General features: G+C 74.9%; 49 protein-coding genes (1 of these 49 running past the window's edge). 23 read left to right on the top strand and 26 right to left on the bottom strand.

The features are described 5' to 3' along the window. Positions 1 to 809, top strand: the 3' portion of a protein-coding gene (locus tag ABD254_RS08955) for a sensor histidine kinase (RefSeq protein ID WP_344247706.1). Its footprint begins 634 nt before the window's first position; the window shows 809 of its 1443 coding nt (coding positions 635-1443); the start codon falls outside the window, past its left edge; it ends in the stop codon at positions 807 to 809. Between the two features lie 13 nt (positions 810 to 822). On the opposite strand, the gene ABD254_RS08950 is transcribed toward ABD254_RS08955, so the two are convergent. After that, positions 823 to 2136, bottom strand: coding sequence for an MFS transporter (locus tag ABD254_RS08950; RefSeq protein WP_344247704.1), 1314 nt, complete (start codon positions 2134 to 2136; stop codon positions 823 to 825). Then, positions 2133 to 2723, bottom strand: coding sequence for an ArsR/SmtB family transcription factor (locus ABD254_RS08945; RefSeq protein ID WP_344247702.1), 591 nt, complete (start codon positions 2721 to 2723; stop codon positions 2133 to 2135). Before ABD254_RS08945 ends, ABD254_RS08950 begins: the two co-directional genes overlap by 4 nt. A 116-nt stretch (positions 2724 to 2839) precedes the next feature. Here ABD254_RS08945 and ABD254_RS08940 point away from each other — a divergent pair, with 116 nt between their 5' ends. Further along, complete coding sequence (locus ABD254_RS08940) at positions 2840 to 3529, top strand: response regulator (protein WP_344247700.1); 690 nt, start codon at positions 2840 to 2842, stop codon at positions 3527 to 3529. Here the strand turns inward: ABD254_RS08940 and ABD254_RS08935 are convergent. From ABD254_RS08935 to ABD254_RS08920, 4 genes are all read right to left on the bottom strand, one after another. Next, entirely contained in the window at positions 3499 to 4059 is a 561-nt protein-coding gene (locus ABD254_RS08935) for a class I SAM-dependent methyltransferase (RefSeq protein ID WP_344247698.1), read from the bottom strand. The two genes, ABD254_RS08940 and ABD254_RS08935, sit on opposite strands and share 31 nt — an antisense overlap. Before the next feature lie 10 nt (positions 4060 to 4069). Next, positions 4070 to 4732, bottom strand: a complete 663-nt coding sequence (locus ABD254_RS08930; RefSeq protein ID WP_344247696.1) for a DUF4287 domain-containing protein — start codon at positions 4730 to 4732, stop codon at positions 4070 to 4072. Between the two features lie 21 nt (positions 4733 to 4753). Continuing rightward, positions 4754 to 5833, bottom strand: a complete 1080-nt coding sequence (locus ABD254_RS08925; protein ID WP_344247694.1) for an App1 family protein phosphatidate phosphatase — start codon at positions 5831 to 5833, stop codon at positions 4754 to 4756. Between the two features lie 72 nt (positions 5834 to 5905). Next, the gene (locus ABD254_RS08920) at positions 5906 to 6631 is read right to left on the bottom strand and encodes a ZIP family metal transporter (protein ID WP_344247692.1); all 726 of its coding nucleotides are present in this window, start codon (positions 6629 to 6631) and stop codon (positions 5906 to 5908) included. 103 nt (positions 6632 to 6734) lie between these two features. Between ABD254_RS08920 and ABD254_RS08915 the strand changes: the two genes are divergently transcribed. Continuing rightward, on the top strand, positions 6735 to 7052 hold the full coding sequence (locus tag ABD254_RS08915) for a DUF4235 domain-containing protein (protein WP_344247690.1): 318 nt from the start codon (positions 6735 to 6737) through the stop codon (positions 7050 to 7052). Positions 7053 to 7082: 30 nt separating this feature from the next. Here the strand turns inward: ABD254_RS08915 and ABD254_RS08910 are convergent, their stop codons facing one another. Continuing rightward, positions 7083 to 7718 (bottom strand): DNA-3-methyladenine glycosylase I, encoded by a 636-nt coding sequence (locus ABD254_RS08910; protein WP_344247688.1) that lies wholly within the window; start codon positions 7716 to 7718, stop codon positions 7083 to 7085. Positions 7719 to 7928: 210 nt separating this feature from the next. On the opposite strand from ABD254_RS08910, the gene ABD254_RS08905 reads away from it, so the two are divergent. The 4 genes from ABD254_RS08905 (at position 7929) to ABD254_RS08890 (ending at position 15774) form a co-directional block, all read left to right on the top strand. Continuing rightward, positions 7929 to 9023 (top strand): LacI family DNA-binding transcriptional regulator, encoded by a 1095-nt coding sequence (locus tag ABD254_RS08905; RefSeq protein ID WP_344247686.1) that lies wholly within the window; start codon positions 7929 to 7931, stop codon positions 9021 to 9023. A gap of 127 nt (positions 9024 to 9150) precedes the next feature. Next, positions 9151 to 12459: a GH92 family glycosyl hydrolase gene (locus ABD254_RS08900; RefSeq protein WP_344247684.1), complete on the top strand. Its 3309-nt coding sequence runs from the start codon at positions 9151 to 9153 to the stop codon at positions 12457 to 12459. Positions 12460 to 12538: 79 nt separating this feature from the next. Beyond that, positions 12539 to 15097: a GH92 family glycosyl hydrolase gene (locus ABD254_RS08895; protein ID WP_344247682.1), complete on the top strand. Its 2559-nt coding sequence runs from the start codon at positions 12539 to 12541 to the stop codon at positions 15095 to 15097. Positions 15098 to 15177: 80 nt separating this feature from the next. Next, complete coding sequence (locus tag ABD254_RS08890) at positions 15178 to 15774, top strand: ASCH domain-containing protein (RefSeq protein ID WP_344247680.1); 597 nt, start codon at positions 15178 to 15180, stop codon at positions 15772 to 15774. 68 nt (positions 15775 to 15842) lie between these two features. On the opposite strand, the gene ABD254_RS08885 is transcribed toward ABD254_RS08890, so the two are convergent. Continuing rightward, a complete protein-coding gene (locus ABD254_RS08885) occupies positions 15843 to 16868 on the bottom strand; it encodes a hypothetical protein (RefSeq protein WP_344247678.1) in 1026 nt (341 codons plus the stop codon). A gap of 138 nt (positions 16869 to 17006) precedes the next feature. On the opposite strand from ABD254_RS08885, the gene ABD254_RS08880 reads away from it, so the two are divergent. Further along, positions 17007 to 20714 (top strand): S8 family serine peptidase, encoded by a 3708-nt coding sequence (locus ABD254_RS08880; protein WP_344247676.1) that lies wholly within the window; start codon positions 17007 to 17009, stop codon positions 20712 to 20714. Positions 20715 to 20812: 98 nt separating this feature from the next. On the opposite strand, the gene ABD254_RS08875 is transcribed toward ABD254_RS08880, so the two are convergent. Further along, a complete protein-coding gene (locus ABD254_RS08875; protein WP_344247674.1) occupies positions 20813 to 22018 on the bottom strand; it encodes a beta-ketoacyl-[acyl-carrier-protein] synthase family protein in 1206 nt (401 codons plus the stop codon). Between the two features lie 196 nt (positions 22019 to 22214). Here ABD254_RS08875 and ABD254_RS08870 point away from each other — a divergent pair, with 196 nt between their 5' ends. Further along, complete coding sequence (locus ABD254_RS08870) at positions 22215 to 23696, top strand: APC family permease (RefSeq protein WP_344247672.1); 1482 nt, start codon at positions 22215 to 22217, stop codon at positions 23694 to 23696. A gap of 80 nt (positions 23697 to 23776) precedes the next feature. Here ABD254_RS08870 and ABD254_RS08865 read toward each other — a convergent pair whose 3' ends face one another. From ABD254_RS08865 to ABD254_RS08850, 4 genes are all read right to left on the bottom strand, one after another. Further along, positions 23777 to 25675, bottom strand: a complete 1899-nt coding sequence (locus ABD254_RS08865; protein WP_344247670.1) for an HNH endonuclease signature motif containing protein — start codon at positions 25673 to 25675, stop codon at positions 23777 to 23779. Positions 25676 to 25738: 63 nt separating this feature from the next. Next, on the bottom strand, positions 25739 to 26263 hold the full coding sequence (locus tag ABD254_RS08860; RefSeq protein ID WP_344247668.1) for an O-acetyl-ADP-ribose deacetylase: 525 nt from the start codon (positions 26261 to 26263) through the stop codon (positions 25739 to 25741). Between the two features lie 44 nt (positions 26264 to 26307). Next, positions 26308 to 26577, bottom strand: a complete 270-nt coding sequence (locus ABD254_RS08855; protein ID WP_344247666.1) for a PspC domain-containing protein — start codon at positions 26575 to 26577, stop codon at positions 26308 to 26310. Positions 26578 to 26665: 88 nt separating this feature from the next. Further along, complete coding sequence (locus ABD254_RS08850; RefSeq protein ID WP_344247664.1) at positions 26666 to 27589, bottom strand: aminoglycoside phosphotransferase family protein; 924 nt, start codon at positions 27587 to 27589, stop codon at positions 26666 to 26668. A 118-nt stretch (positions 27590 to 27707) separates the two neighbouring features. Between ABD254_RS08850 and ABD254_RS08845 the strand changes: the two genes are divergently transcribed. Next, positions 27708 to 28574 (top strand): endo alpha-1,4 polygalactosaminidase, encoded by an 867-nt coding sequence (locus ABD254_RS08845; protein ID WP_344247662.1) that lies wholly within the window; start codon positions 27708 to 27710, stop codon positions 28572 to 28574. Between the two features lie 12 nt (positions 28575 to 28586). On the opposite strand, the gene hrpA is transcribed toward ABD254_RS08845, so the two are convergent. Together hrpA and ABD254_RS08835 are read right to left on the bottom strand one after the other, a co-directional pair. Next, positions 28587 to 33059 carry an ATP-dependent RNA helicase HrpA gene (gene hrpA / locus ABD254_RS08840; protein WP_425553691.1) on the bottom strand — a complete coding sequence of 1491 codons (4473 nt, stop codon included), beginning with the start codon at positions 33057 to 33059 and terminating at the stop codon, positions 28587 to 28589. A gap of 158 nt (positions 33060 to 33217) precedes the next feature. After that, complete coding sequence (locus ABD254_RS08835; RefSeq protein ID WP_344247658.1) at positions 33218 to 33868, bottom strand: TetR/AcrR family transcriptional regulator; 651 nt, start codon at positions 33866 to 33868, stop codon at positions 33218 to 33220. Positions 33869 to 33969: 101 nt separating this feature from the next. Between ABD254_RS08835 and ABD254_RS08830 the strand changes: the two genes are divergently transcribed. Beyond that, positions 33970 to 34512: a dihydrofolate reductase family protein gene (locus ABD254_RS08830; RefSeq protein WP_344247656.1), complete on the top strand. Its 543-nt coding sequence runs from the start codon at positions 33970 to 33972 to the stop codon at positions 34510 to 34512. Between the two features lie 98 nt (positions 34513 to 34610). Then, positions 34611 to 34829: a hypothetical protein gene (locus ABD254_RS08825; RefSeq protein ID WP_344247654.1), complete on the top strand. Its 219-nt coding sequence runs from the start codon at positions 34611 to 34613 to the stop codon at positions 34827 to 34829. Here the strand turns inward: ABD254_RS08825 and ABD254_RS08820 are convergent. Next, entirely contained in the window at positions 34802 to 35323 is a 522-nt protein-coding gene (locus ABD254_RS08820; protein WP_344247653.1) for a DUF4190 domain-containing protein, read from the bottom strand. The genes ABD254_RS08825 and ABD254_RS08820 overlap by 28 nt on opposite strands. Positions 35324 to 35366: 43 nt before the next feature. Next, positions 35367 to 36377, bottom strand: coding sequence for a helix-turn-helix transcriptional regulator (locus tag ABD254_RS08815; RefSeq protein ID WP_344247652.1), 1011 nt, complete (start codon positions 36375 to 36377; stop codon positions 35367 to 35369). 121 nt (positions 36378 to 36498) lie between these two features. On the opposite strand from ABD254_RS08815, the gene ABD254_RS08810 reads away from it, so the two are divergent. Then, a complete protein-coding gene (locus tag ABD254_RS08810) occupies positions 36499 to 37638 on the top strand; it encodes an epoxide hydrolase family protein (RefSeq protein ID WP_344247651.1) in 1140 nt (379 codons plus the stop codon). 93 nt (positions 37639 to 37731) lie between these two features. Here the strand turns inward: ABD254_RS08810 and ABD254_RS08805 are convergent, their stop codons facing one another. Next, positions 37732 to 38220 carry a pyridoxamine 5'-phosphate oxidase family protein gene (locus ABD254_RS08805; protein WP_344247649.1) on the bottom strand — a complete coding sequence of 163 codons (489 nt, stop codon included), beginning with the start codon at positions 38218 to 38220 and terminating at the stop codon, positions 37732 to 37734. A gap of 107 nt (positions 38221 to 38327) precedes the next feature. Beyond that, complete coding sequence (locus tag ABD254_RS08800; protein WP_344247647.1) at positions 38328 to 38759, bottom strand: hypothetical protein; 432 nt, start codon at positions 38757 to 38759, stop codon at positions 38328 to 38330. 78 nt (positions 38760 to 38837) lie between these two features. Here ABD254_RS08800 and ABD254_RS08795 point away from each other — a divergent pair, with 78 nt between their 5' ends. The 4 genes from ABD254_RS08795 (at position 38838) to ABD254_RS08780 (ending at position 42926) form a co-directional block, all read left to right on the top strand. After that, positions 38838 to 39686: a siderophore-interacting protein gene (locus ABD254_RS08795; RefSeq protein ID WP_344247645.1), complete on the top strand. Its 849-nt coding sequence runs from the start codon at positions 38838 to 38840 to the stop codon at positions 39684 to 39686. Between the two features lie 78 nt (positions 39687 to 39764). After that, the gene (locus ABD254_RS08790; protein ID WP_344247643.1) at positions 39765 to 41129 is read left to right on the top strand and encodes a hypothetical protein; all 1365 of its coding nucleotides are present in this window, start codon (positions 39765 to 39767) and stop codon (positions 41127 to 41129) included. 79 nt (positions 41130 to 41208) lie between these two features. Next, positions 41209 to 42429: a molybdopterin-dependent oxidoreductase gene (locus tag ABD254_RS08785; RefSeq protein WP_344247641.1), complete on the top strand. Its 1221-nt coding sequence runs from the start codon at positions 41209 to 41211 to the stop codon at positions 42427 to 42429. Continuing rightward, the gene (locus ABD254_RS08780; RefSeq protein WP_344247639.1) at positions 42426 to 42926 is read left to right on the top strand and encodes a hypothetical protein; all 501 of its coding nucleotides are present in this window, start codon (positions 42426 to 42428) and stop codon (positions 42924 to 42926) included. Before ABD254_RS08785 ends, ABD254_RS08780 begins: the two co-directional genes overlap by 4 nt. Here ABD254_RS08780 and ABD254_RS08775 read toward each other — a convergent pair. The 4 genes from ABD254_RS08775 to ABD254_RS08760 form a co-directional block, all read right to left on the bottom strand. After that, positions 42853 to 43512 (bottom strand): class I SAM-dependent methyltransferase, encoded by a 660-nt coding sequence (locus ABD254_RS08775; protein WP_344247637.1) that lies wholly within the window; start codon positions 43510 to 43512, stop codon positions 42853 to 42855. The two genes, ABD254_RS08780 and ABD254_RS08775, sit on opposite strands and share 74 nt — an antisense overlap. Further along, complete coding sequence (locus tag ABD254_RS08770) at positions 43509 to 44189, bottom strand: TIGR04282 family arsenosugar biosynthesis glycosyltransferase (protein ID WP_344247635.1); 681 nt, start codon at positions 44187 to 44189, stop codon at positions 43509 to 43511. The genes ABD254_RS08775 and ABD254_RS08770 overlap by 4 nt, the downstream gene beginning before the upstream one ends. Next, positions 44186 to 44890, bottom strand: coding sequence for a glycosyltransferase family 2 protein (locus tag ABD254_RS08765; protein WP_344247633.1), 705 nt, complete (start codon positions 44888 to 44890; stop codon positions 44186 to 44188). Before ABD254_RS08765 ends, ABD254_RS08770 begins: the two co-directional genes overlap by 4 nt. A 92-nt stretch (positions 44891 to 44982) precedes the next feature. Then, positions 44983 to 46035: an NAD-dependent epimerase/dehydratase family protein gene (locus ABD254_RS08760; RefSeq protein ID WP_344247631.1), complete on the bottom strand. Its 1053-nt coding sequence runs from the start codon at positions 46033 to 46035 to the stop codon at positions 44983 to 44985. 134 nt (positions 46036 to 46169) lie between these two features. Here ABD254_RS08760 and ABD254_RS08755 point away from each other — a divergent pair, with 134 nt between their 5' ends. Continuing rightward, entirely contained in the window at positions 46170 to 46985 is an 816-nt protein-coding gene (locus ABD254_RS08755) for an S-methyl-5'-thioadenosine phosphorylase (RefSeq protein ID WP_344247629.1), read from the top strand. 64 nt (positions 46986 to 47049) lie between these two features. Here the strand turns inward: ABD254_RS08755 and ABD254_RS08750 are convergent, their stop codons facing one another. After that, the gene (locus ABD254_RS08750) at positions 47050 to 47523 is read right to left on the bottom strand and encodes a hypothetical protein (RefSeq protein WP_344247627.1); all 474 of its coding nucleotides are present in this window, start codon (positions 47521 to 47523) and stop codon (positions 47050 to 47052) included. Positions 47524 to 47650: 127 nt separating this feature from the next. On the opposite strand from ABD254_RS08750, the gene ABD254_RS08745 reads away from it, so the two are divergent. Next, positions 47651 to 48934, top strand: a complete 1284-nt coding sequence (locus ABD254_RS08745; RefSeq protein ID WP_344247625.1) for an amidohydrolase — start codon at positions 47651 to 47653, stop codon at positions 48932 to 48934. Positions 48935 to 49015: 81 nt separating this feature from the next. Here the strand turns inward: ABD254_RS08745 and ABD254_RS08740 are convergent, their stop codons facing one another. After that, positions 49016 to 49906, bottom strand: coding sequence for a helix-turn-helix transcriptional regulator (locus ABD254_RS08740; protein ID WP_344247622.1), 891 nt, complete (start codon positions 49904 to 49906; stop codon positions 49016 to 49018). Between the two features lie 157 nt (positions 49907 to 50063). On the opposite strand from ABD254_RS08740, the gene ABD254_RS08735 reads away from it, so the two are divergent. Then, positions 50064 to 50831 (top strand): SDR family oxidoreductase, encoded by a 768-nt coding sequence (locus ABD254_RS08735; protein WP_344247620.1) that lies wholly within the window; start codon positions 50064 to 50066, stop codon positions 50829 to 50831. A gap of 84 nt (positions 50832 to 50915) precedes the next feature. Here ABD254_RS08735 and ABD254_RS08730 read toward each other — a convergent pair whose 3' ends face one another. Further along, a complete protein-coding gene (locus tag ABD254_RS08730; protein ID WP_344247618.1) occupies positions 50916 to 51674 on the bottom strand; it encodes an IclR family transcriptional regulator in 759 nt (252 codons plus the stop codon). Between the two features lie 121 nt (positions 51675 to 51795). On the opposite strand from ABD254_RS08730, the gene hutH reads away from it, so the two are divergent. The 3 genes from hutH to hutI are packed head-to-tail and all read left to right on the top strand — an operon-like array spanning position 51796 to position 56507. Further along, complete coding sequence (hutH, locus tag ABD254_RS08725) at positions 51796 to 53451, top strand: histidine ammonia-lyase (protein ID WP_344247616.1); 1656 nt, start codon at positions 51796 to 51798, stop codon at positions 53449 to 53451. Between the two features lie 31 nt (positions 53452 to 53482). After that, positions 53483 to 55195 carry a urocanate hydratase gene (hutU, locus tag ABD254_RS08720; RefSeq protein WP_344247614.1) on the top strand — a complete coding sequence of 571 codons (1713 nt, stop codon included), beginning with the start codon at positions 53483 to 53485 and terminating at the stop codon, positions 55193 to 55195. A gap of 10 nt (positions 55196 to 55205) precedes the next feature. Continuing rightward, positions 55206 to 56507: an imidazolonepropionase gene (gene hutI / locus ABD254_RS08715; protein ID WP_425553733.1), complete on the top strand. Its 1302-nt coding sequence runs from the start codon at positions 55206 to 55208 to the stop codon at positions 56505 to 56507. Positions 56508 to 56544: the final 37 nt, after the last annotated feature.

Genomic DNA, 56544 nt, shown 5'->3' with positions numbered 1-56544 from the left:
CCGAGCTCGAGGCCCAGGCCCGACGCGCGGACGAGCGGGGGCGGCTCGCGCGCGAGCTGCACGACTCCGTGGGGCACGCGCTGACCATCACGACGCTGCAGGCGGCGGCCGCGGCGCGCCTGCTCGACGCCGACCCGTCCGCCGCGCGGCGGTCGCTCGCCGCGATCGAGGAGACCGGTCGGGGGGCGATGGCGGACCTCGACCACGTGCTCGGGGCGCTGCGCGGCGCCGACACGCAGGGCTCGGAGGAGCGTGGCCGGGAGGCGCGAGGCCCGGAGGTGCGAGGCCCGGAGGCGCAGCGGGCTCCGGCGCGCACGCTGGCCGATCTGCCTGCCCTCGCCGACGATGCCCGCCGTGCGGGCGCCGACGTGCGGCTCGCGGTGGACGGTCCGGCCGGCACGGACGACGTGCCGCGCGCCGTGGCGCACGAGGCGTACCGCGTGGTGCAGGAGGCGGTGACGAACGCGGTCCGGCACGCGCCGGGCCGGCCGGTGAGCGTGCGGGTCGCGCTCGACCCTTCGACCCTTCGACCCTTCGACCCTTCGACCCTTCGACAGGCTCAGGACGGCGCAGGCTCAGGACGGCGCAGGCCCAGGACGGCGCAGGCTCAGGACGGCGCAGGCTCGGGACGACCCGGGCGCGTGCTGCAGGTCGAGGTGCGGAACCCGCTCGCGCCGGACGTCGCCCGGCGCGACGGCGGTGGACGCGGCCTGCCGGGCATGGCCGAGCGCGTACGCCTCCTGGGCGGCGAGCTCAGCGCGGGGCCCGGCGACGGAACATGGGTGGTGCGGGCACGGTTCCCGGCGTGACGGTCCCTCGTGGTCAGGCGGCGCGGGGGCCGGGCAGGTCCCGCAGCCCGCGCAGCGGGCTGCGGAGGACGCTGAGGCAGGCGACGCAGTGCACGGCGGCCATGATCAGGACGGTCTCGCGCACCCCGAGGTTGCCGCCCAGCACACCCGCCACCAGGCCGGCCAGCGGCATGGCGCCGAAGTTGACGAACTGTCCGGTCGTCGTGACCCGCCCCATGAGCGGCTGCGGGACGTAGCGCTGCTTCCAGGCCGCGCGGAGCACGTTCCCCGCCACGACGGCGAGACCGACGAGGAACTGGCCGGCGACCGTCCACGCGACCCCCGGGCCCGCGGAACCCAGGCCGACCAGGAGGGCCGGCGGCCCGCCGGCGACCATGAGGACGACCGTCGCCCGGGCGCTGCCGAGGCGTCTGCCGAGGCGGACCGCCACGGTGGCCCCGAGCAGCCCGCCGCAGCTGCCGATCATCGCGACCGCGCCGAGGGCGGACGGGCTGAGCCCGACGTCGCGGACGAGGAAGACGACGACCAGGGCGCCGTACCCCGTGAGACCGAAGTTGGAGATCCCGCCCACGACGACGAACCACCGCAGGTAGCGGTCGGAGGCCACGAAGGTCACGCCCTCGCGGATCTGGACCCTCAGCGGGCTGGTCGTCCTGCGTGGGCGCTCGGCGCCCTGCTCGGGGCGGATGCGCCAGAGGCACAGGGCGGAGACCAGGAAGCTCGCGGCGTCGAGCACCAGGCCCCCTGCGGCGCCGATGGCCTGCGCCATCACCCCGCCCACCCCCGGTCCCGCGACCTGCATGGCCGACTCGGTGCCCATCAGCCGCGCGTTCGCGCCCTCGAGCTGCGCTGCGGGGACCACCTGGGGGAGGAAGACGACGTACGCGGTGCGGAAGAACACGGTGGTGGCGCCGGCGACGAGGGCGACGCCGACGAGGTGCGGCAGCGTCAGCACGTCGAGGGCCGCGGCGACGGGCACGCTGGCGATCGCGACCGCGGCGACCAGGTCGGCCACGATCATCACGGCGCGCGCCGGGAGACGGTCGACCCACGCGCCGGCGGGCAGACCGACGACCAGCCAGGGGAGCCACGCCGCGGCGGTGAGCAGGCCGACGGCGAACGCGCTCGCGTCGAGCTCGAGCACCGCGACGAGCGGGATGAGGATCGAGGTCGTCGCGTTCCCCAGGACGCTGACGCCCTCGCCGAGCCAGAGCCGGTTGAAGTTCGTGCTGCGCGACAGGGGTGTGGTCCCGGCGCTGGTGCCGGGGTCAGCCTCGCCCCCGGTGGTCTGGTTCGTGCCGGTGCCGGTGCCAGTGCCCGTGGTCATGGCTGGGCCGGGAAGCCGCGGGCGAAGACCAGCACGGACTCGCGCTCGACGTCGTCGTCGGGTCGGTCCCGCCGGGACCATCGCGCGAGGAGCTCGAGGACCTCGGCCCCGAGCTCGTCGAGCTCGGCGGGGGACAGGTGCAGCCAGCTCTGGGTGGCGAACGCGGTCGCGTCCCACTCGGGCGCGGACTCGGCGTTCGCCAGCCAGGCGCGGGTGCGCTCGAACTGGCGCTGGGCTCCCAGGGCCTCGGCGGCCTGCGCGGCCGCGACCGCGGCGGTGTCGTCGGCGAACTCCTGGCGCGACCAGCGCAACCCGGGCGCGACGAGGCGCCACCAGCGTTCGCGGCGGTCCTTCGCGAGCTCGGGCGCCTCGGCCACCAGCCCGGCGTCGCGCAGCACCTTGAGGTGGTGGCTGGCGCTGCCGACGGCCTGGCCGGTGCGCCGTGCGAGCCCCGAGGCGGTCGAGGGCCCGTCCACCTTGAGCGCGTCCATGATGCGCGCCCGGAACGGGTTGGCCAGCGCGGCGAGCGCCTTGGCCTCGGTGACGGTGCGCACGGGCGCCGCCGGTTCGTCGGGTCGCTGGGTCATGAGCACGAGGGTAGACCCACAAGACATGTTGTACAAGAGTTCTTGTGGAATGGTTCCGGCGGGCCGGACGCCGTGCCGTCCCACGCCGCCGACGACCGTGCGGCAGGATCGACGTCGTGACCGTCCCGCCCGCCACCACCCCCGCGCCGATCCGCGTCGGGATCGTCGACGACGAGCCGCTGGTGCGCGCGGGGCTGCGCGTCATCCTCGACGCCGAGCCGGACCTCGCCGTGGTCGGCGAGGCGGACGACGGGACGGGCGTGCCACAGCTCGTCGCGGATGTCCGGCCCGATGTCGTCCTCATGGACGTGCGCATGCCGCGCGTCGACGGCATCGCGGCGACCCGTGCCGTCGTCGCCGGCGACCGGCCCGGCGCGCCGGCGCCGCGCGTGCTGGTGCTCACGACGTTCGAGAACGACGACCACGTGCTCGACGCCCTGCGCGCGGGAGCCCAGGGCTTCCTGCTCAAGCGCGCCCGCCCGGAGGAGGTCGCGCAGGCGGTGCGCGTTGTGGCGCGCGGGGACTCGCTGCTGTTCCCCGACGCGGTGCGCCGGCTCGTCGCCGGGTCCGGCCGCGAGGACGCCGCGGGCGACGGCCTGCGCGACGCCCGCCTCACCGAGCGTGAGGGCGAGGTGCTGCGCCTCGTCGCGGCCGGGATGTCGAACGCGGAGATCGCCGCCGAGCTGTACCTCGGCGTCGAGACCGTGCGCACCCACGTCGGCAACGTGCTCGCCAAGCTCGGCGTGCGCGACCGTACGCAGGCCGTGGTGCGCGCCTACGAGTCGGGGTTCGTCCCGGTGCGCTGATGCGGCGGCGTCGCCTCGGTGACGAGCAGCCGCGACCGACCGAGGGGGTGTCCGGCGACCGAGACGGTCGCGCCCACGCCCTCGAGCGCGCCGCGGAGCCGGGCCTCGATGACGGGGACCCGGTCGGGCGACGGGGGCTCGTACGCGAGCACGAGCCGTCCGGCGGGTCGGAGGGCGCGCAGCAGCCGCCCCACCAGCGCCGGGTCGGTGCCGGTCCAGAAGACGTTGACGTTGATCGCGAAGATGGCGTCGTACGTGCCCGGCGGCAGGTCGGCGTCCTCGACGGCGATCTGCTCGACCCGCGCGCGGCCCCCGGCCACGTACGGCGCGAGCCGTCGCCGGGCGTTCGCGACCGCCGTCGCGGACCGGTCGGTCGCGAGGATCGTGCCCGTGCGCAGGCGTGCGGCGACGAGCTCCGCCGCGACGCCCGCGCCGCAGCCGATCTCGAGCACCGCGGCGTCGGGAGCGACGTCCAGCCGCTCGACCGTGACGGCGACCCGCTCCGGGACCGCGCCGGCGCGACGCGTCACGACGCGCCCGTCACGCCCCGGGCGCGCCCGGCCCCGTCGTCTCGTCGGCGAGGCGGGCCAGGTCGGCGAGGCGGTCCTTCCAGAAGGCGCGCAGCCGTTCCGCGAGATCGGTGGACTCGAGGCCGCCGTGCTGCACGCCCACCCGCACCTTGCCGCGCGGCGTCCCGTCGTCGTCGCGCGCCTGGTAGAGCCCGACGATGACTCGCCCGGGCCGGTGCGCGGGTGCCCCGAGCGCGCCGACCGGCCACACGAGCCGCACCGACGACGTCGGGGTGGCGCCGAGGACCTCGCTGCGCTCGCCCGCGCCGGCCTCCGCCAGGCCGGGGTCGAGCCAGCGCGCGCGGTGCTCGGCGTCGGCGACGAGGGCGAAGACGCCCTCCAGGTCGCCGGCCACCGACTTCGTGGAGCTCACCTCGAACCTGCCGTCGGCGCGCTGGCCGGGGGCGCGCATCCCGCGCTCCTGCTCGTACGCGACCGTGACCGACTGGGCCCACCAGCCGTCCACGCCGTGCTCGGCCGCGAGCCAGGCCGCGATCTCGCGGTGGCTCCAACCGCTCGCCCCGGCGGCGTCCAGCAGCGAGAACCACTCGCCGCGCCCGCGGCCGGTCGCCTCCGCGACGGCGTCGTCGCCGATCGTCTGCACGCTGCGCCGCGTGCCCTCGCCGGTAGCCATAGGGGGCAGCGTAGGTCGGCCTCAGGGCGCGAGCACCCCGGGGATCTCGGCCAGGCGCGTGGCCAGCTCGTGCCCGTCCCGGCCCTCGACGGTCGGGACGGGCCGCCGGGAGACGAGGTCGACGTCGTCCCCGGCACGCTCGGGCGCGGGCACGTTCCCGGCCAGGACCTGCTGGCCGGGGGTGAGTCGCCGGATCGCGACGGCCTCGACCCGGCCCGGCCAGCGGTCGACCGCGCGCGCGTAGACCTGGGCGTCATGCTGACCGTCGTCTCCGACGAGGAGCCAGCGCACGTGGGGGAACCGCGCCATGAGCAGGTCCAGGCTGGCGTTCTTGTGGGCCTGGCCGCTGCGGAACCAGCCCGTGAGCGTCGGCCCCCAGTCGGTGAGCAGGAGCGGCCCCGTTGGGTACCCGTGGCGCCCGAGGAACGAGCGCAGGGTGGCCGCGGTGTTCCACGCCCCCGTCGAGAGGTACAGGAACGGGGCGTCGGGATGCGCGGCGGCGAGCGCCTGATAGAGCTCCGGCATGCCCTCGACCGCGCGCCGCGAGCCGGCGTGGCGGACGAACGTGTTCCACGCCGCCAGCAGCGGGCGGGGCACGGCCGTGACCATGGTGGTGTCGTCGATGTCGCTGACGACCCCGAACCTCGTGCGGTCGTCCACCACCAGCAGCGGAGCGGTCGTGACGCACCTGCCCCGGTCGTCGATCCCGGTGAGGGTGATCTCCTGCCACCCCGCCCGCAGCGGCTCCGGCGGGCGGACCTCGACGTCGACGTAGCCGGCGCGGTCCGTCGTCACGACGTCGGTGCCGGCGCCCACCTGGACCTGCACCCGGTACCGGGGGGCCGGCACGGTGAGGAAGTGCCGGAACCCCCGCCGCGCCGCGCGCCGGGCCGTGCGGTCGTCGTCGCCCGGGCGCTGCGGCGAGAGCAGCACCCGGGCGAGGACCCGCACCCTGTCCGGCGAGCCGTAACCGGTGAACGCCTCCATCCGGGGCCGCCAGCCGAGGCGGTGCAGCAGCCACCCGGCGGCCGCGTAGAACCGGTCCTCGACCGCCGCGGCCAGGTGCGGTCGCTGCGAGGGGAGCGCCGTCGGGGTCGTCACGACCCGATCGTCCCAGTTTCCGCCCGCCCGTGCCGGTCGTCCGAGCCGGTCGTCCGAACCGGCTACCGCCGGTCAACCGAGCGACGACAGCCCGAACGCCGTCGCGAACCCGAGCACCGTGACGAGGCCTGTCACCGGCCCGCCGAACTCGGTGGCCTCCGGGATCATCGTGTCGACCAGCATCGTGAGCAGCGCGCCCGCGGCGAAGGCCTGCACGACGGCGACGGTCGCCGGGTCGGCGGTGCCGAGGGCCGCGTACCCGACGCCGGCGGCGACGGCCGAGACCAGCGTCGTGCCGCCCCAGAGCAGGAAGAGCCGCCCGCTCGACGTCCCCGCCTGGCGCAGGCCGACGGTGGCCGACATCGCCTCCGGGAGGTTGGAGAGGAACACCGCCGCGAGCATCGCGACGCTCACCCCGCCGCCGCCGACGAGCGTCGAGCCGAGCACCACCGACTCGGGGATGCCGTCGAGCACCGTGCCGAGCGCGATGGCGCCGCCCGAGCCCTCGGACTGCGTTCCCGTGGAGCGTTTCCGGTCGCGGCCGCCCTGCCGGTCGATGAGCAGGTCGCCCACGAAGAAGGTGAGCGCCCCGGCCGCGAGCCCCGCGAGGAGCACCCACCCGCTCGCCGACTCCGCGGCGTCCTCGACCAGGTCGTACGCCACCGCGCTGATGAGCACGCCCGCGCCGAACGCCATGATCAGGCCGGTGAGCCGGCGGCTCGGCGTGCGCCACAACACCAGCGCCGCGCCGATCAGCAGCGACGAGCTGCCCAGCAGACCCCACCAGAACCCGGCCACGCCGCCATTCGACCAGGTGGACGCGGGTGACGCGCGCCGACGACCGGGGCCGGGCCGGGGCCTCCTCCCTGCGGGACTGCGCGTGTCGGCCTAGCGTCGACCTATGACCAAGACCAGCAGCGGCGATCGCACCGAGAAGAAGAGCAACAAGTCCGCGAAGATCCTGTACCGGCCCGTCGGCATCGCGAGCTCCATCGTGGGCGGCATCGTCGCCGGTCAGGTATTCAAGCTGGTGTACAAGAAGGTGGCGCCAGGCCATCCCGACGACGTGCCCGGGCCGCTCCAGTCCGAGTACCGCATGCGCGAGATCGTGCTCGCGTCGTTGATCCAGGGCGCGATCTTCTCGGTGGTGAAGGCGCTCATCGACCGCGGCGGCGCCCGGGTCTTCGAGAAGTGGACGGGGGAGTGGCCGGGCGACTGATCGGGTCGGCGCCGACGGGCGACGCCGCAGTCACCCGCGCCCGGTGACGACGGGGCAGGCGGCGAGGTGGTCGTCCACCAGCCCGCACGCCTGCATGGCGGCGTACGCCGTCGTCGGGCCGAAGAACCGGAACCCCTCCTTCTTCAAGGCCTTGGCGAGCGCCACCGACTCCGGGGTGGTTGCCGGCACGTCGCCCCAGGCCGCGACCCGCTCGGCCCGGGCTGCGGGCGCGAACGACCAGAACAGCTCGTCGAGCGTGCGCCCGGAGTCGTGCAGGGCGAGCACGGCGCGGGCGTTGCCGACCGTGGCCTCGATCTTCTGCCGGTTGCGGATGATCCGTGCGTCGCCCAGCAACCGCGCGACGTCGTCGTCGCCGAACGCCGCGACCCGCTCGGGCTCGAAGCCGGCGAAGACCTCCCGGAACGCGGGCCGCTTGCGCAGCACGGTGAGCCAGGACAGGCCGGACTGGAAGCCCTCCAGCGCGAGGCGCTCCAGCAGCGCGGCCTCGCCGTGCACCGGCACCCCCCACTCCGTGTCGTGGTACGCCTCGTAGAGCGGGTCGCCGTCGCCGAAGCAGCGCAGCCCGCCGGGTCGCGGGGCCGGTGATGCGGACGGTGGTGCGGTGGGTGCAGGCCCGGGGGGCGTGCCCGGCGTGGTCGTCGTCATGACCCCAGGGTGCACGCAGGGGCCGACACCGTGGGGCTCGTCCACAGGCGTCCACAGGCCCCGTGGCCTGTGGACGGGCTCGGCGGCAGGCGGCCGGGGCCGGGGGCCGAGGCACGATCTCACCCGGCCCGCGCAGCAGATGGCCAGCGCAACGGTTCCCGTCCTGGCTATGGTCGTGGGCACGCTCGTCCGCCGGCGCCGGGAGGCCTGATGACGCACGACACCCACGGGCCGGTCGCCACCCCGCCGCGACCGGTCCGACGCCCGACGCTCGCGGCCGTCGCCGAGCGCGCCGGCGTGAGCCTGAAGACGGCGTCCCGCGTGCTGAACGACGAGCCGAACGTGGCGACGGCGACCCGCGCGCGGGTGCAGGCGGCGGCGCTCTCCCTCGGCTTCCGCCGCAACGCCGTCGCGGCGGACCTCGCCCGCGGGGGCGCGTCGCGCCTCGTCGGCTTCGTCACCGGCGACCTCGCGAACCCGTTCTACTCGGCCGTCGCGAGCGGCATCGAGCGCGAGCTGCGCGGGAGGGGCCTGCAGCTCATCACGGCCAGCTCCGACGAGGACCCGGAACGGGAGCGCGCGCTCACCGAGGAGCTGATCGAGCGGCGCGTGGGCGCGCTCGTCGTCACGCCCACCTCCCACGAGCACGCCGCGCTGCGCGACGAGCTGGCCGCGGGGCTGCCCGTCGTGCTCGTCGACCGCCCCGCGCGCGACATCGAGGCCGACACCGTCGTCATCGACAACCGTGGCGGCGTGCGCGCGGCCGTGTCGCACCTGCTGGCGCACGGCCACCGGCGGATCGGCCTGGTCGGCGACGAGTCCCGGCTGTGGACCTTCCAGGAGCGCCGCGAGGCGTTCGTCGAGACGCTCGCCGGTGCCGGGATCACCGACCCCGACCGGTACGTGCGCGACGGCGCGCACGACGCCGACCGGGCCCGGGCGTTCGTGGACGAGCTGCTCGCGCTCGACCAGCCGCCCACCGCGCTCGTGACGGCGAACAACAAGATCACCGTCGGCGCGCTGCACGCCCTGCGGGACCGGACGGGCGCGGCCTCCGACCGGCAGGAGCGGTCGGTAGCGCTCGTGGGCTTCGACGACTTCGAGCTCGCCGACCTGCTCGGCGTCACCGTGGTCGGGTACGACGCCGCGGAGATGGGGCGGCGCGCGGCGGCTCTCGCGCTGGCCCGCGCGGCCGATCCCGGACGCCCGACACAGCTGGTGGTCGTGCCCACCCGTCTGGTGGCGCGGGGCAGCGGAGAGGTGCGCACGTCGGGGTCCTCGGGAGCTCGCCGTACCGACGCTTGACAGCGCTGTCGGCGGTTGCGACGCTGGCCCCCGCCAGAGCTCTGCCGCGCCCGTCCGACCGGACGGACCAGCGGCGGAGCAGCCCGACGAGCGACCGCCCCACACCGCCGTGGAAGGAACGAGCCGCATGACTGCACCGGTTGGCCCACGCCCAGAGGCACGCCGCGACCCCAGGAAGGGCCGGCTCCGCAGGATCCTCGCCCTCACGACGACCGCCGCCCTCGGCGTCGGCCTGGGCGTCGCCGCGACGGGCGCCCCTGCGCTCGCCGCCCCGCCGTCGGACGACGGGACGGAGCGCGTGCGCGGCCCGCTGACGGACTACGTCAACCCGTTCATCGGCACCAAGGACGACGGGAACACGTACCCCGGCGCGGCGGCGCCGTTCGGCATGGTGCAGCTCTCGCCCGACAACGGGCACAACGTCGGCTACAACTACGACAACGAGCTGGTGCGCGGCTTCTCCCTCGTGCACCTCTCCGGCGTCGGCTGCGGCCTGGGCGGCCCGCTGCCCGTGCTGCCCACCACGGGCGACGTGACCAGCACGGACTACGCCGACTACGCGCTCGGGTACACGCACGACGACGAGGAGGCGGCCCCCGGGTACTACCGCGTCGGGCTGCAGGCCCCGGACGGCGTGGTGCAGGCGGAGCTCACGGCGTCCGAGCACACCGGCGTGCAGCGGTACACGTTCCCGTCCACGGAGAAGGCCACCGTCCTGCTCAACACGGGCCAGGCGCTCAACCGGGTCACCGGCTCGAGCGTGCGGGTCGTCGACGAGCGGACCATCGAGACCAGCATCACCACGCGGGGCTTCTGCCAGGACACCGAGCCGCAGACCATCCACACCCGCACCGTCTTCGACCGGCCGTTCGCCGCGCACGGCACGTGGACGGGCGACGACGTCGCCGCGGGCTCCGACGGCGCCGAGGGCGAGGGCCGGCTCGGCGCGTACGTCCAGTTCGACGCGACGAAGGACCGCGACGTCGAGGTCGTGACGTCCATGAGCTACGTCGACGCGCGCGGCGCGAAGGCCAACCTGCGGGCCGAGCGCGGCACGTTCGACCAGGTCCACCAGGCGACCACCCGGGCGTGGGAGGAGCGGCTGCGCACCGTGCAGGTCGCCCGTGGCGCCTCCGGGGACCTGCGCACCTTCTACTCCTCGCTGTACCGCAGCTTCCTCGCGCCGAACGTCGGCTCCGACGTCGACGGCCGCTACCGCGGCTGGGACGGCGAGGTGCACCGGGAGAAGGGCTTCACCTACTACCAGAACTACTCGCTGTGGGACACGTACCGCACGCAGCAGCAGCTGCTGGCGCTGCTGGCTCCCCGCGAGTCGGAGGACATGGCGCTGTCGGTGGTGCGCCAGGGCCAGCAGGGCGGCTGGTTGCCGCGCTGGGGCTACGGCACGGTCGAGACGAACATCATGACCGGCGACCCGGTGACGCCGTTCCTGGTCAGCGCGTTCCACCAGGGCCTGCTCGACGGGCACGAGGAGGAGGCGTACGAGGTCCTGAAGCAGAACGCGGACGGCGTGCCGCCCGCCGACTCGGTGTCGAACGGCCGCGCCGGCAACGTGGAGTACCTGCGCGACGGCTTCGTGCCGCAGGACCCGTCGCGCCGCACGCGTCCCGGTGACTTCGACCTCGACCACGGCGGCTCCGCCACGCTCGAGTACGCGCTGTCGGACGCGATGCTCTCGACGATGGCCCGCGAGCTGGGACACCACGCGGACGCCCGCCGGTACGCCGAGCGCGGGCAGAGCTACCGCAACGTCTTCGACCCGCGCACCGGCGCGTTCCGGGCCCGCAACGCGGACGGCCTGTTCATCGGCGACCCGGACCCGGCACAGAGCGAGGGCTTCCACGAGGGCACGGCGGTGCAGTACCAGTGGCTCGTCCCGCAGGACGTGCCCGGGCTCGTCGACCTGCTCGGCGGCGCGGACGCCACGGTGCGCGACCTCGATGCGTTCTTCGCCTACGACGAGCTGCTCGCCGACCCGGAGCGCACCGCGCGCGAGGTGTGGGTCAACGGCACGTACGACTACTACGGCTGGCACACCTACAACCCGAACAACGAGCCGAACCTGCCGGCGCCCTACACCTACCTGTGGCTGGGCCAGCCGTGGAAGACGACCGACGTCGTGCGGGCCGCGTCGACGCTGTTCACCGACGGCCCGGACGGGGTGACGGGCAACGACGACCTGGGCACGATGTCGGCCTGGCACGTGCTGTCGTCGCTCGGGATCTACCCGATGGCGCCGGGCGTGGACCTGTGGGGCATGACCACGCCGCGGTTCGACGACGTGCGGATCGACCTCGACGGCAGCTTCTACCGCCGCGGGTCGCTGCACATCACGGCCGACGGCGTGTCCGACGCCCAGCGCTACACGCAGTCCGTCTCGGCGGGCCGCCGCGACGTGTCCCGCGCCTACCTCACGGGTGCCGAGCTGACGTCGGCGGGCTCGCTCGACTTCGAGGTCGGGGCCACGCCGTCCGACTGGGCCACGGCCCAGGACGACCTGCCGGGCGCGGTCGCCGCCCGTCCCGCCCAGGACGACGACCGGCTGTTCGCCGGCACCGCCCCGCAGCATCCCGTGCTGCACGCGGGCGAGAGCGTCGAGGCGTCGGTCGAGGTCGTCGCGCAGGGTCGCGGCGAGGTGTCGGGAAGCGTCGCCGTCGAGCCGGACGGCCCGGTGCAGGCCACGACCGACCTCGCCGACTGGACCGCCGACTCCGGCGGGCTGCCGACGACGGTCAGCGGCACCGTCACCTTCACCGCGCCGGCCGACGCCGCGCCGGGGGAGTACGCCACGCGGATCGTCGTGACGGACGAGGCGGGGAACACCGTCGAGCGGGAGGTGCCGGTCGTGGTCGCCGCGGACTCGTGGCTCGCCCCGGCGTTCGACAACGTCGGCATCGGCGACCGCGGGGAGGCCAACGCCGACCTCGACGGCGGCGGCGCCTACCTGCTGCGCGACGGGCTCGCCAACGCCGGCGCCGTGCAGGGCCTCGAGCTCACCGTCCCCGGCACCGACCTGACCTACGTGCTCGGGGCGCCCGCGGCCGGGGAGCCGGACAACGTCGTCGCGAACGGGCAGGAGCTGGCGGTGCCCGAGGAGCGCGCCGGGGCCACCGCGCTGTCTGTTGTCGGGACGGCGACGCACGGCACGCAGACCGGCACGCTGCGCCTCGGCTTCGCCGACGGCACCAGCGAGGACGTCGAGGTCGCGCTCACGGACTGGTGCGCCGGCTCGCCGGCGGCCGACAACGTCCTGGCCGCCAAGCCCGGCGGCCGAGGCAACGGCACCGGCGTCGACAACTTCGGCTGCGGCCTCTACGCGACCGCGCCCGTCGCCGTCCCGGAGGGCAAGCGGCTCGCGTCCGTGACCCTGCCCGCCAACACCCGCATGCACGTGTTCGCGTTCGCGACGAACTGACCGCAGGAGCGCCGCGAGGCGCTGCTCGACACGATCAGGGGCGGCACCGGTCGCCCCATGACCCGACTGGAGTGTGACCATGCTTCCCATCCGCTGGCCGAGACGAGCGGCCGCCGCCCTGGTGGTGGGCTGCCTCGCGCTCGGAGGGCAGACCGCCGCCGCGACGGTGGGGACCGGGAACGGCGCCGTGCCGCCGCACCACCGCGACGTGCTGGAGCTCACGCAGTACGTCGACCCGCGCATCGGCACGTCGGTGAACCCGGCCAGCGGGTATGCCGGGAACGTCAACGCCGGCGCGCAGGTCCCCTTCGGCGCGGTCACGTTCGGCCCCGACATGCCGCGGCGGGACTTCAACGGGTCGGGCGGGTACCTGATCGGCGCGGACGCGACCTCGGGCTCGATCAACTTCTTCAGCCTGACGCACCTGAGCGGGGTCGGCTGCCCCGGCCAGGGCGCGGTCGCCATGATGCCGCGCGCCACGGCGGCACCGCTGGTGAACGGCAGCAACCGGGTCACCCCGGTGGGCTTCCGGACGGCCACCGAGTCGGCCTCGCCGGGCTACTACGACGTCGGCCTCGACAACGGGGTGGACGCCGAGTTCACCGCGACCCAGCGCACGGGCATGGCGCGCTTCACGTTCCCGGACGAGGACGCGGGCTTCCTGGCGCTCGACATGCGGGTCAACGCGCGCGCCAACCAGGGCGGCACGGTCCAGGTCAAGCCCGAGAACGTCTCGCTCGAGGTGAGCGACGACGGCCGCACGATCTCGGGCCAGACGGTCGCGCCGGCGTTCTGCACGCCGTACGGGACCAAGTGGAACGCGCCGGTCTACTTCCACGCCGAGCTCGACAAGCCCCTCCAGGCGCAGGCGGAGGGCAGCACCGTCAACACGGTGAAGAACGGGGGCGGCGTCTTCCAGTACGACCTGACCGACGACGACCGCACCCTCACCATGAAGGTCGGGATCTCCTCGGTCAGCGCCGCGAACGCGAAGCTCAACCTGGACACCGAGAACCCGGACGGCTCCTTCGACGAGGTGCGCGCCGACGCCGACGCCGACTGGAACGAGCGCCTCAACACCGTGCAGGTGGACCGGGCGGCCGACCCCGGGGCGCTGACCGCGAAGCAGCGCGACGACCTCGTCCAGCTCTACACGGCGCTCTACCGCGTCTTCGGCTCGCCGACGGTGTACTCCGACGTCAACGGCGACTTCCGCAGCATGAGGGCGAACGAGCCGTACCCCGGCGGGGTCGACGCGACCGGAGGGGTGGAGCAGCGGCCGGTCGCGAACGTCGCGGACTACGACTACACGCGGCCCGACGGCACGACCGGCAGCTACGGGACGCAGTACACCAGCTTCTCGATGTGGGACACCTACCGCTCCCAGGCGCAGCTGCTCGCGCTGCTCGCGCCGAAGGAGTCGGCCGAGATGATGCAGTCCCTGGTCGTCGACGCCCAGCAGTGCGGCGCCTTCCCGCACTGGGTGGACGGCAGCGACGACTCGACGCCGATGGCGGGCGACAACGCGCTGCCTGTGCTGGCCGGTGCCCGCGAGTTCGGGGTGGACGACTTCGACCTCGTCACCGCCGGCCGGCTCGTGAAGCAGTCGGTCTTCGACCCCACGAGCTCGTGCAACGACCGGGCGAGCATGGCGGGCGCCGAGCAGTACCTGCGTGACGGCTACTACCCCGGTGGATCGTCGAACAACATCGAGCGGTACAACAGCGACCGGGCTGCGGCCGCCTTCCTGGCCGGGCTGCCGAAGGACGTCCGCGAGGACCCGAGCGTGGCGGTGACCGACGCGGAGCTGGACGCGCTCCACGACCGCGCCGACTGGTGGCGCAACATCTTCGACGAGTCCACGGGCACCATCAAGGCGCGCAAGGCGCCCACGACGCCCGGAGAGCTCGGAGAGCTCGCCACCGGGTCGTTCCACGAGTCGACCGAGCCCAACTACTTCTGGTCCTTCGGCCACGCCTGGTCGGACCTCATCGAGGCCTCCGGCGGCAAGCAGACGGCGGTCGAACGGCTGAACCGGCTCTTCTCCGTCGACGACGAGCTCACCGCGACGCCGACGCTGCGGCAGCTCAACGGAGGCCAGGAGTCCCAGGGGCTCTACATCGGCAACGAGCCGTCGCACGCGGCGCCGTGGGCCTACAACTGGGCGGGCAAGCCGGCCGCCACCCAGTACGTCGTGCAGCAGATCATGGACGTGGCCTTCACCACGCGGCGGGACGGGCTGCCGGGCAACGACGACATGGGGGCCACCTCGAGCTGGTACGTGTTCGCCGCGCTGGGCATGTTCCCGACCGTCGCCTCGGAGGGCGGGGTGTCGCTCTCGACGCCGCAGTTCCCTGCGACCACGGTGTGGCTGGGCAACAAGCCGCTGCGCCTCACCACGTCCGCGGACGCGGCGACGGCGCCGTTCATCCAGTCGGCGCGGCTCGACGGCGTCGACTACCCGGGCTCGTGGCTGCCGATGTCGAAGGTGCGCCGCGGCGTGGAGCTGAGCTACACGCTGGGCACCGAGGCGTCGCAGTGGGCGGCCGCCGAGGCGCTCACGCCGCCGTCCGGGTCGGACGGGAACTACGACAAGATGACGGCCCTCGGAGACCCGAAGAAGTCCTCCGGTCACTGACGGTCGGTCGCCGGGCGGGCGGACACGCGTTCGTGTCCGCCCGCCCGGCTCGCCGGCGCCGGGCCTGGCATCGTGGGAGCGTGCTGCTCGACGCGAAGACGCTGCGGGGGATCACCGCCGGGACCGTGACCCACACGTACCGCCGCTGGACGGTGGTCCGCGTGCGCCCCGGCTCGCGGATGCGCACGAGGGCGGGCGTGGTCGAGGTGACGGCGATCGACCCGGTCGCGGCCGAGGGGATCACGGACGACGACGCGCGCGGCGCAGGCTTCGCGTCGGCCGACGCCGCCCGCGCGTGGGTCGCGCGCAAGGGCGAGGGCGACCTGTACCGGGTCGGCCTGGCGCTCGTCGGCGACGACCCGCGGATCGCGCTCCGGGCGGACGCCGACCTGGACGCGGCCGCCGTCGACGACATCAGGAAGCGGCTGGCGCGCATGGACCGCGCCGCGAGCGAGCCCTGGACGCGGGCGTACCTCGAGCTGATCGTCGCGCGGCCCGCCGTCGTCGCGCGCGAGCTGGCGGCCGGGATCGGCATGGAGCGTGACCCGTTCAAGATCCGTGTGCGGCGGCTCAAGGAGCTCGGCCTCACCGAGAGCCTCGACGTCGGCTACCGCCTCTCCCCGCGGGGTCGCGCGTACCTCGACGCCACGTCCGACGCCGATCCTCGATCGACGTAGTGCCCGCTATTACTTCACGCTCGGGAAGCGGTAGCGGGTGCTACGTCGACCCGTTCCGACGGGACGTCTCAGCCGCGCTCGCCCCACCCGGCTCGCGCGGCGTGCCACCCGAGCTGCACCCGCGTGCGGACGCCCGCGCGGTCCATGAGGTCACGGACCCGGCGCTGCACGGTGCGCTGAGAGACGCCGAGGTGGTGCGCGGCCGCCTCGTCCGTGTGGCCGGCGAGCAGCAGGGACAGCAGGCGCGCGTCGACGTCGTCCGCCGCACCGACGGCCGTCGCGGCCGTCGCGGCGTCGAGGACGACGGGCGCCGCCGTCGCCCACACGACGTCGAACAGGGCGATCAGCCCGGACAGGAGCGCGCCGGGCCGCACGAGCATCGCCGCCGCCGAGGCCCGGAGCGGGTCGGCGAGCACGGGCAGGAAGGCGAGCTCGCGGTCGACCACGACCATCCGCAGCGGCAGCGACTCCGCGATGCGGGCCTCCTCGCCTGCCGCGAGCGACTCGGCGAACGCGTCCAGGCCGCCGGGGAACTCGTCGAGCATCGTCCGCTCGAGCACCACCCGGTACTGCACGCCGCGCTCGACGAGCTCTTCCTCGACGGCGTTCTCGTCCGCGCTCGTCACCGCGACGGGGTGCTGGACGAACGCGAGCACCTCGGACCGGGCGCCCGCCTGGACCCGGGTGAACCATCGGGCCACGGCGTCGGCGCCGCGGACCATCTGCACCACCTCGTCCGCGGCGCCCTCCACGCCGGCGAGCCGGTACATCTCCTCGAGCGTGTCCAGCTCCGCCTGGGCCCGGCGCACGGCGTCCTCGTGCGCCGCGACCGCGGCCCCGAGCGTCACCGACGGTGGGGCGGCGACGAACCGCCTGGCGCCCAGGCCGCCGGCCCCGCCGGCGAGCCGCGTGGCGAAGCCACGGGAGGCGAGCGCGTCCAGCCAGGCGCGCGCCGTGCCGACCGGGACGTCCAGGGTCGCCGCGAGCTCCGCCCCGTCGGCGGACGACGTCGCGACGAGCGCCCGGTACGCGCGCAGCAGGTCGGGGGACAGGCCAGCCGCGTGCCCGAGGAGGTCGCGTCCGGTGTCGTCCATCGACCTCCCTCGCCCGTGCGTCCTGCGGCGGTGCGGGTTCGCGCCATGTCGTAGACCCGCCACCGCAGGACATTGTGCCCGGTCGAGGGCGTTGGCAGGGTCTGCTCTCACCACTGTCGACCGCGAGAGGCACCACCCATGCGACCACACGCCCGCGCCGGGCTCGCCGCCACAGCGGTGGGTGCCGTGCTGGCGGCCAGCGCGCTCCCCGCGCTCGCCGCGCCGCCGTCCTCCGCCACGTCGACGGGGGGTGCGACGGCGGGGGCGACGACGCCCGCGCCGGCCGCCGCCGAGCCGGTGACCGTCACCCTCCTCACCGGGGACGTCGTCCACCTGACCACGACGCCGTCCGGCAAGGCGGCCGTGACGGTCGAGGCCGCGCCGGGCGCGACCGGCCCGGTGCAGACCATGCAGGTCGGCGAGGACCTGTACGTCGTGCCGGACGCCGCGCAGCCGTACCTCGCCTCGGGCGCGCTGGACCAGGCGCTGTTCAACGTCACCGACCTCGTCGAGGACGGGTACGACGACGCGAGCTCCGGCGGCATCCCCGTCATCGCGCAGTACGACCGGCGGCTGCGGGCGACCCCCGCCCCGCTGGCCGGCAGCGAGAAGGCGCTCGACCTCCCGTCGATCGGCGGCGCCGCGCTCGTCGCGGACACCGACGAGGCGGCGGAATTCTGGGGCGCGCTGACCGCGCCGTCCCGGGCGCGCTCGGCCGGAAAGCCCGGCACGTTCGCGGGTGGCGTCGCCAAGCTCTGGCTCGACGGCCGCGTGGAGGCCACGCTCGACGTCAGCGTCCCGCTGGTCGGCGCCCCCGAGGCGTGGGCTTCCGGCCACGACGGCACGGGCGCCACGGTCGCCGTCCTCGACACCGGCATCGACGCCGCGCACCCGGACCTCGTCGACGTGGTCACGCAGACGCAGTCGTTCGTGCCGGGCGAGACCGTGACGGACGTGCACGGGCACGGCACCCACGTCGCGTCGACCGTGGCGGGCTCCGGCGCGGCGAGCGGCGGCGCCAACAAGGGCGTGGCGCCGGGCGCCGACGTCGCGGTCGGCAAGGTGCTCGGCGACGACGGGTACGGCCAGGACTCCTGGATCATCGCGGGCATGGAGTGGGCCGCCCGGACGGCGGACGCCGACGTCGTGAGCATGAGCCTCGGCGACGACTCCCGCCACGACCAGACCGACCCGATCGCGCAGTCCCTCAACGCGCTCACCGCCGAGACGGACGCCCTGTTCGTCGTGGCGGCGGGCAACGCCGGCCGCACCGGGTCGGTGAGCAGCCCCGGCACGGCCGACGCGGCGCTCACCGTCGCGGCCACGGACGACCGGGACCGGCTCGCGACCTTCTCCTCGCGCGGGCCGCGCGGCCTGGACGACGGCCTCAAGCCGGACCTCGCGGCGCCGGGCGTCGGGATCACCGCCGCGCGCTCGCAGTTCTCGTCCGGCTCGGGCTCGTACAAGTCGATGAACGGCACGTCGATGGCGACGCCGCACGTCTCGGGCGCCGCCGCGATCCTCGCTGCCGCCCACCCCGAGTGGGGCGCGCAGCGGATCAAGGACGCGCTCATGTCGTCGTCCAAGCCGCTCGACTACACCCTCTACGAGGTGGGCTCGGGCCGGCTCGACGTGCCCGCGTCGCTCGAGGGGGTCGACGCCACCGGGTCCGTGTACTTCGGCAAGGTCGCCTGGGGCGACGCCGACCCGGAGCCGCAGACCCGCACGATCACGTACTCGAACGACACCGACGCGGACGTCGAGCTCGACCTGGCGGCGACCACGGACGGGCCGGACGGCGCCGTCGACCTGGTGACGCTCTCTGCCGACCACGTCGTCGTCCCGGCGCACGGCTCGGCCTCCGTCGACGCGACGGCGTCGTTCGGCGTCGCGCCGACGACGGGCCACTACCTCGGTGCGGTCGTCGCGACGGACGCCACGGGCGCCGTCGTCGCGCGCACCGGCACGGGCCTGACCCGCGAGGAGGAGCGGTACGACGTCGACGTCACCGTCCTCGGCCCGGACGGCGAGCCGGTGCCGGCCCAGGTGACCTTCTACCAGTACGGCACGACGAACGTCTCGCAGTTGGTCACCGACGCCGCGACCGGCACGACGCCGGCCCAGCGCGTCGTCCCGGGCGTCTACGCGGCGACGGCGAGCGTCCGCTTCGCGGACACCGACGGCACCGACCGGACCTACCTGCTGACCGCCCCGCACGTCGCCGTGACCGACGGCGACCAGCACGTCGTGCTGGACGCCCGGGACGCGAGCGAGGTCGAGCTCGACACCCCGCGCCCGAGCGACGACCTGTCCGGGCGGGTCGAGTGGTTCCACGACTCCGGCGTCGGCGGCGAGTACGCGACGTTCTACGTCTCGATGGCGACGACGCCCGGCGCGGAGGTCTGGGCGAACGAGACCGGCGACGTGCCGGGCGGGCAGTTCGCCTTCACCAGCCGCTGGTCGCGCACGGCGTCGCTGCTGGACCTGGAGGCGAGGACCTCGCGCACGGTGAAGCTCGACCCGCTCTACCAGCGCGGCAGCGCACGCCTGGACGGGAAGGTCCGCCTGGACGCCGTCGTCGCGGGGACGGGCACGGCCGAGGAGCTCGCCGCCGTCGATGCCGAGAGCAAGGCCGTCGTCGTGACGAACAGCGCCGCCGTGGACCCCGTCGCCCGGGCGCAGGTCGCGGCCGACGCGGGCGCCGCACTGCTCGTGGTCGTCAACGACGGCCCGGGCGTCCTGTACGACCCTGCGGGCGGCACGAACCTGCCCGTGGTGTCCCTCCCGGCCGAGCAGGGCGCGGCCCTCCTCGCCGGCTCGGCGACGCTGCGCGGCTCCGCGACGGAGTTCGGGGACTACGCGTACGAGATCGCGCACACGTGGTCGGGCGCGGTGCCTGGCGACCTCACCGTCGCCCCGCGCGAGCGCGAGCTGGCCCGGGTCACCGACCGGCTCGTCGACCCCGACCCGCGGGTCGCGTTCGTCACCCGGTACGACTGCCCCGACTACCTGCGCTCGTGCCTGGGTGGGCCCCAGCCGCGGATGACGGGCAGCGAGCTGGACACCTACGTCTCGACGGTGGACTCCCCGAGCTGGTACACCGACATCTACTCCACGAACGGCTGGTCCGTGCGCGACGACACGCGGGCCTACCGGCCCGGCGAACGGACGACGATCGACTGGTTCGGCGTGGTCGCGCCGCACCAGGGCCCGGGCTTCTGGCAGTCGACGGCGAACGGGCGCTTCTTCCGGCTCAACGTGCCGTACGCGAGCAGCAGCGGCGACCTGACCGGCACCTTCGGCGACAGGGCGACCGTCGTCAGCCGGCTCTTCCAGGACGACACCCTCGTGCGGGAGGGCGCCTCGCAGGCCTTCCAGGGCACCGTCCCCGCCGCGTCCGGCGCGCACAGGTACCGGTTCGAGATGGACACCGCGGTGGACCCCGCCGTCTGGCCGTACTCCACCCGGACGTCGACGGCGTGGGAGTTCGCCTGGGACCAGGCGCAGTCGACCGCGCTCGTGCCGATCATCTCCGTCGGGTACGACGCGCCGACGGACCTGTCCGGCGAGGTCAGCGCGCGCCGCGGCACCGAGATCGCCGTGACGGCCCGGCACGAGGACGGCGCCGTCGGCGCCGGGGCCATCACCGGCGTCGACGTCGAGCTCTCCTACGACGAGGGCGAGACGTGGGAGCCGGCGCGCACCCGTGGCGACGGCGACGGGCGGTGGACCGTGCGGCTCGACCCGCCGCGGCACGCGTCCAGCGTCTCGCTGCGGACCACGGCCGCCGACGACGCGGGCAACAGCGTCACGCAGGAGGTCGTGAAGGCGTTCGGCCTGCGCTGACCGACGGTTCGCCGGTCGAGCCCGTCGAGACCCGACCTCCGCTGGTTGAGCCTGTCGAAACCCGGTGCGTGGTTTCGGCAGGCTCGACCGGCGACTTGTCACTCCCGGGACAGCACCAGCGCCGCGCTGTGCCCGCCGAACCCGAACGCGTCGACCAGCGCGTGCCGGGCGTTCGTCGGGCGCAGCGCGGTCACGACGTCGAGGTCCACCTCGGGGTCCTGCTCGTCGAGGTTGAGGGTGGGCGGCACGACGCCCTCGCGCATGGCGCGCAGCGCGACCATCGCGCCGAGCGCGCCGGAGGCGCCGAGCAGGTGGCCGGTCGACGCCTTGGTGGCGGTGACGGGCGGCGGGTCGCCCAGGGCGTCGCGCAGGGCGCGGGCCTCGTTGAGGTCGCCCGACGGCGTGGAGGTGGCGTGCGCGTGCACCAGCCCCAGGTCGGACGCCGCGAGCCCGGCGGAGCGCAGCGCGAGGCCGACGGTGCGGGCCTGGTTGACAGGCTCGCCGCCGACGATGTCGTGCGCGTCGGAGGTCAGCGCCGCGCCGTCGACGGCGCCCAGGACCGTCGCGCCGCGCGCGCGGGCGTGCTCCTCGGCCTCGAGCACCAGCACGACGGCGCCCTCGCCCATGACGAACCCGTCCCGGCCGGCGTCGAACGGCCGCGAGGCGCGCGCCGGCTCGTCGTTACGGGTCGACATCGCGCGGGCGCGCGCGAACGCGGAGAGGCACAGGTCGACGATGCTCGCCTCGACCCCGCCGCACAGCACCACGTCGGCCTCGCCGTCGCGGATCATCTGCCGGCCCTGACCGATCGCCTCGACGCCCGCGGCGCAGGCGCTCACCGGCCCGCGGGCGCCCGCCTTCGCCCCGAGGTCGATCGACAGCCACGCCGCCGGCCCGTTCGCCATCACCATCGTCACCGCGTGCGGGGACACCCGCCGGTGGCCCTCGCGGTGCAGCACGTCGTACTGCGTGAGCGTGGTGGACAGCCCTCCGTTCGCGGTGCCGATCGCGACGGCGAGGCGCTCGGGGTCGACGTCCGGGGCGCCCGCCGACGCCCATGCGTCGCGGCCGGCGACGAGCGTGAGCTGCTCGGCGCGGTCCAGGCGGCGGAGCTCGCGCACCTCGAGCGAGCGGGCGAACTCGTCGTCGACCCGTGCCGCGATGCGTACGGGCAGCTCCCGTGCCCAGTCGTCCTCGAGCGCCGTGACGGCGCCGAGGCCGCCGGCGAGCGCCGCCCACGTCGCGTCCGCCGTGAGCCCGACGGGCGTGACCGCCCCCATCCCCGTGACCACCGTTCGTCGCAAGTCGGTCAACCTCCACGTCCGGGCGCCCCCCGCCCTCGCACCGTGCAAGACCTGTGTTCCTGAACTGTGCCCTACGACCGGCATCGCAGCAGGTGGGCGGCGCGCCGGGGGCGCAACGGGCGGTGCCGGCCGTCGCGAGGTTCCATGGGGGGACGGCGCACCGGTGCCCGGGGCGCGCCCAGGCGAGGAGGCAGGGATGAGTCAGGACGTCACGCGTGGCGACGCGACCGCGCCCGAGCACGGTCTCAGGCGGGTGATGGGCCGCAAGCTCCTGCTGCTGTTCATCGTGGGGGACATCCTCGGCACCGGCGTGTACGCGCTGACCGGCTCGGTGGCCGGCGAGGTCGGCGGCGCCGCGTGGGCGCCGTTCCTCATCGCCTTCGCGGTGGCGACCCTGACCGCGTTCTCGTACCTGGAGCTCGTCACCAAGTACCCGCAGGCCGCCGGCGCCGCGCTGTACACGCACAAGGCGTTCGGCATCCACTTCGTCACGTTCATCATCGCGTTCATGGTGATGAGCTCGGGCATCACGTCCGCGTCGACCGCGTCCAACGCGTTCGCGGGCTTCCTCAGCGACGGGTTCGGGCTGGGCCTGCCGACGGGCGGCACCGGCCAGCTGTTCATCGCCCTCGGTTTCATGACGCTGGTCGCGCTGGTGAACTTCCGCGGCGTCGGGGAGAGCGTCAAGGCGAACGTCGTGCTGACGCTCGTCGAGCTGTCGGGCCTGCTGCTCGTCATCTTCGTCGGCATGTGGGGGATGACGCAGGGTCGTGCCGACTTCTCCCGCGTCGTGGTGTTCGAGAGCCCCGAGGACAAGGGCGTGTTCCTCGCCGTGACGGCCGCGACCACGCTGGCGTTCTTCGCGATGGTGGGCTTCGAGGACTCGGTGAACATGGCCGAGGAGTGCGAGGACCCCATCCGCGACTTCCCGAAGATGATGATCACGGGGCTGTCGATCACCGGGCTCATCTACGTGCTCGTCGCGATCACCGCGGTGGCGATGGTGCCCGTGGGCGACCTCACCGACCCGGACAAGGGGTCCGCGCTCACCCAGGTCGTCGCGGCGGGTGCGCCCAACCTGCCCTTCGACACGCTCTTCCCGTTCATCGGCATGTTCGCCGTCGCGAACTCGGCGCTCATCAACATGCTCATGGCGTCGCGCCTGCTGTACGGGCTGGCGAACCAGGGCGTGCTGCCGCGCAGCTTCGGCAAGGTCCACCCCACGCGGCGCACGCCGTGGGTGTCGATCATCGTGACGACCCTCATCTCGTACGGCCTCATCGTGTACGTGGTCCGGGCCAACAGCACCGAGGAGGGGGCGAGCGCCGTGAGCCTGCTCGGCGGGACCACGTCGCTGCTGCTGCTGATCGTGTTCGCGGTGGTGAACGTCGCGCTGCTGGTGCTGCGGCGCCAGCCGGTGGAGCACCAGCACTTCCGCACGAAGGCGTGGCTGGCCGTGCTGGGTGCTCTCACCTGCGCGTACCTCGCCGGGCCGTGGGCGCGATCCTCCGAGCAGCAGGAGCAGTACGTCATCGCTGGCGGGATGATCGCGGTCGGCGTGGTGCTGTCCTTCATCACCTGGCTGTACAACCGCACCGTGAAGCACGAGCACACCGAGTTCGAGCACGTCGAGGAGCTCGACGAGCACCGCCCGGAGGGCCCGTACCCGAAGCGCTGACGTCGTCACGCCGCGTTTCCGGGCGTGGGCGCGACCGAACTTGGCGCCGGGGCCCGGACGCCGGGGACCGCATGGCGGGATCAGGACGCCGGCGGTCTTGCGTCCGGCGGCCCATTGTTCGGCCGTCTTGGGTCCGTCGGGTCGGAGGTCGGTGGCTCGTGATCCGGTAGCCCGAGGTCGGACGGGCTCGGCCCTCGCGCTCCTCGGTCTTGTGTCGCTGGATCGAGCGCGGGGTCGCGCCCGGTCAGGTCGTGTCGGGTCAGGTCGTGTCGGGTCAGGTCGTTTCCGGGGTTCCGGTCGTGGTGGGCGCGGCCGGTGGGTGAGGTCCAGGTCAGGGTGCCGTCGTCGTGGGGGGTCACGCGCCATCGTGTCTGGTGCTTGATCACGTGGTGGGCGCGGCAGAGGTGGGCCAGGTTGTCCGCGCTGGTGCGCCCGCCGTCGGCCCAGGCCGTGATGTGGTCGACGTCGCACGCGGCGGCCTTGCGGGTGCAGCCGGGGAACCGGCAGGTGGTGTCGCGCGCCTGCAGCAGGGCGCGCAGCGCGGCCGGGACGGTGTAGGTGCCGGGGTCGGTCGCCAGGGCACGCCCGTCGACGGGGTCGACCAGCAGCCGGCGCAGGGACGGCGCGTTCGCGGTCAGGCGGCCGGCGGTGTCCGCGTCGACGGGGCCGTGCCCGTCCAGTTCGGCCGGCGCGTCGCCGCCGAGCAGGGAGAACACCGGGACGGTGACCCGCACGCTCGGGGTGATGCGCCGCGCGAGCTGCGCCAGGCCGGGCACGAACCCTGCCAGTCCCGCACCGGCCTCGACGTCGTCCGCCCCGATCCCCGCCGCCCCGGCTGCTCCAGGTCCGGTTGCTCCAGGTCCGGTTGCTCCAGGTCCGGTTGCTCCAGTTCGGGCGCCGTTGCCCGCGAGCAGGAGCGCGGTCAGGGTGTCCGCGCGCAGCTGGTCCAGGGTGCGAAGGGTGCGGCCGCCCCCGGCGGGGTTCCCGAGGCTGTTCTCGGCACCGTTCGCAGCCGGGCTCCTGGTGCTGTTCCCGGTGGGCTCTTCGGTCGTGCCGGCCTGTCTCGCCGTGCACGCGGCGCGGGTGAGGCGGTCGTGGATCGCGTGCGCGAACACGGCGGGCAGGTGTGCGGTCAGCCACGCCATGCCGTCGGGGGCGGGGTCGAGGTACACGGCGCGCTTGTCGGCCGCGGCCCGGTGGCGGGTGGTGAGCGGCACGGGGTGGGCCAGGTCGCGGGCGCGGCGCAGCCGGCGGCGGAACTGGGTCGGGGTGCAGTGCGCCGCGGCGGGCAGGGCGGCAGCCTGCACCCGGGCGCGGGCCTCGCCGCCGCCGTCGGGCAGGCTCGGCAGCTCGGCCAGGGTGTCGGCCATCGCTCGCGCGTGCGCGGCGGAGAACCTGCCCCGGCACAGCTCGACCAGCGTCGAGGTACCCGCACCCGGACCGCCCCCGGCCACAGCATCGGCCTCAGGGTTGGTGGCAGCGTCCGCGGCGAGCTCGGTGGTGGCCTCGGTCAGGGTGCGGGCGGTGTCCACGAGGTGGGAGGCTTGCTGCTCCGACAGCCGCAGCGCGGTGGCCAGGTCCGCGACGAACGCCCGCTCGGCGAGCTGGCGTCGCCGCGCGACCGACGCGCGACGCAGCTCGAGATCGGCGTCGTCCAGCAGCGCGGCCTCACACCCGGCCGCGGCCCGCCGGGCCCGCTCCACCACGGCCAGCTTGCGCCCCTCCAGCGCGTCGATCCGCGCCTGCAGCGCGACCGCCTCGTCGATCCCCGCCGACACGTCATGCACCGACGGCACCCGGCCCGGATCGACCCACCGCGCGACGTCAGCCCTCGTCACGACCGGCGTGCCGTCAACGCCGACGTCGACGCCGTCGACAGCGCGCAACGCCGCTCCCGTGGGAGCAGACGACGAGGGCGCGAACGGCTCCGGCGCGACCTCCGCGCCGTCGTCCGCCCACCCCACCCCGCTGTCGAACATGTGTTCGATTCTACCGGGCGCGGAATGCCGGTACAAGGGGGTGTGGACAACCGTCCTGCCTGGTCAGCGAGCGGTGAGTGCGGACTCGAAGGCCGCGAGCACCGGCGCGTTGAAGAGGACGAACCGGACCTCGTCGATCGCGCCCGGGGAGGTGTCGTCCCACGACCGGACGGCGGAGACGGCGATACGTGCGACGTCCTCCGCGGCCCAGCCGTAGACGCCGGCGCTCACGGCGGGGAACGCGACCGTCCGCGCCCTCTGGTCGGCAGCGACGTCCAGCGAGCGGGTGAAGCACGACGCGAGCAGCGCGGGGTCGGACTCGCCGCGGTGCCGGTTCGGGCCGACGGTGTGGACCACCCACTCCGCGGGCAGCTCGAACCCGGGCGTGGCGACGGCGTCGCCCACCGCCAACCCGTCCGGGAGCGTCGTGCGGCGCAGCTCGCGGCACGCCTCCAGCAGTCGCGGGCCCGCGGCGGCGTGGATGGCGCCGTCGACCCCGCCGCCGCCCAGCAGCGACGAGTTCGCCGCGTTGACGATCGCGTCCACGCGGACGGTGGTGAGGTCTCCCTGCTCGGCGGTGACGTGCACGGCTCCTCCTCCGGGTCTCCGGGCTCCGGACCGGCGCTGGGTGCTCAGACCGCGCGCCGGGCCCTGTTCCTGGCCTTCTCCTCGCTGGGCATGAGGATCCACAGGACGGCGTAGGCCAGCACCTGCGGGCCGGGGATGAGGACGGACGCGACGGCGAGGATGCGGACCAGCCCTCGGCTCCAGCCGAGGTAGTCCGCGAGGCCGGCGCACACGCCGCCGAGCATGCGGCCGTACGTCGGCCGGAACAGCGAGCGTCGCGCCGCCGGCGCGGGCTGCTGGTACGGGGCCTGGGGGTACGGGGTCGTGGTGCTCATGCCTCGACGCTACGTCCGACGCCCGCGGGCCCGATATCGGGAGGTCCCCCGGTCCGACCCTGAGGCGTCCCCGACACATGGTGCGGGCTCATGCGTCGGCCACGGCTGCCGCGACGCGGCGCTGCGAGGCGCGGGCGAACGCGGGCCAGCGGTCCCAGTAGTACGGCAGCGCGACCACGCCCTGGACCAGCGTCCAGCCGCGCCCGCGCTCCCATGCGCCGTCGTCGAGATCGCCCCCGGGCCCGGCACCGGCGGCGTCGCGGAAGGCCTCGCGCGTGCGGCCGGCGAACAGCCACCAGGCGGGCGGCAGGTCCGCGGCCGGGTCGCCGACGCCCAGCGCGCCCCAGTCGATCACGGCGGCCAGCCGGCCGCCGTCGGCGATGAGGTTGCCGGGCATGAGGTCGCCGTGGATCCAGGCGCGGGGCGCGGGGTCGGCCGCGGCCTCCAGGGCCCGGTCCCAGGCTTTGAGGACGGCGGGCCCGTCGACGCGGTCGCCGGACGCGGCGGTGGCCTCGCGCACGGCGTCGTCCAGGCGGGCGAGCGGCACCCCGCGGCTGGTGCCGTCCTTGACCGGCCCGCCCATGGGGTCGACGGCGCGCAGCGCGGTGACGAACGCCCCGAGGTCCGTCGCGGCGGCGTCCGGGTCGAGGTTCGGCGTCGCGCCCGGCTCGAGCGGGTCGACAATCGCGGCGCCGCGGATCCACGGCGCGACCGACCAGCGGAACGGATAGGCGTCGTCCGGCACGCCGACGGCCAGCGGTGCGGGGACCGCCAGCGGCAGGTGCGGCGCGAGGCGCGGCAGCCAGCGGGCGTCGCCGAGCGCGTGCTCGGCGGCCCACGCGACCTTGGGCATGCGGGCCACCAGGTCGTCGCCGAGACGGAACAGCAGGTGGTCGGTGCCGGACTCCTGCACCGGGCTCACTGGCAATGACGCCCAGCGCGGGTGCTGTGCCGCCACGAGCCGGCGGACGTCGTCGGCGGTGACGGTGACCTCGTCGTCGTGCATCGGCATCCCCCGACCGTAGGGGCGCGGTGCCGCGTCGACCACCGGATTTCCTGGACGGAGGCGACCTCGCGCGTCGGCGGCGCCAGGCTGCGAGGCTGGGAGTCCGACGGTCGAGGGGGTAGAGGTGCGACGGAAGACGGCGCTGCTCTCGACGGTCCTGGTGCTCGTCGTCGCGGGGTGTGCCTCGGGCCAGCAGGAGTCGTCGTCCGTGTCGGCGTCGCCCGCCGGCCCGACCGTCGGTCTACCACCCGCCGGCGGGACGTTCGACTACCAGCTCGGCGGCGCGTACGACGAGGTCGCCGCCGGCCGCGGGGCGACTCCGATCGACATCGTCGTCCGGGACGCGACGGCCGGCCCGCTGCCCGGCGCGTACAGCGTCTGCTACGTCAACGGCTTCCAGACCCAGCCCGAGGAGGCTGACCGATGGGCGGGCGAGCGGGAGGAGCTGCTGCTTCACGACGCCGCCGGGGAGCGCGTCATCGACCCGGACTGGCCGGACGAGTACGTGCTCGACCCGTCCACCGCAGAGCAGCGGGAGGGGATCCTCGACGTGCTCGGGCCGGTCGTGGCCGGGTGCGCCGAGGCGGGCTTCGACGCCGTCGAGATCGACAACCTCGACACGTGGACGCGGTTCGACCGCATCGATGCCGCGGGGGCCTACGCCCTGGCCCGCGAGTACGTGCGGCTGGCCCACGGCGCAGGGCTCGCGATCGCGCAGAAGAACGCGGCCGAGATCACGCGCGTCGCGCACGACGAGCTCGGCTTCGACTTCGCCGTCGCGGAGGAGTGCAGCGTCTGGTCGGAGTGCGGCGAGTACACCGACGTCTACGGCGACCACGTGCTGCAGGTCGAGTACCCGGACAGCCTCGACGGCGCCGGGATGACGTTCGACGACGTGTGCGCGTCCCGCGACCGCGCGCCGCTGACGGTGCTGCGCGACCGCGGACTCGTCGACCCCGGCGCGGAGGGGTACGTCTACGACGCCTGCTGACGGTCCGGCGGGTCACCAGCCGCCGGGGCTGAGGATCTTGCGGATGCGCTTCTCGCTCACGGCGCCGTCGGTGCCGAGCTGCTGCGCGAACAGCGAGACGCGCAGCTCCTCGATCAGCCAGCGCACGTCGTCGAGCTCGGCGGCGCGCACGGGGTCGGCGGGCCCGGCGGCGTAGGCGGCGCGGGCCTTGTCGTAGGCCTCGGCGACGTCGTGCACGCGCCAGGACAGCTCGGCGTCGCGCGCCGGGTTCGTCTGGGCCTTCTCCAGCCGGTACGACGCCGCGCGCAGGTAGCGCACCAGGTGCGGCACGCGCCGCGGCGGCGTGGCGGACACGAAGCCGGCGTGGATCAGCCCGGCCACGTGGTCGCGCACGTCCTGCAGCGTGTTCAGCAGCGCGAGCGACGACGACGCGCGCACCTCGCCCTCGACCGTGCGCCAGGCGGCGAGCGCCGCGACGACGTGCCCCACGACCCGGTGCACCTCGTCCTCCAGGTGCCGCCGGACGAACGCGAGCGCCGCCGCGTACGCCTCGGCGTCGCCGATCTTCGCCGCATCGGTGGTTGAGCCTGCGCCGTCCTGAGCCCGTCGAAGGGTCGAAACCGGCGTCCCCGGCGCTCGCTCGGCCTCGGGGCTGGTCAGCGCGGTGACGGCCGCCAGTTGCAGGTCGGCGACGAGCGCGTCGGTGTTCCGGTACGGCGCGGCCGCGAGTGTCAGCGACTGCTTCGACGTCCAGCGCGACGTGATCCGCCCGGCCTGCAGCGCCGCCCGGGCCAGGAGCAGCCGGCGCACCCCGTGCGCGTGCGCGGCGTCCCGCCCCGCGGCGTCGGCGAGCACGCGCAGCGCCACGGTGGGCCTGCCCTTCGCGTCGGGCTCCTCCACCAGCGCCGGGTACCCGCGCACGACCACACCGCCGCCGAGGTCGGTCGACACCGAGTCCGGCAGCGCGCCGTCCGGCAGCCCCTCGGGCCACGTCGTGAGGCCGGTCTGCTCCGCGACGACCGACGCCGCGGCCACCACAGCGCTGGCCGAGCCGGTCGAGGCCCGGTCGCTGCTTGAGCCTGCGTCGTCCTGAGCCTGTCGAAGGGTCGGAAGCCGGTGCGTGGTCTCGACAGGCTCGACCGCCGATGCCCGTGCCTCCTCGACCGCCGATGCCCGCGCCTCCTCGAGCGCGCGCCCGACGGCGCCCTTCACCGCCGCACGCACGGCGGCCTCGGCCTGCGGCGCGAGCTGCTTCTGCAGCACCAGCAGGTCCTTGGACTCTCCGACGACGGCCGGCGCGGCGGCGTGCGGCCGACGCTGGCGTCCCTTGCCCTTCGCGGGCGAGGGGGGCGCGGCCGCGCGCGACGCGTCCTCGACCCGGAACGTCATGCGCAGGTGCGCGGGCAGCCGCTCGACGCGCTCGGCGTCCCACACGTCGTCGGGGATGACGACGTCCCGCAGCGCGCGCACGGCGCGGGCGAACTCGACGTGGAACGGCGACGCCATGTCCCCGGCCCGGGTCATGTCCTCCCACGCGGGGGTGTTCGCGCGCAGCCAGCCGGCGACGGCGGCGCCGACGTCGGGCGCCGGCACGAGCTGCACGCGCACGGCCTTGGGCAGCGAGCGGATCGTCGCGACGCACAGCTCGTCGAGCAGGCCGGGCACCATCCAGTCGAAGCCCTCCGGGGCGACCCGGTTGAGGATCGACAGCGGCACGTGCACGGTGACGCCGTCGGCGTCGCTGCCGGGCTGGAACTGGTACGTCAGCGGCAGCGTGACCTCGCCCTGCGTCCAGGTCTCGGGGAACTGGTCGGTGTCGACGGCGCCCGCGTCGACGAGCTGGTCGAGCGTGAACGTCAGCAGGTCCGGCGTCTCCCGCTGCGCCTGCTTCCACCAGGTGTCGAAGTGCCGGGCGCTGACGACCGACGCCGGGACGCGCTCGTCGTAGAAGGCGAAGAGGTCGTCCTCGGACGCGACGAGGCCGCGCTGCCGCGAGCGCGCCTCGAGCTCCTCGGCCTCGGCGAGCAGGCGCCGGTTCTCGGCGAAGAACCGGTGGTGCGTGGTCCACTGCCCCTCGACGAGCGCGTGTCGCACGAACAGCTCGCGCGCGGCCTCGGGGTCGACCTTGGCGAACAGCACGGGCCGGTCGGCCACGATCGGCACGCCGTACAGCAGCACCTTCTCGGTGGCCATCGCCGCGCCCTGCTTGGTCGACCAGTGCGGCTCGGAGTACGTGTGCTTCGCGAGCGGGCCGGCGAGCTCCTCGGCCCACTCCGGCTCGATGCGGGCGACGTCGCGCGCCCACAGGCGGGACGTCTCGACGAGCTCGCCGGCCATGATCCACTCCGGCGGCTTCTTGCTCAGCGGCGAGCCCGGGAAGATGGCGAACCGCGCCCCGCGCGCGCCGAGGTACTCGTTGCGGGCGCGCTTGGCCGCCTGCCGCAGCGCGCGGGCGCGGGCCTCGCCCCGCAGGTGCGCGACCGACGACGCCTTGATCTCGCCGGTGTCCTGCATGCCGAGCTGGCTGAGCAGGCCCGCCAGCAGCGAGCGGTGGATCGTCTCGCCGTCCCAGTCGAGCCGGTGGTCCGCCTCGGTGGTCTCGACAGGCTCGACTGACGGACCGGTGGTCTCGACAGGCTCGACCGACGAGGACACCCGCGGCGTGAACGACATGTCGATGCCGAGCGGCTTGCTCATCTCGCGCAGCTGCGCGACGACGTCCTGCCACTCGCGGATGCGCAGGAAGTTGAGGTGCTCCGCCTTGCACATCCGCCGGAACGCCGACGAGCCCATGGCGTGCTGCTGCTCGCGCACGTACTCCCACAGGTTGAGGTACGTGAGGAAGTCGGAGCGCGGGTCGGTGAACCGGGCGTGCAGCTGGTCGGCATGGGCGCGCGTCTCGGCGGGGCGTTCGCGCGGGTCCTGGATGGACAGGACGGCGGCGATGATCGCGACCTCGCGCGCCACCCCACGCTTCGCGCCCTCGATGATCATGCGCGCCAGCCGCGGGTCCATCGGGAGCTGCGCGAGCGTGCGCCCGACGTCGGTGAGCCGGGTCGCCCCGTCCTGCGTCGACAGCGCGCCGAGCTCCGTGAGGAGCTGCACGCCGTCGCGCACGGCCCGCGTGTCAGGGGGCTCGACGAACGGGAAGCGGGCCACGTCGTCGGGCGTCGTCACGACGCCCACGCTGATCATCTGCAGCAGCACGGACGCGAGCGAGGTGCGCAGGATCTCGGGCTCGGTGAACTCCGGCCGGCCCTCGAAGTCCTCGCGGGAGTAGAGGCGGATCGCGACGCCGTCGGCCACGCGGCCCGACCGGCCGGAGCGCTGGTTCGCCGACGCCTGGCTGATCGGCTCGATCGGCAGCCGCTGCACCTTGGTCGCCTTCGAGTAGCGCGAGATGCGCGCGGTGCCCGGGTCGACGACGTAGTGGATGCCCGGCACGGTCAGCGAGGTCTCGGCGACGTTGGTCGACAGCACGATGCGCCGGCCCGGGTGCGACTGGAACACGCGGTGCTGCTCCGCCGCCGACAGTCGCGAGTACAGCGGCAGGATCTCGACGTGCTGCGGGTGGCGCGGGTCGCGCACGCGGTCCTTGAGGTGCCCTTCGAGGGCGTCCGCGGCGTCGTGGATCTCCCGCTCGCCGGACAGGAAGACGAGGATGTCGCCTGGGCCCTCGCGCATCAGCTCGTCGCAGGCCTCGACGATGCCCGTGACGAGGTCCTTCTCCTCCCCGGAGGTTGAGCCTGTCGAAACCTTCTTCTTGGCGGGGGCGTCGGGGTCCGTGTCGGGGGAGAGCGGGCGCCAGCGGATCTCGACCGGGTACGTGCGCCCCGTGACCTCGATGATCGGCGCGGCGTCGCGGCCGGTGTCGCGGAGCAGCGCCACGACGTCGTCCGGGGCACCGCCGTGCTCGGCGAGGGAGGCTGGGGAGAAGTGGCCCGCGAACCGCTCGGAGTCGATCGTCGCCGAGGTGATGACGAGCTTGAGGTCCGGCCGGCGCGGCAGCAGCCGGGACAGGTAGCCGAGCAGGAAGTCGATGTTGAGCGACCGCTCGTGCGCCTCGTCGATGACGATCGTGTCGTACGCGAGCAGGTCCGGGTCCCGCTGGATCTGCGCCAGCAGGATGCCGTCGGTCATGACCTTGACCAGCGTCTCGTCGCTGGACTGGTCGGTGAACCGCACCTGGTAGCCGACGACCCCGCCCAGCTCGGTGCCGAGCTCCTCCGCCACGCGCTCGGCGACGCTGCGGGCCGCGATCCGGCGGGGCTGCGTGTGCCCGATCTGGCCCTTCCGGCCGCGGCCCAGCTCGAGCAGGATCTTCGGCAGCTGGGTCGTCTTGCCGGAGCCCGTCTCGCCCGCGACGACGACCACCTGGTGGTCGCGGATCGCGGCGGCGATGTCGGCCCTGCGCGCCGAGACCGGCAGCTGCTCGGGGTAGACGATCGGCGGGACCTCGACGGCAGCGCGACGGGCCGCGGCCTTCTCGAGCTGCTCGCGGCTCACCCGGCGCGGACCGGACCGGCGCCGGTCCTGCTGGGGGTCACGTCGGCCGGTCGAGGTGTCACGCGCGGTGCCGGAGCGCCGCCCGCGACCCCGGCGGAGGGGACGACGCGCACCGCCGTCGTCCGACGACGACTGCGGGGCGGGGGGCTGCTCGGTACTCACGACGTCCCATTGTCGCAAGCGCCGCAAGGTGATTCGCGCGCGCCCGTCGGGGCGTGGCGAGCGACGATCGTGAGAGCCGCTTCGTCCACCGTCCGGAGCGTCTCCTCCTCGGTGATCGACCAGGTGCCGTGCATCAGGCGCGGCCAGAAGACGGCCGAGGCGATCATCCCGAGGAACTGGGGGGCCGCCACGTCGGTGTCGTCGACGTGCTCCGCCCGGAGATAGCGCCGGAGGGCCGCCAGGACGGGCAGCGTGCCGAAGTCGAAGGTGCGTTCGCGGAGCTCGGGGAACCGCGCCGACTCGGCGATCACCGTGCGCATCAGGCCGACCATGCGAGGACGGGTCAGCAGCTCCACGTAGGCGAGGCCGAGGGTCACCAGGCCCGCGTGGAAGTCGCCGTCCGGCGGGTCGGCAGGCTCGCTGTCCGGCGAGCCTCCTGCCGCGAGCACGGTGGCCTCGAACAGCTCCGCCTTGGTCGGGAACTGCTTGAACAGCGTCGCTCGGGAGACCCCGGCGCTCGCGGCGACGCGTGCGAGGGAGGTGCGGTCGTACCCGGACTCGAGGAACAGACCGGTGGCGGCGTCGAGGATCGTCGCGCGGTTCGTCGCGGCGACCTCGCGGTGATAGGCGGAGAGTTCGCGAGCCATGCTCTGAGTGTCCCATGAGGTGAGTTGCTTGACTCGCCTCTGTTCCCTGTCTACCGTGGAGAGGTGAGTCGAGCGGCTCACCTCAATGATCGGAGAAGATCATGACCGGAGTATTCGTCCATGCCACCGTGACTCTCGACGGATTCATGGCCGATCCCGACGGCGGGGTCGACTGGATGTTCGGCCGCCCCTCGGCGCCCCAGGACGACGACGTCGTCGCGAAGGTCACCGAGCGGATCGGGGCCGTCGTCGGCGGGGCGAACAAGACCCGGACGATCGACGACGGCGAGATCCCGTACGGCGGCATGCTCGGCGTGCCGGTCTACCTCATGACCCACACCCCCCACGACCCGATCGAGCGGGACGGCGTCACGTACACCTTCGTGGTCGACGACATCGCGCACGCGGTCGAGGCGGCGAAGCAGGCGGCGGGCGACAAATGGGTGAGCCTGCTGGGCGGCAGCATCTCGAGGCAGTGCCTGCAGCTCGGTCTCGTCGACGAGATCCATCTCGACGTCGCGCCCGTGCTGCTCGGAGACGGCATCTCGCTGTTCGCGGGGCTCGGCCAGCGCATCGAGCTCGAGCGCCTCGAGACGTCGGCCTTCGCGAGCGAGACGCACCTGCGCTACCGCGTGCTCCGCTAGCTCCTCGACGCCGCGCCGCGCCCCTCTCGGCCGGGATCAGCGTCGGCACGACCCGCCAGTCCTACCCGCCCCCTACCCGTCGTCGCGAGGAGGACATCGTGCGTGTCGCTGTCCTGGACGACTACCAGCAGGTCGCCCGCCGGTTCGTCGACTGGGCGAGCCTGGGGGCCGAGGTCACGTTCCTCGACCGGCCGCTGCCCGACGACGAGGCCGTGGCCGCGGTGGGCGGCGGGCAGCCCCGTGCGGGTGCTGACCTGGTCCGCCGGCCCACGGCGGCCTCGTCGTCGCGTCAGAGGACCGTGAGCTCGGTCGGGTAGTCGGAGTAGGTCGCGGCGCCGCCGGAGATGCCGATCGCGAACAGCATGACGAAGAAGAGGACGTACAGCACCCAGAGCGACGTGAACACGATCGAGAGCCACAGCCCCCACGTGGCGAGCGGGTTGGGGACGCCGGCCTTCTTCGACTGGGACTTCCCCATGGCCGACACGACGATCCCGGCGGGGGCCACCAGGAACGCGAGGATGAACCCGACGATCCCCAGCGTCCGACCCGGGGGCTCGGGGGCGTAGCCCGGGTACGGGTAGGCCTGACCCTGGGGGTACGGGGGGTACGTGTGCTGCGGGTACGCGCCCTGGGCGGGAGTGCCCTGCGGGAAGGCGGCCTGGGGGTAGGGGTCCTGCGGGGAGGTCGGTGCCGGGCCGTAGCCGTAGCCCGACGGCGTGTAGCCCGGCTGCGGGTCCGGCGTCGTCCCGCCGGGGGGTGGCGCGCCGGCGGTCGGGGAGGTCTGGCCGGGCTGATAGGGGTCGCTCACGGCGACAGTGTCCCGGAACCGGGGCCCGGAGCCAAGACCGTCGTCACGCCTCATGACGGGGCGCGTCGCCGGCGTCGTCCGCGGACGAGGCGTCGGCGCGGGCGGCGTCGGGCACGGCGCGCGCGTACCGCGCCGCGAGCGCCCGCAGGTGCTCGACCAGCTCGGGCGGCTCGGCGACGTGGAAGTCCAGGCCGAGCAGCCCGATCCACACCGCCACGACCTGCACGCTGTCGCCTCCGGTGACGAGCACGCTCCGCCCGTCGGGCAGGGGCTGGACCGTGCCGACCGCCGGGTTGATCCGGGCCAGGACCTCGTGCGCGGGCGCCTCGACCACGACCCGGGCGTGGAACGCCCACCCTGTGCGCGCGACTTCCTGCACGACGAACGTCGTGAGGTCGCCGGGGAAGTCGACCGGGGTGAACCGCCGTCCGCCGGGGGTGCGCAGGCGCAGCCAGTCGACCCGATAGGGCGCCCAGGTGCTGGCGGCGGGGTCCCGGGCCACGAGGAACCACCGCTGCTGCCACGCGACCAGGTGACGGGGCTCGAGCTCCAGCGGCTCGTCCTGGTAGTAGCAGCGCAGGCCCTGGTGGTCGCGGATCGCCGCGGCCAGCGCGGTGAGCTTCTCCGGGTCGACCTCGGGCTCCTCGGTGTAGGGCCCGGTGTTCGCCGGCCCAGCCGTCGAGGCCGCCCGTAGGGCCGAGACCTGTCGCCGCAGGCGGTCGGGCAGCACCTGCTCGAGCTTGGCCAGCGCCGACTGCCCGGACTCCTCGAACCCGGCGGTGCCCGTCGCCGCGCGCAGGCCCACCGCCACCGCCACCGCCTCGGCGTCGTCGAGCAGCAGCGGGGGCAGCCGCGCGCCCGCGCCGAGCCGGTATCGCCCGCCCGGGCCCCGCACGGCGTGGACGGGGTAGCCCAGCTCACGCAGCCGCGCGACGTCGTTGCGGACGGTCCGGTCGGTGACGTCGAGGCGCTCCGCGAGCTCGGTGCCGGACCAGTCGGGGCGTGACTGCAGCAGCCCGAGCAGGGCGAGCATCCGGGCCGAGGTGGAGCCCATCGAGATTCCTCCGAGAGAGTTCTGGTCGCTCCAGAATAAAGGAAAGAACCGTTCCTGAACCTTCTCTAGTGTCGAAGACATCAGCGAGGCAGAAGCCCCGTCCGGAACCAGGGAGACAGCCATGAGCACCGCCGCCGCCGGCCAGACCGGCATCGAGCTCCGCCCCTTCGCCGTCGACGTCCCGCAGGCCGACCTCGACGACCTGCAACAGCGCCTCGAGCGCACGCGTCTCGCCCCCGCCGCCCCCGGCGACTCGTGGGACTACGGCACGCCGGAGTCGTACCTGCGCGACATGGTCGAGCGCTGGAAGGGCTTCGACTGGCGCGCCGTCGAGGCTCGGCTCAACGCCTACCCGGGCTTCCTCGCCGACGTCGACGGACAACCGGTCCACTTCCTGCACGTGCGCTCGCAGCACGCCGACGCGACGCCGCTGCTGCTCGCGCACACCTACCCCGGTTCGGTGCTGGACTACCTCGACATGATCGACCCGCTCGTCGACCCGGTGGCGCACGGCGGGAGCCCCGAGGACGCGTTCCACGTCGTGATCCCGTCCCCGCCGGGGTTCGGGTTCTCCACGCCGCTGGTCAGGGCGGACTGGACGATCGCCCGGGTCGCGCGCACGTACGACACCCTCATGCGCGGGCTCGGCTACGAGTCCTACGGGATCCACGGGAGCGACAACGGGGCGATGATCTCGCGCGAGCTCGCCGTCATGGACCCCCCGGGGTTCCTCGGGGCGCACGTGCTGCAGCTCTTCTCCTTCCCCACCGGCGCGCCCGGCGAGATGGACGGCTTCGGCCCGAAGGAGTATGCGGCGCTCGAGTTCCTGCAGTGGTTCCAGACGGTCGGGGGATACAACACGATGAACGCGTCGCGGCCGCAGACCGTCGCGGCGGGGCTCGCGGACTCGCCCGTCGCCACGCTGGCCTACTCGGAGCTGTTCGAGAGCTTCGGCAATGGGACGGCGCTCGTGTCCCCGGACCAGGTGCTGGCGCAGGCCACGCTCTACTGGCTGACCAACTCCTACGCCACGGCCGTGCGGTACTACTACGCCGAGCAGCGCGCGGGCGCGGAGCCCGCCGTGAGCACCGGGCGCATCGGCGTCGCTGTGTTCAAGGACGACTTCCAGACGATCCGGCAGCTCGCCGAGCGGGACAACGCGCGGATCGAGCACTGGTCCGAGTTCCCGCGCGGCGGCCACTACGCGGCGATGGAGGTGCCGGACGACATCGTCGCCGACCTGCGGGTCTTCTTCGCCTGAGACGTCGGTGCAGCGCAGGGTGAGGGCCGAGCAACGAGGCACTCGCCCGCAGCGAAACCGCAGACTCGGCCGACGACAGACCGCCTGAGGGTGTCAGCTCGGCGGCACGGGCATCCGCCGGTCGATGCCCGTGCCGAGGGTCGGGTGGCGGCCTCGGACGAGGACCTCCCGCCGCTCGCACTCCAGGACGTACAGGCGCAACGACGAGTCGCCGGACAGTTCGGCGGGGGTGAACGCCACGCCGTCGCGGGTGTCGGCGTAGGCGGCGGCGCAGCGGTCGCCCAGCTCGTCGTCGGGGATCCGCCGCGCCCGGCCCGTGAGATAGACGGCCTCGGCGCCGCCCACGCGGACCGTCGAGTCGAAGACGACGCCCTCGACGCGCGGCTCGTGCTCGACGTTCCGCGAGTGGTGGGCGTCGGGCGAGGAAACCCAGTACACGTCCGCGCCGTCACGGGTGAAGAACACCGGGGAGACGCGCGGCGCCCCGTCCGGGTCGATCGTCGCGAGCACGACGTAACGGACAGTGGTGAGGACGCGCTCGGCGCCTGCGGCGAGGTCGTCGGTGGCGAGGTCGTCGGTCATAGGGGGTTGACCCGCGTCTCGCCGCAGGATCATCGGCGCTCGTCGCCCGGGCGTTCAGAGGTCGGGCGCTCAGAGGTCGGGCGTTCGGAGGACGGGGCGTTCGGAGGTCAGGGCGCGACGATCCAGGTGTGGGTCGCGTCGCAGCCGGCGGGGACGTGCCAGTCGTCGGGGATCTCGGGGTCCGGGTCGTCCTCGCCGGAGGCGCCGCCGCCGAGCTCGATCACCGCCCCCGGCTCGTACTGCTCCGAGCCGTACGTCAGCACCTCGCCGTTCCAGCCCACGGCGCCCGACGGGAAGACCGGCAGCCAGCGCTTGCCGAAGTCGCTGTCGACGACGTAGACGCACCCGCCCTCGACCGCGAGGGCGCCGGTGAGCAGGGCCGCGTTGCCGCCGTCGCCCGCGGGGTACGTGGCGACCTGGTCCACCGCCGTCGGCTTGGCGTCGAAGGTGCACGCCGCCGAAAGGCTCGCCGCCAGCACGGCGACCAGGCCCGCGGACGCACGGCAGACGCGGCGAGGGATCACGCGGCGACGGATCACGGGACGACGCTAGGCCCGCGCCCGCGCCGACGGGCGGGCGGGCGGCGCATCGTCATCGGACCGTGATGGAATCGACGGGTGTTCACGCGTCCCCGCACCCGCTTCGACCTGGTGCCGCGCCGCGTGCGCGTGCACGCCGTCACCGAGCTGACGGGCTCGATGCGCCGCACGACGTTCCGCGACGTCGACGGCGCGGACCCCGCCGCGCCGACGTCGCTGGCGGCGATCCGCGCGCCCGGCCCGGAGGACCACGTCAAGGTCTTCCTGCCCGACCCCGCCACCGGCGAGCTGCACGCCCCCACGATCGCGCCCGACGGCGGGCTGCAGCGGCCGACGGGGGTCGTGTCGATCTCGCGCGACTACACGGTGCGCGCCACGCGCACGGCCGGCGGCGTCGCCGAGCTCGACGTCGACTGGGTGCTGCACGGCGACGAGGGGCCGGCCTCCGCCTGGGCGGCGCGGGCCGCCGAGGGCGACGAGCTCGTGCTCGCCGGGCCGCGGGGCAGCGTCGGCGTGCCGGACGAGATCGGCCGGCTCACCGTCGTCGTCGACGAGACGGGGCTGCCCGCCGCGGCGCGCTGGGTCGACGCCGTCGGGCCGGACGTGCCCGTCACCGCCATCGTGGAGATCGGCGACGACGTGGACGAGGCGTACGTCGAGGACGAGCTCGGGCGCGCGAGCGTCGAGATCCTGTACCGGACCGACGGCCCCGGTCAGGTCGCCGACGCCGTGCGTTCCCTCGGCGGCCCCGAGGACGGCGAGCTCGTGGTGGCGCTCGGCGAGGCCGGGGAGCTGGTCGCGGTGCGGCGCTTCCTGCGGCGGGAGCTGGGCGTGCCGGCCGAACAGCTGTCGATCTCCGGCTACTGGAAGCGCGGGGTCGTCAACCGGGACCACCACCAGCCGCTGGACCCGAGCGACCCGGACTGACCGGTCCCGGACGGCCGGCGTGCCCCGGCGAGCGGCGGTCGCCGCTAGCGTGTGACGCGCACGGATCGAGGAGGTGTCGTGCCGCGACCATCGCCCGAACCGTCGCCCCGCCCGTCGCCCGCAGGCCGACGTCCCGTCTGGATCCTTCCGGCTGCCGCGCTGGTGGCCCTCGTCGCGGCCGTCGCGCTCCTCGCGCTGTGGGCGGCGGCGCTGCGCGACGACGCGGGGGTTGTGCTGCTCACGGGCGCGGAGCCGTTCGTCGGGTACTGGGACGTCCGGGCCGGCGTCGGGACCCTCGCGGCCGTGGCGCTGGCCGCGGTCGTCGTGGCGCTCGGACCGCGCCTCGCGCACGCGCTGCGCTGGCCGGCGCTCCTGGCGGTCGCGGGGGCCACCGCGCTGGCGTTCGCCGTCGCCCTCGGGGCCGCGACGTCGTGGGGCGACCTCGTCGACCCGGTGCGCGGCCCGCACGAGTACCTGCCCGTCGTCCCGGCCGCCGCCGCCGACCCGGCGGGCTTCCTCGCCACGTTCGTCGAGCGCCTCGCGGAGTACCCCATCCACGTGCGGGGCCATCCTCCGGGCTTCGTGCTCGTGCTCGCGGGCCTGGACAGGCTGGGGCTCGGCGGGCCGGGCTGGGCCGCGGCGCTCGCCGTCGTCGCCGGCGCGAGCGCCGTCGTCGCGGTGGCGGTCACGCTGCGCCGCCTGGGCGGGCGGCCCGGGGAGGAGACGGCACGGCGGGCGCTCCCGGCGGTCGTGCTCGCCCCGGCCGCCCTGTGGGTCGCGACGTCGGCCGACGCGTTCTTCGCCGCCGTGCTCGCGTGGGGGGTCGCCGCGCTCGCCGTGGCGTCCACGACGCCGCGTCCCGGCGTGCGCCTGGCCGCCGCGCTGGGCGCGGGCCTGCTGCTCGGGGCGTGCCCGTTCCTCTCCTACGGCCTGCTGCACATGGGCGTCGTGGCGCTCGTCGTGCCGTGGGCGACGCGCCGGTGGACGCCGACGCTCGTCGCAGGCGTCGTCGTCCTGGCGGTGGTCGCGGCGGCCGCGGCGGGGGGCCTCTGGCTCGGGGACGGGGTGGCGGCGACGCACGAGCAGTGGAGCGCCGGGTCCGGCACGGGGCGGCCCTACCTGTACTTCCTCGCCGTCGACCTCGTGCTCCTCGCGGTGCTGGTCGGGCCCGCGGGCGCCGCGGGCCTCGCCCGGGCCCGGCACCTCGACCGCACGACGCGCGCGATGGTGCTCGTCGCTGCCGCGTCCGCGGTGCTCGGCGCCGTCGGCGGGTTCGAGCGGGGGGAGGTCGAGCGGATCTGGCTGCCGCTCGCGTGCTGGGTCGTGCCGGCCGCGGCGGCGGTCGTCGGCGACCCGGGCCGGGTCGGGGCGTGGCGCGCGTGGCTCGTCGTGCAGGCCGCCGCGACGGTGGTGCTCGCGACGGTGCTGCGCTCGCCCTGGTGACGCCGGGCCCCGCCACCGGCGGGACGCCGTAAGGAGACCGTGAGGGTCGGCAAGGCCCCGCCGACCCTACGGTCGATCCATGACCGTCCCGCGGACCGCCGACTTCCGGTCGCCGGTGCACGACCCGCGCGTCGTCGCCCGCGTGGGGGCGCTGCTCGGCGGCGCCGTCCTCGTCCTGTTCACGACCGGGCTCGTCTCCCACCTGCACCAGGACCCGGTCTCGTGGTGGGCGTTCGGCCCGGCGCCGTCGTGGGCGTACCGCCTCACGCAGGGCGTGCACGTCACGGTCGGGTTCGCGTGCGTGCCGCTGCTGCTGGCCAAGCTCTACGCCGCGTACCCGCGCCTCTTCGAGCGGCCCGCGCTGCGAGGGTGGCGGCACGCCGTCGAGCGCGCGTCCGTGGCGGTGCTCGTCGCGGCGACCACGTTCCAGGTGGTCACCGGCGTGCTCAACGCGTTCCAGGTGTACCCGTGGCGGTTCAGCTTCGTCGCCGTGCACTACGCCGCCGCGTGGGTGGTGGCGGGGTCGGTGCTCGTGCACGTCGGGGTGAAGCTGCCGACGATCGCAGGCGCCCTGCGTTCGTCCGTGGACGACCTGCGGCGCGAGGAGCGCGGCGAGCCGCCGCGCGTGGCGGCGAGTGCCGCCCCGTGGCCTGCCGGCGACGGCGCGTCGATCCCCGCCGGCGACGACGGCGCGTCGACGCGCCGCGGGTTCCTCGCCGCCGTCGCCGCCACGACGCTCGGGGTCGTGGCGCTCACCGTCGGGCAGACCGTCCGTCCGCTCGCGCCGCTCGCCGTGCTCGCGCCGCGCGACCCGGGCGTCGGACCGCAGGGCCTGCCCGTGAACAAGACGGCGCACGCGGCCGGGGTGGAGCAGGCAGCGACCGACCCGGGCTGGCGGCTCGAGCTGGTCGGGCCCGGTGGCACGCGGCGGCTGGCGCGGCAGGACCTGCTCGCGTTGGGTCTCGCGACCGCCGTCGTGCCCATCGCGTGCGTCGAGGGCTGGAGCGCGACCGCGACCTGGGACGGCGTGCGGGTGCGCGACCTGGCCCGGCTGGTCGGCGGCACCGGCGCGGACGACGTGCGCGTCGAGAGCCTGCAGGCGGGCGGGTCGTACCGCGAGTCGCTCCTGCCCGCCGCGTACGTCGCCGCGGACGACACGCTCCTCGCGCTCCGGCTCGCGGGGGAGGACCTCGACCTCGACCACGGCTACCCGGCGCGCGTCGTCGCGCCGAACCGTCCAGGTGTGCTGCAGACCAAGTGGGTGACCCGGATGACGGTCGAGCCGGCGAGGGCGGCATGAGCGGGCCCGCGCCGTCGCCGTCGCGAGGGCCGTCGCCCGCCGTGCGTCGCTGGCGCCGGGTCCTGGTCGTGGCCGGCGGCGCGCTCCTGGCGTTCGGCGCGTGGACGGCGTGGTCGACCGTCCCGCAGGGCCAGTGGACGTCCGCGCTGCTCTGGCTCGCGGGCGGCGTCGTCGTGCACGACGCCGTGCTCGCCCCGCTCGCCGTCGTGACCGGCGCTCTCGTGCTGCCCCGCGTGCCGCCGACGTGGCGCGCGCCGTTGCGCGGCGGCCTGCTGGCCGCGGGGGCGCTCGCGCTGCTCTCCGTCGCCGTGCTCGCCGGGGCCGCGGGACGACGCCACTGGTCCGTGCTGCCGCACGACCCCCTCCCGGCGATCGCCACCGCGGTGCTCGTGATCGGGGTGGGCGTGGTCGTGGGGGCGTTCCTCAGCGCGGGGCGGGAGCCCGGCGGAGCGCGACGACGGTCCGCCCGCCGGCGGACCACTGGGCCGCCGCGCTGAGCCCGGCCGCCGCCGCGAGGCCGCGCAGGGGTCGCGTGCCGAGCCGGGCCCACGGGACGGGGCGGCTCAGCCGGCCGTCCGCGGCCCGCAGGACCACGGGCGACGTGTCGTACGCGTCCGGGTCGGGATCGGTCTCGACGAGCACCTGCCCGTCGGGCCGGACGAGCTCCCCGCACCGGCGCAGCAGTGCGACGGGGTCGCCCCCGATCCCGATGTTGCCGTCGGCGAGCAGCACGGTGCGCCATCTGCCCTCGTCGGGCAGCGCCGCCTCGACCGCGCGCCGCAGCGCGACGGCACCTCGGTCGCGGGCCCGGCGCACGGCGTCGCGCGAGACGTCGATGCCGAGGCAGTCCACGCCGCGGCGGGCGAGCTCGGCGGCCAGCCGGCCCGGCCCGCAGCCGACGTCGAGGACCGGCCCTTCGCAGCGGTCGAGGAGGACGTCGTCCGACGGGGTCGCGGGCGCCGCCCACGTGCCGACGTCGAGCGGGCGGTCGCCGCCGCCCTCCACCGCGACCACCGGCAGGCCGCCGAGCGCCGCCTCGTAGAGCACGACGGGGCTGAGCTCGCGCGCGGACGTCGTCGTCATGGGCGCGACCCCGCCGCGGGGCGACCCGCACCGCGGGACGACGCCAGCGCACGCCAGCGCAGCGCGAACCGGCTCGCGGGCGCCTGCCGCGCGACCGCCTCCGCGTCGTCCGGGCCGTCGACGTCGCGCAGCGTGGGCAGCATCCCGACGTCGAGGCCTCGGTCGAGCAACCGGGCGAGCTGCTGGGCGCCCGTCGTCGCCTCGGACATCGGGACGCCGAGGAACAGGTCAGGGTCGGGCGCGCGGAGGCCGACGGCCCAGAAGCCGCCGTCCTCGGCGAGGCCGAGGACGGCGTCGTGCCCGAACAGGTCGACGGCGGCCAGCTCGGGGCCGAGCTGCGGGGTGTCCATGCCGACGAGCAGGACCGGGCCGGGGTACCGCCCGAAGACGTCCTCGAACGCCCCGGCGAGCCTGCGGTCGAGCCCGCCGGTCCGTTGCGGGAGCACGTCGAAGCCCGCCGGTACCCACCCGCCCGGGTCGCCGTCGAGCACCAGCACGCGCCGGCACGGCAGGGTCGCGACGGCGTCCAGGGTGTCGCCGAGCGCGGCGGCCGCCACGTCGGCCGCCGCCGTGGGGCTGAGCCGGGGCGTGAGCCGGGTCTTGACCCGCCCGGGCGCGGGCGCCTTGGCGAGCACGACGACGGTGCGCGGCGGGTCGAGCGGGTCCGGCGCCGTCACGACGCCAGCACCCGCGACATGTCCCGCACCGCGCGCCACGCCCCGAGCGGGGTGCCGGTCACCTTGGACCGGCCGAGCCGGGGGCCGTACGGCACGTCGACCTCCTCGACGCGCCACCCCGCGTCGGCCGCGGCCACGAGCATCTCGAGCGGGTATCCGGAGCGGCGGTCCGCGAGCCGCAGCGACAGCAGCGCGTCGCGTCGCGCGGCGCGCATGGGCCCCAGGTCGTGGACGGCGACGCCGGTGCGGCGGCGCGCGCGCCGCGCCAGCTCCCGGTTGGCGAGCCGCAGGTGCCACGGCCACGCCCCCGGCGCCGGGACCCGGCGCCCGAGGACGAGGTCCGCGCCCCCGGCGGCGACCGGCGCGACGACCCGGGGCAGGTCCGCCGGGTCGAGGCTGGCGTCCGCGTCGCAGAAGGCGACGACCTCGGCGCTCGCGGCCCGCATGCCGGCGTCGCACGCCGCGCCGAACCCGCGCGCCGGGGCCACGACGACGCGCGCCCCGTGCGCACGCGCCACGTCCGCGGAACCGTCGGTGGAGCCGTTGTCGACGACGATCGCCCGCATGCCGTGGGGCACGCGCGGCAGCAGCCACGCGAGCCCCGCGGCCTCGTCGAGGCACGGGAGCACGACGTCGACGGTCGGCGTGGCGGCCCCCGCGACGTCGCCGCCGCCGGGGGCGCCGGGAGGGGCGCTGGTCACTTCTGGAGCGTAGGTTCCGGCGGCGCCGCAGGCGCCGGCAGATGCCCCGTACCGGCCTTACGGTCGCCTTACGGCCGCGGTGACGGTGGGCGTCAGAGCCGCCCGACCAGTGCGGCGAGGCCCTCGTCCAGGCCCACCTCCGCGCGCCACCCGAGCACGCGTCCGGCCCGCTCGCTCGACGCGGTGACGTGCCGGACGTCGCCGGCCCGCCACTCGCCCGTGACCACGGGCTCCGGGGCGCCGAGCAGCGCCGCGACGCGCCGCGCGAGCTCCCCGACCGTCGTCACCGTGCCGGAGCCGACGTTGAACGGTTCCGCCCGCCCCGGCGCCTGCGGCCGCTCGACGGCGGCGACCACGGCCCGCGCGACGTCGTCGACGTGCACGAGGTCGCGGCGCTGCCCGCCGTCCTCGAAGACGCGCGGCGCGCGCCCGTGCTCGGCCTCCGAGCGGAAGATCGACGCGACGCCGGCGTACGGGGTGTTCCGCGGCATCCCCGACCCGTACACGTTGTGGAAGCGCAGCGCCGCCGCGGTCGCCCCGGTGGCTCGGGCCCACGCGGCGAGCAGCCGCTCGCCGTGGGCCTTCGTCGCGGCGTACACGTTGCGCGGGTCGAGCGGCGCGTCCTCGGCCACGAGCCCCGGCACCAGCACCCGCCCGCACACGGGGCAGCGAGGGTCGAAGACGCCGGCCGCGAGGTCCGTCTCGGCGCGCGGCGGCGGGTGCACCGCGCCGTGGTCGGCGCAGGCGTACGCGCCCTCGCCGTAGACGACCATCGAGCTCGCGTACACGACGTGCGGAGCCTGCCCGGCCCCGACCCGCTCCGCGGCGGCCCGCAGCAGGACGGCCGTGCCCAGGTCGTTCGAGGACACGTAGTCGTCGATGTCGTCGATCCCGACGCCCAGCCCCACCTTCGCCGCCAGGTGCACGACGACGTCCCGGCCGGCGAGCGCGTCGCGCACCGCCGCGCCGTCCCGCACGTCCGCGCGGAGCAGGTCGACGCCGTCGGGCAGGGCGGGCGCAGGGCGGTCGCCGTGCACGTCGGCGCGGAGCGCGTCGAGGACGACGACGTCGTGGCCGGCGGCGAGAAGGGCGCGGGTCGCGGCGGCGCCGATGAAGCCCGCCCCGCCCGTGACGAGGATGCGCATGCCCCCAGCATCGACGACGCGGGCCACGCGCGGCGGGGCGAGGCGCGGCGCAGGAGATGACGATCTGCTGACGTCCCGGTTCCCGGCGCGTCGTCGGCGGACGGCGCGCCCGCGGCCGGTCTAGCGTGGCGGTCGTGACCGACGCGACGACCGCACCCGTGGGGATCCTCGGCGGGTCCGGCCTCTACCGCCTGCTCGAAACCCCGGAGCCCGTCGCGGTGGCGACGCCGTTCGGGGACCCGTCCGACCCTCCGAGCCGCGGCACGTTCGCCGGGCGCCCCGTCGTCTTCCTGCCCCGGCACGGCGCCGACCACCGGTACCCGCCGCACCGCGTGAACTACCGCGCGAACCTGTGGGCGCTGCGGGCGCTCGGCGTCCGGCAGGTCGTGGCGGCCTCGGCGGTGGGCGGGCTGCGCCCCGAGCTCACGGCGGGAACGGTCGTCGTGCCGGACCAGGTCGTCGACCGCACGTGGGGACGCGAGCACACCGTCTACGACGACGTCGGCACGGTGGTGCACGTCCCCTTCGCCGACCCGTACTGCCCGCGGGGGCGGGCCGTGGCCGTCCGCGCCGCGCGGTCCGGGACGCTGTCTGCCGTGGACGGCGGCACGATGGTCGTGATCCAGGGGCCGCGGTTCTCCAGCCGCGCGGAGTCGCGGCGCAACGCGGCCGAGGGCGGGAGCGTCGTCGGGATGACGGGGATGCCCGAGGCCGCGATCGCCCGCGAGCTCGCGCTCTGCTACACGACCCTCGCGCTCGTCACGGACGCGGACGCGGGGGTGGACGTCGGGTCGTCCGTGACCCACGCCGCCGTGCTCGAGGCGTTCGCGAGCAACGTCGTCGCGCTCACCGAGGTGCTGCACGACGTCGTGGCCGGGCTGCCGGACGACGACGCGTGCCCGTGCCGCCGGGTGCTGGACGGGGTCGACCTGCCCTTCCGGCTCCCCTGACCGGGCCGGCGGGGCCGGCCCGGTCGATCGGGCCAGCCGGGCTGGGCCGGCTGGTCGGGCCGGCTCAGGCGGCCGCGTTCTCCGTCTCCCCGCGCAGGGCGTCGATCTGCTCCTGGAGCCCGGCGAGGAGGTCGGCCACCGTGCCGGCACCGCTCTCGCGGGCCTGCTCGGTCACGTGCTTGACCTCGGCGGAGGCGGCCTCGAGCGCCACCTGCGCGTCCTCGAGCGCGACGACCGCGCCGTCCTCGGAGTCCTTCGCCTGCTCGAGCGCCGCGCGGGCCTCGTCGGTCGCGGCCTGGGCGGAGGCCACGGCGTCGGTCACGTCGCCACGGAGGGCGTCGGGGACGGCGGTCACCTGCTTCTCCAGCTCCTGCAGGTCGCCATCGATGGCCTCGGCCTGGCTCTGCGCGTCGGCGATGAACTGTTCGACCTCGGCGGGGGCGGAACAGGCGCCCAGCATCATGGCCAGGGCGAGAAGGCTCGCCGCAGCCAGACGGGTCGTCGTCTTGCCCTTGGTCGAAGTCGTCGCTGACGTCATGGGCCCGATTCTGCCCTGCCCGACGCGGTTTCCCTGGGCCGGAAACCACAGATGACGTGGAGATCTTGCACACACAAGGCGGGGTGTCCTTCTCGCGCAGGGGCAATCCCGGGGCGAGGATGCCTGGATGACCGTCACCACGCCGACCACCGCCGAGCTGACCGCGATCTACACCGACCTGCACGCCCACCCGGAGCTCGGGTTCGCCGAGCACCGCACGGCCGGGATCGTGGCCGAGCGCCTGCACGCCTGGGGCTACGACGTGCACGAGGGCATCGGCGGCACCGGTGTCGTCGGGGTGCTCACGAACGGCGCCGGCCCGCGCGTGCTGCTGCGCGCCGACATGGACGGGCTGCCCGTCACCGAGCGCACCGGCCTTCCGTACGCGTCCACGGGCACGGCGACGACCCCCGAGGGCCGCGAGTCGGGCACGATGCACGCCTGCGGGCACGACGTGCACGTCACCTGCCTGCTCGGCGCGGCGGCCGCGCTCGCCGAGCGGCGCGGCGAGTGGGCGGGCACGCTCGTGGTCCTCTTCCAGCCCGCCGAGGAGGTCGGCGAGGGCGCGCGGCGGATGGTCGCCGACGGCCTGTACGACCGGATCGGCGTGGTGCCCGACGTCGTGCTGGGGCAGCACGTGATGCCGCTGCCGGTCGGCGTGGTGAGCCTGACGTCGGGCACGGCGATGGCCGCGGCCGACTCGATGCGCATCACGCTGCACGGGTCGGGCGGTCACGGCTCGAGCCCGGAGGCGACGGTCGACCCGGTGGTGATGGCCGCGGCCGCGGTGCTGCGGCTGCAGGGCATCGTGTCGCGCGAGGTGGGCGCGACCGAGTCCGCCGTCGTCACCGTCGGGTCCGTGCAGGCCGGGACGCAGGCGAACGTCATCCCCGACCGCGCCGAGCTGCTGGTCAACGTCCGCACGTTCGACGCCGGGGTCCGCGAGCGGGTGCTCGCCGCCATCCGGCGCATCGTCGACGCCGAGGCCGCGGCGTCCGGGGCGCCGAAGCCGCCGGAGTACGCGTCGGTCGCGGCGTTCAACCTCACGACCAACGACGCGGCGGCGTCCGCGCGCACCCGGGCGGCGCTCGAGCGAGCGCTCGCCGACGAGCGGCCCCGCGTGGAGGCGGCCGGCGGCCGGCCGCTCCTCGTGAGCCTGCCCCCGCTGCCGGGTTCGGAGGACGTCGGCGACCTCGCCACCGCCGCCGGCGCCCCGCTCGTCTACTGGTTCCTCGGCGGGTTCGACGCCGCCCTGTTCGAGGGCTTCGACCCCGCAGCGGCCACGGGCATGGGCGGCCTGCCCGACGGCGTCGCGCCCAACCACTCGCCGTTCTTCGCGCCCGTGCCCGAGCCGACCCTCGACCTCGGCGTCGCGACGCTCGTCGCCGCGGCGCGGGAGTGGCTGGCCTGATGTCCAGCAGCGCGTCGCCCGGCCGCACGATCGGCGGGGACCTGAGCGGGTCGAGGCGAAGCGAGCAGTCGGTGGTGGGGATCAGTTGCCGTCGCGGAGCCCTTGGGCGCGGGTGGTCGACGGTGCCGGGTCTGGTTTCTCCCAGCTGCTGAGGATCCGGAGCGCGTCTTCTGAAGGGGAGCCGGTGGCAGCGGTATAGACGAACAGTTGCTGGTCCGGCTCGCCGGGCACCGGGAAGGTTTCGTAGTTGATGTCCACTCGGCCGACGACCGGGTGCATGGTCTTCTTCCTGCCGAAGCTGCACTCGTAGACCTTGTGCCGGGGCCACCACGTGCGGAACTCGTCACTCTTGACGGTCAGTTCGCCGATGAGCTCGTTCAGCTCGCGGTCGTTCGGGTGGCTGCTGGAGTCACGGCGCAAGATCGCTGCGACGTCCGCGGCCACGAGTTCCCAGTCGACGTAGAACTCGCGCGCGGCCGGGTTGAGGAAGGTCCATCGGGCGAGGCTGCGGTTGAGCCCCTTCTCCTTCGTGAAGTCGTGCAGGAACGCTTTGGCGAGGTCGTTCATCGCCAGCACGTCCATGCCGACGCCGAGCACGAACGCGGCAGCGTTGTCCATCTGGTCGAGCATCTGCCGCAGCGAGGACCGAACCCTCGTGCTGCGCTTGTCGGCCTGGACGCGGCCCCCGGTCGACGCCGACAACAGCGTGAACAGATAGACCCGCTCGGTCTCCGTCAGCCGCAGGGAGCTGCTCAGAGCGTTGATGACCGCGTCGGACGCGCGCGCCACCCGGCCCTGCTCCATGCGCGTGTAGTAGTCCACGCTCACACCCGCCAGAGCGGCGACCTCGTCACGCCGTAGTCCTGGGACCCGCCGGACGCTGAAGCTCGCGGTGGTCAGTCCGATGTCTGCCGGGGTGACTCGCCCACGAGCCGCCCGCAGGAAGCTGGCGAGAGTCCCGTTGTCGTCCATCGCCCCAGTATGTGCCGGGCCTTCAGATCGAGGGTGGCTCTGTTTGTCCTAGGGAGGGCTGGGCAGGTTTCGGCCGTCTTTTCCCGCTGGAACGGCGTTTGACTCTCGGAGGTCGTCACCGAGCACGACCCTCCGAACACCTGCTGAAGGAGCCCCCATGACTACTGCCGCCCTCCTCGACGGCCGTGTCGCCGTGATCACCGGTGCGTCCAGCGGCATCGGCGAAGCCACCGCCCGCACGCTCGCGGCGAAGGGCGCCAAGGTCGCTCTCCTGGCCCGACGGGCCGACAGGCTCGCCTCGATCGTCGACGAGATCACCGCCGCAGGCGGGAGGGCCGTCGCCTTTCCGGTCGACGTCACCGATGCTGCGGCCGTGAAGGGCCTCGCACAGAGCATCGAGGACGAGCTCGGCACGGTGAGCATCCTGTTCAACAACGCCGGGATCATGCTTCCCGCTCCGATCGAGGAGCTGCGCGAGGACCAGTGGTCCCACCAGGTCGACCTCAACATCTCGGCGCTGAACACCGTCATCGGTGCGTTCCTGAGCCAGCTCGTCGCCTCGGCTCGGAACGCCGGCGTCGCCGACCTGATCAACACCGCCTCGATCGCGGGAAAGAACCTGTTCCCCACCTTCGCCGTGTACTCGGCGTCCAAGGCCTACGTGATCCACCTCTCCAACCACCTGCGTACCGAGCTCGGCCCGAAGGACGTCCGCGTCTCCGCGATCGAGCCCGGTATCGTCGGCACGGAGCTTCAGGGTCACGTCACCGACCAGGGAGCGACCGACTGGCTGGAGGGATCCAAGGACACGCTCGAGTGGCTGACCTCGCAGGACGTCGCCGAGGTCGTCGCGTTCACGGTGAACCTGCCGCGCCGCGTCAACCTTCAGGAGATCGCCATCATGCCCACCCGGCAGACTTCCTGATCCGCAAGGATCGAATCCGCAAGAAGCACGCACGACCGCATCGCCACCGGCGTGCTGCCTGATGTTGACCCGGTGGATCAGGGGTCAGCGGGCGCCGAGGCGGCGGCTGATCTCCGCGGCCGCCCGGCCGGCCGCCTCGGCGAGCCCGGCGCGGCGGGCGTCGTCGACGTCGTCCGACCAGAAGGTCAGCGCGACGCCGGCGACCGGGTAGCCGGTGTGGTCGACGGCGGCGTGCGCGACCGACGCGAGGCCGGTCGTGACCTCGCCGTCCTCGGTCGAGTAGCCGCGGTGCCGGGTCTCGCGCAGCACGTCGCGCAGCTCCCGGAGGGATCGTGGTCCGACGTCGGTCCGGGAGGCGAGCACCGCCGAGCTGGGGAACAGCGCCCGCACCTGCGCGGCGGGCAGGCGGGCGAGCACGGCGCGGCCGCTCGCGGTGAGGTGGCTGGGCAGGCGCACGTCGACGTCGGTGACGAGCGACGGACGGTGCGGGGCGCGCTGCTCCACCAGGTACAGCACCTCACGGCCGTGGAGGACCGCGAGGTGCGCGCTCTCTCCCGTCGTCTCGACCAGCCGCGCGACGACGGGCCGGGCCAGCCGCGCCAGCGGCGCCTGCCGCGCGTACGCCGAGCCGAGCGACAGCGACGCGGTCCCCAGCCCGTACCGGTGCTCCTCGGGCAGGTGCGTCACGAACCCCTCGTCGACCAGCACGGACAACAGGTGGTAGACGGTCGAGCGCGGCAGGCCGAGGTGCTGCGCGACCGCGGCCGCCGGCGACGGCCCTGGCTGCGCCGCCAGGTACGCCAACACCCGCAGCGTGCTGCGCGCCGCCGGCACGTCCGCCATCTTCTCCCTCCGAGCCACCTCGGCGGAGGGGGAACGCCTCGGAAGCCGACTGTCTGGGATCCCAGACTGAACCTCCGGCGAACCCGTGTCCAGCGGACCGACGACGGTGTGTGCTGGCGGCATGTCCGCATCGCTGCAGCACCTCGCCGGTCACCACCCCGGTACGACGGCGGCCCACCCGGCCGCACCGCTGACCGACGTCGTCGTCGAGGTCACGGGAGACCCCCTGACCGTCGACGACGTCGTGGCGGTCGCCCGGCACGGCGCGCGGGTCCGCCTCACCGACCGCGCGCTGTCGTCGATGGCCGCGAGCCGCACGGTCGTCGAGGACCTGGCCGGCGACGCCCGCCCGCACTATGGCGTCTCCACGGGCTTCGGCGCCCTGGCGCGCCGGCACATCCCCACCGAGAAGCGGGCGCAGCTGCAGCTCAGCCTCGTGCGCTCGCACGCCGCGGGCACCGGCCCGGAGGTGGAGCGCGAGGTGGTCCGTGCCCTCCAGCTCCTGCGCCTCGCCACCCTCGCCACCGGCCGTACGGGCGCCCGCCCGGTCGTCGCGGAGACCTACGCCGCGATGCTGAACGCGCAGGTCACGCCCGTCGTGCATGAGTTCGGCTCGCTCGGCTGCTCGGGCGACCTCGCGCCGCTCGCACACGTCGCGCTCGCCGCGCTGGGCGAGGGCCCCGTGCGCGACGCCGACGGCGAGATCCGGGACGCGGACGAGGCGCTCGCCGCGGCCGGCATCGCGCCGCTTGCCCTCGCGGAGAAGGAGGGCCTCGCCCTCATCAACGGCACGGACGGCATGCTCGGCATGCTGTGCCTGGCCCTGCACGACCTGACCGCCCTGCTCCGCACCGCCGACGTCGCCGCCGCCTCCAGCGTGGAGGCGCTGCTCGGCTCGGACGCGCCGTTCGCCGAGGACCTCGTGGGCCTGCGCCCGCACCCCGGCCAGGCGGCGTCGGCCGCCAACCTGCGGGCGCTGCTCGCGGGCTCGCCGGTCGTCGCGAGCCACCGGACCTACGACGCCGACGGGCGCCCCGAGTGCACGCGCGTCCAGGACGCGTACTCCCTGCGCTGCGCGCCGCAGGTGCACGGCGCGGCGCGGGACACGCTCGACCACGCGGCGACGGTCGCGGGCCGCGAGCTGGCGTCGGCCATCGACAACCCCGTCGTCACCGTCGACGGCCGCGTCGAGTCCAACGGCAACTTCCACGGGGCGCCGGTCGCCTACGTCCTGGACTTCCTCGCGATCGCCGTCGCCGACGTCGCGAGCATGAGCGAGCGCCGCACCGACCGGTTCCTGGACGTCGCGCGCAACGAGGGCCTGCCGGCGTTCCTCGCCGACGACCCGGGCGTCGACTCCGGCCTGATGATCGCCCAGTACACGGCGGCGGGGATCGTGAGCGAGCTCAAGCGGCTCGCCGCTCCGGCGAGCGTCGACTCCATCCCGTCGTCGGCCATGCAGGAGGACCACGTCTCCATGGGCTGGTCCGGTGCCCGCAAGCTGCGCCGCGCCGTCGACGGCCTCGGCCGCGTGCTCGCCGTCGAGCTCCTGACCGCTGCCCGCGCGCTCGACCTGCGCTGCGCGCCCGGCGCGGGCCGCCCCGACCGCCTCGCGCCGGCCGCGGGCACCGGCGCCGTGCACGACCTGCTGCGCACGGCAGTCGCCGGCCCCGGCCCGGACCGGTTCCTCGCCCCCGAGATCGACGCCGTGACCCGGCTCGTCGCGGGCGGCGACGTCGTCGCCGCGGCGGCCGCCGCCGTCGGCCCTCTTCGCTGACACCGACCTGACCCCGCTGAAGGAGACGCAGATGTCCCACGACCTCGGCACCCCCGTCCCCGTCCGCGCCCCGCGCGGCACCACGCTCACCGCCCGCAGCTGGCAGACCGAGGCCCCGCTGCGGATGCTCATGAACAACCTCGACCCGGAGGTGGCGGAGCGCCCCGACGACCTGGTCGTCTACGGCGGCACGGGCCGCGCCGCCCGCGACTGGCCCAGCTACCACGCGATCGTCCGCACCCTGGAGACGCTCGCCGAGGACGAGACGCTGCTGGTGCAGTCCGGCAAGCCGGTGGGGGTGCTGCGCACGCACGAGTGGGCCCCGCGGGTGCTGATCGCCAACTCGAACCTCGTGGGGGACTGGGCGACGTGGCCCGAGTTCCGCCGGCTCGAGGCGCAGGGCCTCACGATGTACGGGCAGATGACGGCCGGGTCGTGGATCTACATCGGCGCGCAGGGCATCCTCCAGGGCACGTACGAGACGCTCGCGGCCGTGGCGGCCAAGATCTCGACAGGCTCGATCGGCGGGGAGGGCACCCTGGCCGGGACCCTCACCCTGACCGGCGGCTGCGGCGGCATGGGCGGCGCGCAGCCGCTGGCCGTGACGCTCAACGGCGGCGTGTGCCTCGTGGTCGACGTCGACCGCTCGCGCCTGGAGCGGCGCGTGCGCGAGCGCTACCTCGACGAGGTCGCGGACTCGCTCGACGACGCCGTCCGGCGCGTCGAGGCCGCCCGCACCCAGAAGCGCGCGCTGTCCGTCGGCGTCGTCGGCAACAGCGCGTCCGTGGTGCCTGAGCTGCTGCGGCGCGGCGTCGAGATCGACGTCGTCACGGACCAGACGTCGGCGCACGACCCGCTGTCGTACCTGCCGCTCGGCGTCGACGTCGAGGACTGGGCGGACTACGCCGCCGCCAAGCCGGAGGAGTTCACCGACCGGGCGCGCGAGTCGATGGCACGCCACGTGGAGGGCATGGTCGGCTTCCTCGACGCCGGCGCCGAGGTCTTCGACTACGGCAACTCGATCCGCGACGAGGCGCGCCGCGGCGGCTTCGACCGCGCCTTCGACTTCCCCGGCTTCGTCCCGGCGTACATCCGGCCGCTGTTCGCCCAGGGCAAGGGGCCGTTCCGCTGGGCCGCGCTGTCCGGCGACCCGCGCGACATCGCCGCCACCGACCGCGCGGTCCTGGATCTCTTCCCCGACGACGACCACCTGCACCGCTGGATCCGCGCCGCCCAGGAGCGCGTCGCGTTCCAGGGCCTGCCCGCCCGCATCTGCTGGCTCGGGCACGGCGAGCGCGACCGCGCCGGGCTCGCGTTCAACGACCTCGTCGCGAGCGGCGAGGTGAGCGCGCCCGTCGTCATCGGCCGCGACCACCTCGACGCCGGCTCCGTCGCCTCGCCGTACCGCGAGACCGAGGGCATGGCCGACGGCTCCGACGCCATCGCCGACTGGCCGCTGCTCAACGCGCTCACCGCCGCGTCGTCCGGCGCCACGTGGGTGTCGCTGCACCACGGCGGCGGCGTCGGGATGGGGCGGTCCATCCACGCCGGGCAGGTGTCCGTCGCGGACGGCACGCCGCTCGCGGCGGCCAAGCTCGCGCGCGTGCTGTCCAACGACCCGGGTCTCGGCGTCCTGCGGCACGTGGACGCCGGATACGACGACGCGGCGGCCGCCGCCGAGCGAGGCGGGCTGCGCGTGCCCATGCTCGAGAGCGACCCTGCCGGCCCGGCGCGAGAGGCGTGACGTGCGCGAGGTGGAGCACCCGGGCCCTTCGACAGGCTCAGGAGGGCCCGGTTCGCACCCGGCCACGCTGATCCTGGGGATCGGCGAGCTCACGACGAACGCCCCCGAGGCGGTGCTGGCCGACCTCGGCGTGGACGCCGTCGGCGACCCGACCGGCCTCGTCCGCGACGCCGCGCTGCTGCTCGACGGCGGGCGTGTCGCGTGGGTCGGCGCCGAGCGGGACTGTGCCGAGGGCGTGGAGCGGGCCCTGGGCCGGGCGCCCGACCGGGTCGTCGGCGTGGAGGGGCGCGCCGTCGTGCCCGGGTTCGTCGACTCCCACACCCACCTCGTGTTCGCGGGCGACCGGTCGGCCGAGTTCGAGGCGCGCATGGCGGGCCGCTCGTACGCCGCGGGCGGCATCCGCACCACGGTCGCCGCCACGCGCGCGGCGTCGGACGACGAGCTGCGGGCCCGCCTGCGCCGGCACGTCGACGAGGCGCTCGCCCAGGGCACCACCACGATCGAGGTCAAGGGCGGCTACGGGCTGAGCGTGGCCGACGAGGAACGCGCGGTGCGCCTCGCGGCCGAGGCCACCGACGAGGTGACGTTCCTCGGCGCGCACGTCGTCCCGGTCGACTTCGACGGCCGTGCCGACGACTACGTCGACCTCGTGTGCGGCGAGATGCTCGCCGCGTGCGCCCCGCACTCCCGGTGGGTCGACGTCTTCTGCGAGACGGGCGCGTTCACCCCCGAGCAGTCGCGCCGCGTGCTGGAGGCCGGCGCCGCCGCGGGGCTCGGCGTGCGCGTCCACGCGAACCAGCTCGGCCCGGGCGAGGGCGTGCGGCTCGCCGTCGACCTCGGCGCGGCCGCCGTCGACCACTGCACGTACCTGTCCGACGACGACGTGGCGGCGCTCGCGGAGTCATGGGCGGGAGAAGCCCAGGGGACCGTCGCGACCCTGCTGCCCGGCGTCGAGTTCTCCACCCGGCACCCGTACCCGGATGCCCGCCGCCTGCTCGACGCGGGCGCCGTCGTCGCGCTGGCCAGCGACTGCAACCCCGGCTCGTCCTACACGAGCTCGATGCCGCTCATGGTGGCGCTCGCCGTCCGCGAGATGAGCATGACCGTCGCCGAGGCCGTGTGGGCCGCGACGGCGGGCGGGGCGCTCGCGCTGCGCCGGGACGACGTCGGGCACCTCGCACCCGGCGCCCGGGCCGACGTCGTCGTGCTCGGCGCGCCGTCGCGCGCCCACCTCGCGTACCGCCCGGGCGTCCCGCTCGTGCACGCCGTCTGGAAGGACGGGGTGGCGGCCCACTCGCCGAGTACGAGGTGAGCGCTCGAGCTCGAGGTCCCCGACCTCGAACTCGGGC

The organism is Isoptericola hypogeus (assembly GCF_039531145.1).
In the GTDB taxonomy this organism is placed as follows: domain Bacteria; phylum Actinomycetota; class Actinomycetes; order Actinomycetales; family Cellulomonadaceae; genus Isoptericola; species Isoptericola hypogeus.
This window is presented reverse-complemented; position numbering and strand designations above follow the sequence as displayed.

Coding starts and splice junctions, on each gene's coding strand:
- ABD254_RS08950 (WP_344247704.1), bottom strand. CDS start 2,136: ATGACCACGGGCACTGGCACCGGCACCGGCACGAACCAGACCACCGGG.
- ABD254_RS08945 (WP_344247702.1), bottom strand. CDS start 2,723: ATGACCCAGCGACCCGACGAACCGGCGGCGCCCGTGCGCACCGTCACC.
- ABD254_RS08930 (WP_344247696.1), bottom strand. CDS start 4,732: ATGGCTACCGGCGAGGGCACGCGGCGCAGCGTGCAGACGATCGGCGAC.
- ABD254_RS08915 (WP_344247690.1), top strand. CDS start 6,735: ATGACCAAGACCAGCAGCGGCGATCGCACCGAGAAGAAGAGCAACAAG.
- ABD254_RS08910 (WP_344247688.1), bottom strand. CDS start 7,718: ATGACGACGACCACGCCGGGCACGCCCCCCGGGCCTGCACCCACCGCA.
- ABD254_RS08905 (WP_344247686.1), top strand. CDS start 7,929: ATGACGCACGACACCCACGGGCCGGTCGCCACCCCGCCGCGACCGGTC.
- ABD254_RS08900 (WP_344247684.1), top strand. CDS start 9,151: ATGACTGCACCGGTTGGCCCACGCCCAGAGGCACGCCGCGACCCCAGG.
- ABD254_RS08895 (WP_344247682.1), top strand. CDS start 12,539: ATGCTTCCCATCCGCTGGCCGAGACGAGCGGCCGCCGCCCTGGTGGTG.
- ABD254_RS08885 (WP_344247678.1), bottom strand. CDS start 16,868: ATGGACGACACCGGACGCGACCTCCTCGGGCACGCGGCTGGCCTGTCC.
- ABD254_RS08880 (WP_344247676.1), top strand. CDS start 17,007: ATGCGACCACACGCCCGCGCCGGGCTCGCCGCCACAGCGGTGGGTGCC.
- ABD254_RS08870 (WP_344247672.1), top strand. CDS start 22,215: ATGAGTCAGGACGTCACGCGTGGCGACGCGACCGCGCCCGAGCACGGT.
- ABD254_RS08865 (WP_344247670.1), bottom strand. CDS start 25,675: ATGTTCGACAGCGGGGTGGGGTGGGCGGACGACGGCGCGGAGGTCGCG.
- ABD254_RS08855 (WP_344247666.1), bottom strand. CDS start 26,577: ATGAGCACCACGACCCCGTACCCCCAGGCCCCGTACCAGCAGCCCGCG.
- ABD254_RS08850 (WP_344247664.1), bottom strand. CDS start 27,589: ATGCCGATGCACGACGACGAGGTCACCGTCACCGCCGACGACGTCCGC.
- ABD254_RS08835 (WP_344247658.1), bottom strand. CDS start 33,868: ATGGCTCGCGAACTCTCCGCCTATCACCGCGAGGTCGCCGCGACGAAC.
- ABD254_RS08830 (WP_344247656.1), top strand. CDS start 33,970: ATGACCGGAGTATTCGTCCATGCCACCGTGACTCTCGACGGATTCATG.
- ABD254_RS08815 (WP_344247652.1), bottom strand. CDS start 36,377: ATGGGCTCCACCTCGGCCCGGATGCTCGCCCTGCTCGGGCTGCTGCAG.
- ABD254_RS08810 (WP_344247651.1), top strand. CDS start 36,499: ATGAGCACCGCCGCCGCCGGCCAGACCGGCATCGAGCTCCGCCCCTTC.
- ABD254_RS08805 (WP_344247649.1), bottom strand. CDS start 38,220: ATGACCGACGACCTCGCCACCGACGACCTCGCCGCAGGCGCCGAGCGC.
- ABD254_RS08785 (WP_344247641.1), top strand. CDS start 41,209: ATGACCGTCCCGCGGACCGCCGACTTCCGGTCGCCGGTGCACGACCCG.
- ABD254_RS08780 (WP_344247639.1), top strand. CDS start 42,426: ATGAGCGGGCCCGCGCCGTCGCCGTCGCGAGGGCCGTCGCCCGCCGTG.
- ABD254_RS08775 (WP_344247637.1), bottom strand. CDS start 43,512: ATGACGACGACGTCCGCGCGCGAGCTCAGCCCCGTCGTGCTCTACGAG.
- ABD254_RS08760 (WP_344247631.1), bottom strand. CDS start 46,035: ATGCGCATCCTCGTCACGGGCGGGGCGGGCTTCATCGGCGCCGCCGCG.
- ABD254_RS08750 (WP_344247627.1), bottom strand. CDS start 47,523: ATGACGTCAGCGACGACTTCGACCAAGGGCAAGACGACGACCCGTCTG.
- ABD254_RS08745 (WP_344247625.1), top strand. CDS start 47,651: ATGACCGTCACCACGCCGACCACCGCCGAGCTGACCGCGATCTACACC.
- ABD254_RS08740 (WP_344247622.1), bottom strand. CDS start 49,906: ATGGACGACAACGGGACTCTCGCCAGCTTCCTGCGGGCGGCTCGTGGG.
- ABD254_RS08735 (WP_344247620.1), top strand. CDS start 50,064: ATGACTACTGCCGCCCTCCTCGACGGCCGTGTCGCCGTGATCACCGGT.
- ABD254_RS08730 (WP_344247618.1), bottom strand. CDS start 51,674: ATGGCGGACGTGCCGGCGGCGCGCAGCACGCTGCGGGTGTTGGCGTAC.
- hutH (WP_344247616.1), top strand. CDS start 51,796: ATGTCCGCATCGCTGCAGCACCTCGCCGGTCACCACCCCGGTACGACG.
- hutU (WP_344247614.1), top strand. CDS start 53,483: ATGTCCCACGACCTCGGCACCCCCGTCCCCGTCCGCGCCCCGCGCGGC.